At 64.8% G+C, this 57,671-nt stretch carries 52 protein-coding genes (1 of these 52 running past the window's edge); 17 read left to right on the forward strand and 35 right to left on the reverse strand.

Translation table 11 applies throughout. The features are described from left to right. Positions 1-146: 146 nt before the first annotated feature. On the reverse strand, positions 147-650 hold the full coding sequence (locus EDF46_RS16635) for a TetR/AcrR family transcriptional regulator (RefSeq protein WP_158614290.1): 504 nt from the start codon (positions 648-650) through the stop codon (positions 147-149). Positions 651-980: 330 nt separating this feature from the next. On the opposite strand from EDF46_RS16635, the gene EDF46_RS16640 reads away from it, so the two are divergent. From EDF46_RS16640 to EDF46_RS18425, 4 genes are all read left to right on the forward strand, one after another. Then, positions 981-1,181, forward strand: a complete 201-nt coding sequence (locus EDF46_RS16640) for a hypothetical protein (RefSeq protein ID WP_123507577.1) — start codon at positions 981-983, stop codon at positions 1,179-1,181. Positions 1,182-1,260: 79 nt separating this feature from the next. Continuing rightward, the gene (locus EDF46_RS16645) at positions 1,261-2,181 is read left to right on the forward strand and encodes an ArdC-like ssDNA-binding domain-containing protein (RefSeq protein ID WP_123507579.1); all 921 of its coding nucleotides are present in this window, start codon (positions 1,261-1,263) and stop codon (positions 2,179-2,181) included. Between the two features lie 62 nt (positions 2,182-2,243). Next, positions 2,244-2,372: a hypothetical protein gene (locus EDF46_RS18850; protein WP_255410982.1), complete on the forward strand. Its 129-nt coding sequence runs from the start codon at positions 2,244-2,246 to the stop codon at positions 2,370-2,372. Between the two features lie 151 nt (positions 2,373-2,523). Continuing rightward, the gene (locus EDF46_RS18425) at positions 2,524-2,679 is read left to right on the forward strand and encodes a hypothetical protein (RefSeq protein WP_158614291.1); all 156 of its coding nucleotides are present in this window, start codon (positions 2,524-2,526) and stop codon (positions 2,677-2,679) included. Between the two features lie 226 nt (positions 2,680-2,905). Here the strand turns inward: EDF46_RS18425 and EDF46_RS16650 are convergent, their stop codons facing one another. The 4 genes from EDF46_RS16650 to EDF46_RS16665 all read right to left on the reverse strand — a co-directional run bounded on the left by EDF46_RS16650 (position 2,906) and on the right by EDF46_RS16665 (position 8,368). After that, a complete protein-coding gene (locus EDF46_RS16650; RefSeq protein WP_123507581.1) occupies positions 2,906-3,871 on the reverse strand; it encodes a hypothetical protein in 966 nt (321 codons plus the stop codon). Positions 3,872-4,485: 614 nt separating this feature from the next. Then, a complete protein-coding gene (locus tag EDF46_RS16655) occupies positions 4,486-5,475 on the reverse strand; it encodes an aldo/keto reductase (protein WP_123507583.1) in 990 nt (329 codons plus the stop codon). Beyond that, entirely contained in the window at positions 5,475-6,380 is a 906-nt protein-coding gene (locus tag EDF46_RS16660; RefSeq protein ID WP_123507585.1) for a biopolymer transporter Tol, read from the reverse strand. The genes EDF46_RS16655 and EDF46_RS16660 overlap by 1 nt, the downstream gene beginning before the upstream one ends. After that, the gene (locus EDF46_RS16665; RefSeq protein ID WP_123507587.1) at positions 6,377-8,368 is read right to left on the reverse strand and encodes a beta-galactosidase; all 1,992 of its coding nucleotides are present in this window, start codon (positions 8,366-8,368) and stop codon (positions 6,377-6,379) included. Before EDF46_RS16665 ends, EDF46_RS16660 begins: the two co-directional genes overlap by 4 nt. A 215-nt stretch (positions 8,369-8,583) precedes the next feature. Here EDF46_RS16665 and EDF46_RS16670 point away from each other — a divergent pair, with 215 nt between their 5' ends. The 4 genes from EDF46_RS16670 to EDF46_RS16685 all read left to right on the forward strand — a co-directional run bounded on the left by EDF46_RS16670 (position 8,584) and on the right by EDF46_RS16685 (position 12,935). After that, positions 8,584-9,909, forward strand: a complete 1,326-nt coding sequence (locus EDF46_RS16670) for an extracellular solute-binding protein (RefSeq protein ID WP_123507589.1) — start codon at positions 8,584-8,586, stop codon at positions 9,907-9,909. Between the two features lie 71 nt (positions 9,910-9,980). After that, a complete protein-coding gene (locus tag EDF46_RS16675) occupies positions 9,981-10,970 on the forward strand; it encodes a carbohydrate ABC transporter permease (RefSeq protein WP_123507591.1) in 990 nt (329 codons plus the stop codon). Beyond that, entirely contained in the window at positions 10,967-11,884 is a 918-nt protein-coding gene (locus EDF46_RS16680) for a carbohydrate ABC transporter permease (protein WP_199738313.1), read from the forward strand. The genes EDF46_RS16675 and EDF46_RS16680 overlap by 4 nt, the downstream gene beginning before the upstream one ends. 40 nt (positions 11,885-11,924) lie before the next feature. Then, a complete protein-coding gene (locus EDF46_RS16685; RefSeq protein ID WP_123507906.1) occupies positions 11,925-12,935 on the forward strand; it encodes a LacI family DNA-binding transcriptional regulator in 1,011 nt (336 codons plus the stop codon). A 353-nt stretch (positions 12,936-13,288) separates the two neighbouring features. Here the strand turns inward: EDF46_RS16685 and EDF46_RS18090 are convergent, their stop codons facing one another. After that, positions 13,289-13,684, reverse strand: a complete 396-nt coding sequence (locus EDF46_RS18090) for a hypothetical protein (RefSeq protein ID WP_148061257.1) — start codon at positions 13,682-13,684, stop codon at positions 13,289-13,291. Between the two features lie 736 nt (positions 13,685-14,420). Beyond that, positions 14,421-14,840, reverse strand: a complete 420-nt coding sequence (locus tag EDF46_RS16695) for a hypothetical protein (RefSeq protein ID WP_123507595.1) — start codon at positions 14,838-14,840, stop codon at positions 14,421-14,423. Positions 14,841-15,142: 302 nt separating this feature from the next. Here EDF46_RS16695 and mobF point away from each other — a divergent pair, with 302 nt between their 5' ends. Both mobF and EDF46_RS18095 read left to right on the forward strand, forming a co-directional pair. Further along, positions 15,143-19,150: a MobF family relaxase gene (mobF, locus tag EDF46_RS16700; RefSeq protein ID WP_233580103.1), complete on the forward strand. Its 4,008-nt coding sequence runs from the start codon at positions 15,143-15,145 to the stop codon at positions 19,148-19,150. 81 nt (positions 19,151-19,231) lie between these two features. Next, positions 19,232-19,789 carry a hypothetical protein gene (locus EDF46_RS18095; RefSeq protein ID WP_148061258.1) on the forward strand — a complete coding sequence of 186 codons (558 nt, stop codon included), beginning with the start codon at positions 19,232-19,234 and terminating at the stop codon, positions 19,787-19,789. Positions 19,790-19,829: 40 nt separating this feature from the next. Here EDF46_RS18095 and EDF46_RS16710 read toward each other — a convergent pair whose 3' ends face one another. From EDF46_RS16710 to EDF46_RS16775, 15 genes are all read right to left on the reverse strand, one after another. Beyond that, complete coding sequence (locus EDF46_RS16710; protein WP_123507601.1) at positions 19,830-20,336, reverse strand: DUF4913 domain-containing protein; 507 nt, start codon at positions 20,334-20,336, stop codon at positions 19,830-19,832. Positions 20,337-20,338: 2 nt separating this feature from the next. Next, positions 20,339-22,033, reverse strand: coding sequence for a type IV secretory system conjugative DNA transfer family protein (locus tag EDF46_RS16715; RefSeq protein ID WP_123507603.1), 1,695 nt, complete (start codon positions 22,031-22,033; stop codon positions 20,339-20,341). Further along, on the reverse strand, positions 22,030-22,155 hold the full coding sequence (locus EDF46_RS18855; RefSeq protein WP_255410983.1) for a hypothetical protein: 126 nt from the start codon (positions 22,153-22,155) through the stop codon (positions 22,030-22,032). Before EDF46_RS18855 ends, EDF46_RS16715 begins: the two co-directional genes overlap by 4 nt. Positions 22,156-22,245: 90 nt before the next feature. After that, the gene (locus EDF46_RS16720) at positions 22,246-22,500 is read right to left on the reverse strand and encodes a hypothetical protein (RefSeq protein WP_123507605.1); all 255 of its coding nucleotides are present in this window, start codon (positions 22,498-22,500) and stop codon (positions 22,246-22,248) included. Next, positions 22,497-23,573, reverse strand: a complete 1,077-nt coding sequence (locus tag EDF46_RS16725) for a hypothetical protein (RefSeq protein WP_148061260.1) — start codon at positions 23,571-23,573, stop codon at positions 22,497-22,499. Before EDF46_RS16725 ends, EDF46_RS16720 begins: the two co-directional genes overlap by 4 nt. A gap of 64 nt (positions 23,574-23,637) precedes the next feature. Beyond that, positions 23,638-25,218 carry an ATP/GTP-binding protein gene (locus EDF46_RS16730; protein WP_123507609.1) on the reverse strand — a complete coding sequence of 527 codons (1,581 nt, stop codon included), beginning with the start codon at positions 25,216-25,218 and terminating at the stop codon, positions 23,638-23,640. After that, positions 25,215-26,975: a hypothetical protein gene (locus tag EDF46_RS16735; RefSeq protein WP_123507611.1), complete on the reverse strand. Its 1,761-nt coding sequence runs from the start codon at positions 26,973-26,975 to the stop codon at positions 25,215-25,217. Before EDF46_RS16735 ends, EDF46_RS16730 begins: the two co-directional genes overlap by 4 nt. Continuing rightward, entirely contained in the window at positions 26,968-28,320 is a 1,353-nt protein-coding gene (locus tag EDF46_RS16740) for a hypothetical protein (RefSeq protein WP_123507613.1), read from the reverse strand. The genes EDF46_RS16735 and EDF46_RS16740 overlap by 8 nt, the downstream gene beginning before the upstream one ends. 92 nt (positions 28,321-28,412) lie before the next feature. Next, complete coding sequence (locus EDF46_RS16745) at positions 28,413-29,138, reverse strand: hypothetical protein (RefSeq protein WP_123507615.1); 726 nt, start codon at positions 29,136-29,138, stop codon at positions 28,413-28,415. Between the two features lie 36 nt (positions 29,139-29,174). Continuing rightward, entirely contained in the window at positions 29,175-29,516 is a 342-nt protein-coding gene (locus tag EDF46_RS16750) for a hypothetical protein (protein ID WP_233580087.1), read from the reverse strand. Positions 29,517-29,529: 13 nt separating this feature from the next. Further along, positions 29,530-30,498 (reverse strand): hypothetical protein, encoded by a 969-nt coding sequence (locus EDF46_RS16755; RefSeq protein WP_123507617.1) that lies wholly within the window; start codon positions 30,496-30,498, stop codon positions 29,530-29,532. A 598-nt stretch (positions 30,499-31,096) separates the two neighbouring features. Then, positions 31,097-32,221: an alpha/beta hydrolase gene (locus EDF46_RS16760; RefSeq protein ID WP_123507619.1), complete on the reverse strand. Its 1,125-nt coding sequence runs from the start codon at positions 32,219-32,221 to the stop codon at positions 31,097-31,099. Beyond that, positions 32,218-33,135, reverse strand: a complete 918-nt coding sequence (locus tag EDF46_RS16765; RefSeq protein WP_123507622.1) for a hypothetical protein — start codon at positions 33,133-33,135, stop codon at positions 32,218-32,220. The genes EDF46_RS16760 and EDF46_RS16765 overlap by 4 nt, the downstream gene beginning before the upstream one ends. Further along, complete coding sequence (locus EDF46_RS16770; RefSeq protein WP_123507624.1) at positions 33,132-33,581, reverse strand: hypothetical protein; 450 nt, start codon at positions 33,579-33,581, stop codon at positions 33,132-33,134. The genes EDF46_RS16765 and EDF46_RS16770 overlap by 4 nt, the downstream gene beginning before the upstream one ends. A 98-nt stretch (positions 33,582-33,679) precedes the next feature. Then, positions 33,680-34,354, reverse strand: coding sequence for a helix-turn-helix transcriptional regulator (locus tag EDF46_RS16775; RefSeq protein WP_123507626.1), 675 nt, complete (start codon positions 34,352-34,354; stop codon positions 33,680-33,682). A 213-nt stretch (positions 34,355-34,567) separates the two neighbouring features. Between EDF46_RS16775 and EDF46_RS16780 the strand changes: the two genes are divergently transcribed. The 5 genes from EDF46_RS16780 to EDF46_RS16800 all read left to right on the forward strand — a co-directional run bounded on the left by EDF46_RS16780 (position 34,568) and on the right by EDF46_RS16800 (position 41,215). Beyond that, on the forward strand, positions 34,568-34,807 hold the full coding sequence (locus tag EDF46_RS16780; protein WP_148061261.1) for a hypothetical protein: 240 nt from the start codon (positions 34,568-34,570) through the stop codon (positions 34,805-34,807). 915 nt (positions 34,808-35,722) lie between these two features. After that, positions 35,723-36,943, forward strand: a complete 1,221-nt coding sequence (locus EDF46_RS18795; RefSeq protein WP_233580088.1) for a hypothetical protein — start codon at positions 35,723-35,725, stop codon at positions 36,941-36,943. Positions 36,944-38,585: 1,642 nt separating this feature from the next. Continuing rightward, positions 38,586-39,539, forward strand: coding sequence for a ParA family protein (locus EDF46_RS16790; protein WP_123507632.1), 954 nt, complete (start codon positions 38,586-38,588; stop codon positions 39,537-39,539). After that, entirely contained in the window at positions 39,532-40,041 is a 510-nt protein-coding gene (locus EDF46_RS16795; protein WP_158614292.1) for a hypothetical protein, read from the forward strand. Before EDF46_RS16790 ends, EDF46_RS16795 begins: the two co-directional genes overlap by 8 nt. A 157-nt stretch (positions 40,042-40,198) precedes the next feature. Further along, positions 40,199-41,215 (forward strand): replication protein RepA, encoded by a 1,017-nt coding sequence (locus EDF46_RS16800; RefSeq protein ID WP_123507636.1) that lies wholly within the window; start codon positions 40,199-40,201, stop codon positions 41,213-41,215. A gap of 933 nt (positions 41,216-42,148) precedes the next feature. Here the strand turns inward: EDF46_RS16800 and EDF46_RS16805 are convergent. Both EDF46_RS16805 and EDF46_RS16810 read right to left on the reverse strand, forming a co-directional pair. Next, positions 42,149-42,751 carry a DUF2510 domain-containing protein gene (locus tag EDF46_RS16805; protein WP_123507638.1) on the reverse strand — a complete coding sequence of 201 codons (603 nt, stop codon included), beginning with the start codon at positions 42,749-42,751 and terminating at the stop codon, positions 42,149-42,151. A gap of 3 nt (positions 42,752-42,754) precedes the next feature. Beyond that, positions 42,755-43,015, reverse strand: coding sequence for a hypothetical protein (locus EDF46_RS16810; RefSeq protein WP_123507640.1), 261 nt, complete (start codon positions 43,013-43,015; stop codon positions 42,755-42,757). Between the two features lie 494 nt (positions 43,016-43,509). Here EDF46_RS16810 and EDF46_RS16815 point away from each other — a divergent pair, with 494 nt between their 5' ends. Next, entirely contained in the window at positions 43,510-44,277 is a 768-nt protein-coding gene (locus EDF46_RS16815; RefSeq protein WP_123507642.1) for a glucose 1-dehydrogenase, read from the forward strand. Between the two features lie 65 nt (positions 44,278-44,342). Here EDF46_RS16815 and EDF46_RS16820 read toward each other — a convergent pair whose 3' ends face one another. From EDF46_RS16820 to EDF46_RS16870, 11 genes are all read right to left on the reverse strand, one after another. After that, a complete protein-coding gene (locus EDF46_RS16820) occupies positions 44,343-45,167 on the reverse strand; it encodes an MIP/aquaporin family protein (RefSeq protein WP_123507644.1) in 825 nt (274 codons plus the stop codon). Then, complete coding sequence (locus tag EDF46_RS16825; protein WP_123507646.1) at positions 45,164-47,053, reverse strand: glycoside hydrolase family 15 protein; 1,890 nt, start codon at positions 47,051-47,053, stop codon at positions 45,164-45,166. Before EDF46_RS16825 ends, EDF46_RS16820 begins: the two co-directional genes overlap by 4 nt. A 134-nt stretch (positions 47,054-47,187) precedes the next feature. Further along, the gene (locus EDF46_RS16830; RefSeq protein WP_148061263.1) at positions 47,188-48,393 is read right to left on the reverse strand and encodes a DUF2254 domain-containing protein; all 1,206 of its coding nucleotides are present in this window, start codon (positions 48,391-48,393) and stop codon (positions 47,188-47,190) included. A 139-nt stretch (positions 48,394-48,532) separates the two neighbouring features. Next, a complete protein-coding gene (gene ctaD / locus EDF46_RS16835; protein ID WP_123507650.1) occupies positions 48,533-50,281 on the reverse strand; it encodes a cytochrome c oxidase subunit I in 1,749 nt (582 codons plus the stop codon). 494 nt (positions 50,282-50,775) lie between these two features. Then, positions 50,776-51,981 (reverse strand): permease, encoded by a 1,206-nt coding sequence (locus EDF46_RS16840; RefSeq protein ID WP_199738315.1) that lies wholly within the window; start codon positions 51,979-51,981, stop codon positions 50,776-50,778. A 411-nt stretch (positions 51,982-52,392) separates the two neighbouring features. Next, positions 52,393-53,727: a phosphopyruvate hydratase gene (gene eno / locus EDF46_RS16845; RefSeq protein WP_123507654.1), complete on the reverse strand. Its 1,335-nt coding sequence runs from the start codon at positions 53,725-53,727 to the stop codon at positions 52,393-52,395. A gap of 64 nt (positions 53,728-53,791) precedes the next feature. After that, entirely contained in the window at positions 53,792-54,277 is a 486-nt protein-coding gene (locus tag EDF46_RS16850) for an inorganic diphosphatase (RefSeq protein WP_123507910.1), read from the reverse strand. A gap of 20 nt (positions 54,278-54,297) precedes the next feature. Beyond that, complete coding sequence (locus EDF46_RS16855; RefSeq protein ID WP_123507656.1) at positions 54,298-54,669, reverse strand: CrcB family protein; 372 nt, start codon at positions 54,667-54,669, stop codon at positions 54,298-54,300. Next, complete coding sequence (locus tag EDF46_RS16860; RefSeq protein WP_123507658.1) at positions 54,666-55,178, reverse strand: CrcB family protein; 513 nt, start codon at positions 55,176-55,178, stop codon at positions 54,666-54,668. The genes EDF46_RS16855 and EDF46_RS16860 overlap by 4 nt, the downstream gene beginning before the upstream one ends. After that, entirely contained in the window at positions 55,175-55,918 is a 744-nt protein-coding gene (locus EDF46_RS16865) for a 2,3-diphosphoglycerate-dependent phosphoglycerate mutase (RefSeq protein ID WP_123507660.1), read from the reverse strand. Before EDF46_RS16865 ends, EDF46_RS16860 begins: the two co-directional genes overlap by 4 nt. Continuing rightward, entirely contained in the window at positions 55,915-56,421 is a 507-nt protein-coding gene (locus tag EDF46_RS16870) for a universal stress protein (RefSeq protein WP_123507662.1), read from the reverse strand. Before EDF46_RS16870 ends, EDF46_RS16865 begins: the two co-directional genes overlap by 4 nt. 304 nt (positions 56,422-56,725) lie before the next feature. Between EDF46_RS16870 and EDF46_RS16875 the strand changes: the two genes are divergently transcribed. Next, positions 56,726-57,671: the 5' portion of a sulfite oxidase gene (locus tag EDF46_RS16875; RefSeq protein WP_233580089.1), read on the forward strand. Its footprint extends 107 nt past the window's final position; 946 of the gene's 1,053 nt are visible here — the first part of the coding sequence; it begins with the start codon at positions 56,726-56,728; the stop codon falls past the right edge of the window.

A 57,671-nucleotide genomic window follows, 5' to 3' on the forward strand; every position in this document is an offset into this window, starting at 1 on the left:
GGGTTGGAGGAACTTGGGCCATAGCCTTGACATCTTTGCTGGTCTTCGCCTCCGAGCGTTCTGCGGCTGTCCTGGGTCGCCGAGCGCCGAAGTAACGGCTTTGTCACGGTCCCCGAGAGTCGCGGCACCGTGGGCTCCGACGATCATCAGGGACAGGGCCGCTGCGAGCTGAAAGGCGAGCGTCCGGCCGGCGCACCGCAAACCGCCCTCGAGTGCGGCCTCCGGCTAGCCGCGTGAGCGCTCATCCTGACCTGCACCGGGTGGTCCCGGTCTGGGTAGGCGGCCACGGCGTTCAGCAGAGCCGACCCTCGATACCCCGGGGCCAGAATCTCTCCGGCTACCAACTCCACGACTGCGTCAATGACGCCCCTCGCTGTGGTGCCCGTCTTGACCGCGCCGGCCAGGGCTTGCTGGTCTTTCGCGCAGAGCAGGTCGATGTACTCCTGGACGAGGCTGTCGCGGGATGCGAAGTGCTTGTAGAAGGTGGCCTTGGTTACCTGCGCCTCGGTGGTGAGCCGGTCGACACCGACCGTCCGCACACCCTCTTCGTAGAACAACCGGGTGGCGGCAGCGAGGACCTTCGGCCGCGCCGGAGCTGCGGGGAAGCTGTCCACGAACGTGTGCTGTTCGGGGTCCCATTGTCTGGCCATGCCCCCAGTCTGTTGCATCAGCTCAGCGGGTGGTCGGAGCGGGCCGTGCCGGCAGGTCGCTGCGCTCCCATGGAGCAGCAGAGCTGCCCTGTCTGGCCCTGCGGGCCTTGTTCTTGTTGCCGTGAAGCCTGCGGCATCGTACGTCGGTCCGGGAGCGGTTCAAGTGGCTTCGCCACCGGTTCCCCCGACAAGTACGGCCGCGGTCGCACGCTCCCTTATTTCGGCCGAACTTCTCTCCTCCACCGCCTTTCAGGTTGCACAGCTCCCGCCCCTCCTACTCGACACTTCGTGCCTTCGCGGCAAAAAGAACGAAAGGGAGAGGAAGAGCAGATGCAGAAAATCACCACCATCATCACGACCGTTCCGACCGGAGACAACGAGGGGCCGTTGCGTCAGCGCCAGTTAGCGATGCGCGACGAGGATCTGGCCGCTCTCGGCCGTGTCCGCTTCACGCTCCACAACACGCAAGTTCTCACCGGTCAGGACCGGGTGACGTTCGTGGACACCCTTACCCGCGACGACAGCGAGTGACACCAGGTGGGAGGGGACAAATCGTAATTGCCCCCTCCCGCCTTCCATCCTCACCGATCCAGACCAAGGAGCCAAGACCATGACCACCACCGCCACCCGCACCAAGACGACCGCCACCCGCACCCCCGCCAAGACGATCGAGGAGAAAAAAGCCCAAGCCGACGCCCTCCACGCGTCGATCGCCACCCAGGTTGAGAGCTTGCGCGATTCCGACCGGTGGACCGCGTTTCTCGACTTTGCGCAGGCGTTCCACGCGTACAGCCTCAACAACGTTTTGTTGATCCTTAGCCAGCGAGACGACGCCTCCCACGTTGCCGGGTTCCGCACGTGGCAATCCCTGAACCGTCAGGTCCGGAAGGGAGAAAAAGGCATCCGCATTTTCGGGTACTCGACCAAAAAGGTGACCGAGGAAGACGAGAACGGCAACGAGGTAGAAAAACGGATCGCGCGCTTTCCGATCCTGTCGGTGTTCGATATCGGCCAGACGGAGCTGATTGACCCCGACCAGGGTGACTCCGGCCAGATCACGGCCCAGCTTACCGGGACCGAGGATCACGGCATCGTGGATGCCCTCAGCACCTACCTCACCGAGGAAGGCTGGACGATCAAGCGCCAGAGCCTTCCCGGCGCCATGAACGGCGTGACACGGCCCGAGACGATGACCGTCGTCATCGACGACAACCTCTCGCCAGAGCACGCCGCGAAAACGACCATTCATGAGCTGGCGCACGTGCTCCTAGATCACACCGAGGACATGGCCGAATACGCCGCACACCGCGGGCTCATGGAGACCGAGGCCGAGAGCGTTGCGTACGTCGTTGCCGGGCTTGCCGGGTTCGACACCGCCGCCTATTCGGTCGGGTACATCGCCGGGTGGGCAGACGGAGATGCCGACCTCATCAAATCCACCGCCGCCCGCGTGCTCCACACCGCGCACCAGATCGCCGGAATCCTCACCCCCGAGAACGAGGAAACCTCCGACGCCGAAGACGCCGCCTAACACACCAGCACAGGGAGGGGCGGCGCAGCGGCCGCCCCTCCCACCCCAGAAAGGAACAACCCATGATCATCACTTACAGCCGCTCCGACACCCTCGGTCAGGCACCCGACCCCGAAGCCCCCGCCCTCGACCTCAGCCGTACCGAGACCACCTGCACGGCGTCAACGTACGACGTCGACGGCACCCGTTAGATGTGCACCCGCGCCCCGCACCCCGGACGACGACCGACACCAGGCAGCACAGTCCCTTCCTGGTCAGAGCGTTCCTGTCGTTGGGCTGGAATGGGAGTACCAATACAGCCTGGGTGAGGACACCGGGGGAGATGTTGATGAGGCAGCCCCCGTGCACAGCGTCACCGTCACGGTGTCATTCCCCGACCGGGCGGGCGGCGTCGACCTCGAGAACATCCGCTCTTCCATTCTTGACCTGTTCTGGGAAGGTGACGCCGACGACGTGCAGGTCGACCTCGAGCTGATTCGCCTCACTGCCCAGCGGTGATGGGTAAGCCCCGGCCGGTGACCCGGTCGGGGCGAGGGGCTGGCCCCTCGCGCTCCCCAGGGAAGGGAAGCGGGGGCACTGGGCAGATTGCTTCGGCCCGGTTCCCTCCAGGGATACCGATGTTGTTGCATGAAGCTTCATGGGCAGGGGATGCACGCACCATGGCGGTCGAAGGCTGCGACCGGTGAGCCAGGGAAAAGGGCTCTTTGGGTAAGCCCAGGGGCGGCTATTTTTCCGACGGGATGGGTTCCCAGTCGATTCCGGGTTCCGGGAAGTGGAACGAGTCGGTGAGCCAGAAGGATTCGTCCGGGCTGAAGCCGGCCATGAGTGTGTGGCCGCCTTCCACGGCCAAGGGCCGGCCGGCGGTGGTGAGGTAGCCCATTCCGGTGAGGTGGACGACGTCGAAGTCCGCCGCAACGGCGGCCCAGTCCGGGATGAACCAGGAGTCGTCGATCCGCGTCGTCTGCCACCAGGTTCCCCGCTTCTGCCCGGTGACGTCGAAAGGGTAGGTCTCGACAAGATCGACCCAGTCGTCGGGCCCGTCGATCTCGCGAACTCGCGGCGTGGGGGTGGGCATGATGTGGAAGATCCGAGAGGTTCTCGTACTAAACCTGTCCTCGGTGATCTCGATCTCTAGTGCAGGCAGCTCCCCGAGCGGCCGCGTGCTTATCACCGACTGAAACAGGGGAGTGGACCACCATTCCCCACCCGCTTCCTGCGCAGCATTTTTCTTCGGGACGCCGGTCTTGTTGGCACGGTCGACTTGCCATCGCCATTGCGCCAGCCGGTCAGCAGCACCCGTCGTGGGCGGTGCCTCAAATCCGCACCAGGCGTGCTCGTTAGCCACGAGGAACTGTGACAACGGTTCGAAAGGCATCGACCACCAGTCCATCGCCGGGCTGGCAAGAACGGCTTCGATGATCTTGGTGAGAGCGCGCCGTTCCTGTTCGGTGCGCAAATTTGCGTCGCCGTGGTGTTCGCCCCAGTAGCTGGTGCTGTCCATCGTGTCGCCCATGGGCGCAAGGAGAACGGCTGCGTCGGTGGTGTTACGAATCACGTCGAGGTTGATGCGGTTCCACGCTGCCTCCTGGTCACCGGACTCCTTCGTCATGGTCCACTGAGAGATGGCGTTGCAGAAGTAGCGCCCACGCGGACTCGCCAGGACTTCAGCCGCCCGCTGGTCTCTCTTCACGTAGAGATCGTATGTCTTGCCACCTTTCAGGCTCTTCCTTTCGAGAAGAGCGTCAAGTTCTGGGACAGCCGCAGACGGCAAGGCTCCGCGAGAGATGCAGCCCGTTGTAGTTGCGTCGCTCGCGGCTGCCAAGAGGGTCCGCGTCGTCGCCGCACGTGAGCGATGCGGGGTTCAGGAGCGGAGGCAGGCGAGTCGGTGTTCGTCGCAGAGGCGCACGGGTAGCTCGTCGCCGGTGTCGAGATTGACGACCTCCCAATCCTCCGGGAGCGCGATCGCCGGGCACCCGGCAACAGCACAGAGGGTGAAGTCAGCTTGCTGGACCCGGGACGGGTCCGCCTGCATTACGAAGGTCTGCACTGCGGGTGCGGGGAGTGTTGAGGTGGCCGCTTGCCCGGTGCCATCGCGTTGTGGGGGAGTGCGGTCGTGGGTGCGGTCTCGTCGACGGTTCGGGCTCATGCCCCCACCGTTGCAAGACCGGACACGAAACCCGGGCGACGTGCGTTACAAACGACCCGATTGCGATGCTTAAACCACTCAGGGTGACGCTCTTCGGACAAGACAATTTGACGTGACGCTTAGTCCTTGCCGATCCGCGTCATCTAGGGAGACGGACCTTACGCGTCGAGCGCGATTCCGGCCGGCACCACGGCGTCGAGCTCAGCCCACAGCGCTTCCGGCAGCGCGGCGGTGGCGTCCTCGATGGCAGACCCGAGGCGCGGCAGGGACGAGACCCCCACGACGGTGGAGTGGATCCTGGGCTCCCGTATGCTGAACTGGAGCGCAGCCGTCTGCAGTAAGATGCCGTACGAGTCGCAGATTCCCTGCAGGTCGTTCACTGCGCGGAGGATCTCGGGGGTCGCGGGGCGGTAGCCGTACGAGCCCGCGAATCGCGGGTCGCCCGTGAGGATTCCGCCGCCGTAGGGTGCTGCATTCGTGATACCCAGATTTCGGGCGGTCGCCGCGTCGAACAGGTCGGAGGCCGACCGGTCCACGAGCGTGTACCTGTTGTGGGTGATGAGGGTGTCGAAGAGGTCGGTCTCGACAAATTGATGCAGCATGCCGACGGGGCCGCCCGAGATGCCGATGAAGGAGACGAGCCCCTCTTCTTTCATGGCGACAAGCGCCGCGACCGGGCCGTCTGAGGCCATAGCTGCGTCGAACCCGATCGTCTCGGGGTCGTGCAGGTGCATCACCTGGATGCGCTCGAGCCCAAGCCTTGACAGCGACTCCTCGAGGGAGCGTCGCATGCGATCGGTCGAGAAGCTGCCGGTCGCGACATCGCGGTCGAGTTTCGTCTGCACGACCAAGTCGTTGCCCACCGAGCCATCGACGACCGCCGATGACGCGGCTAGGGCGCTGCCGATCAGCGGCTCGCTGAGGCCCTCCCCGTATTCGTTGGAGGTGTCGAGGAAGTTCAGGGTCGTCCCGCCCTGCGACGCCGTACCGAGACGCAGTGCGCCGATCGCCCACGATCTCGCGATTTCGGCGATGCGCACGTCGGCTTCGGCCTGTAATTCATGACCTTTAGGGCGGCCCCACGACGAGGTTCCGATGCAGAGGGGCGAGACCGAGAGACCGGTTCGGCCGTAGATGCGCTGTTCCATCAGTACTCCAACTCATACGACACGCAGGCGAAGCTGTCGGACGACGGTGCCCACGAGTTCATGTTCAGTGTGCCCTGTCCGCCGGTAAGGCGGAGCACATCGCGCTGGCCCGAGCCGTCGGGCGCCATCGATCGAATGATGACGTCGACGTCGCTCGCATGCCCCACGGTGCCGGGCGGGAACGACAGGTAGACGACCCCTGACCTGTCGGGCGACACCTTCGGAAACCAGTTGACGCGCTCGTCGTCGGTTAGCTGCTCGACACCGCGGCCGTCGGGGCGCATGCGGTACACCTGCGAGTGACCGCGCACGGCGGCGCCGAGCTCCGAGCCGAAGTAAAGCCAGTCGTCGGGTGACCAGTCGCACCCCACCGAGTCTGCGGTCCAGGAACTGAGCCGGGTGACCTCCTGCGAGACGAGGTCGAGCAGAAACAGCCCGCTCACGAAGTCGAGCCCGTCGCGACGCTCGGCTCCGGTGAACGCGAGGATCCCGCCGTCCGGCGACTGCCCCTGCAGGAAGTAGCCGAAGACTCCGTCTCGATCGGGCGAGACCTGCACCGGCTCACCACCCCCGACGGGCACGGCGAAGAGGTGCCCGGTGGTCTCCGACGAGGAGTAGATCGTCGTGCCGTCGCGCGACACGAGATGGTCGTTGTTGTGATCGTCGAGGGCGCCCGAGGCGATCGGGGTCGGCACCCCGCCGGCCGCGGGCACGCTGTAAAGGCGGCCCGCGGCGTTGACGATCAGCGACAGCCCGTCGGGCGTCCAGTTCGGTGACTCGTAGGTGACATCGTGCGACTCGTGGACCACCCGAGTCGTGCCCGTGACCGAGTCGACCACCAGGATCCTGCACACCTGGCCTGGGCCGAGCGTCCGCCAGCGGGCCTCCTGAAGGATCGGGATCACGCGTCGTCGCGAAGCACGACCGCGTCTCCGGCGGCGAGCACCGTCCCGGTGGGCAGGGTCACGTCGCGGTCGGTGTGGTTGATCCAGGTCGTGAACGTCACCCCGTCGGCTCGGCGTGACACCCGCTCGACGCCGCGGAGTGCGACCGGCCCGGCCTCGAGGCCGGCGTCGGCGTAGGCGCCAGCCAGCACGTCGGCGAGCTGCTCGGCGGTGAAGTCAGTCGAGAGGTACCAGGCGTGACCGGCACCGAAGGAGTTCCGCGTGACTGCCGCGCCGCCCGCCATGGGGCCGTCGACGTAAGCGTCGATCGCCTCGGCACCCTGCAGCAGGATCGCGTCGGTCCAGCGGCTGCCGACCGCACCGGAGGTGAGCTGCACCGGGGTGTCCTGGGGAAGCGGGCCGAATTCCTCGACCGTGAGCCCGAGCACGTCGCGGAGCGCACCGGGCATCGCGCCGTCGTGCACCGTGTCGTGCGAGTCGACGATGCCCGTGAAGTACGACGAGACGAACGTGCCGCCGGCCGCGACGAAGGCCTCGATGTTTGTATGGGCTGTCGTCGAGATCAGGTAGAGGCTCGGAGCGACGACGAGGTCGTACGTCGAGAGGTCGGCCTCCGGGTGGACGAAGTCGGTTGTGACGCCGTCGTCCCAGAGGCGCGTGTAGAACGTCTCAATCTGGCGCCGGTGGGCGAGCTCGACACTCGGACGCCACTCGAGGTCCTGTGCCCAGAACGACTCCCAATCCCAGAGGATCGCGACCGACGCGTGCACGCGGCTGCCGACGGCGGGTGCGAGCGCCCCGAGCTCGGCACCGAGGGCGACGGTCTCGCGGAACACCCGCGACGTCTCGCCCGCGTGCGGCAGCATCGCCGAGTGAAACTTCTCAGCGCCGTAGCGGGAGGCCCGCCACTGGAAGAACAGGATCCCGTCGGCTCCCCGGGCGAAGTGCTGCAGGCTGTTGCGGCGCAGCTCGCCGGGCTGCTTGCGCAGGTTACGCGGCTGCCAGTTGACGGCCGAGGTGGAGTGCTCCATGAGGATCCAGGGACGCCCGGCGGCGAGCGAGCGAGTCAGGTCTGCATCAAGTGCCAGCAGCACGTGGTTATCGGTGCGTTCCGCCACAAGGTAGTGGTCGTTCGCGACGACGTCGACCTCGTTCGCCCAGGTCCAGTAGTCGACCGACGGGCAGTTCGTGGCCATGAAGTTCGTGGTGACCGGGATGCCCGGCGACAGCCGGTGCAGGATGTCGCGCTCACGGCGGAAGCACTCGAGCAAAGCGTGGTTGGTGAAGCGGGCGAAGTCAAGGCGCTGCGATGGGTTGACGACGGTGGCAGCGGTGCGGGGGGCGTCGATCTCGTTCCACGCGCCGTAGCGCTGACCCCAGAATGTCGTGCCCCAGGCGCTGTTGAGTGCGTCGAGGGTCTTGTAGCGGGCGGCGAGCCAGAGGCGGAAAGCGGCGACCGACGCCTCGTCGTAGCTCTCGGAGACCGGGGCGCCGTATTCGTTGTGCACGTGCCAGAGGGCGACGGCCGGGTGCGATCCGTAGCGCCCGGCCAGCGCGGTGACGATGCGGGCGGTGGCCTCGGCGTAGGCGGGAGAGCTCGGGCTGGCCATGCCGCGCGAGCCGAAGCCGAGGGGCACACCGTCGCGGCTGACCGGCCGCGCCTCGGGGTACTTCGCCCAGAACCAGGCGGGCGGCGAGGCCGTCGGGGTGCCGAGGTCGACCGCGATGCCGGACGAGTGCAGCAGCTCGATTACCTCGTCGAGCCACGCGAAGTCGAATTCTCCCTCGCGGGGTTCGAGCAGCACCCACGAGAAGATGCCGATGCTGACCAGGTTGACCCCGGCCTCGCGCATCAGACGGATGTCGTCGTCCCAGACCTCGCGCGGCCACTGCTCGGGATTGTAGTCGCCGCCGAACGCGATGGTGGACGTGCCGGGGAGCCAGCCGCTGCCAGTGCCGGGGATTGTCTCGGGCTGGGTCGTGGTCATTCGGTTCTCCTCGCTGAAAACAGGGCTTGGCCCGGCTGGAACTGTTACCGGTTACGGAACTGTAACCGGTGACAGAGTCGAGTATCACCGCAAAAGACGGGGTTGACAAGCCGGGATGAGCGTGACGTACTGTAACCGCTAACAGTCACAGGGCCCGGCACCGGGCGTGCACAGCAGCCGACGCGAAGACGCTCGGCACTCAACGAGGAGGAACAATGCGCAGAACCATTCGCGCCGCAGTCGGAGCGGGCGTCCTGGCCGCGGCTCTGGTCATGACCGGCTGCTCGAGCAGCGGATCGTCGAACAGCAACGACGGCAGTCTCGGCACCGCCGATAAGCCGGTCAAGCTGACCTTTTGGGGATGGGCCCCCAACATGGACAAGGTCGTCGACACCTGGAACTCGACCCACAAGAACATCCAGGTCACCTACGTCAAGACCGACGCGGGCGACCCGGCCGTCACCAAGCTGCTGACAGCCATCAAGGCAGGATCTGGGGCTCCCGACCTCATGCAGGCGGAGTACCAGAAGATCCCGACCCTCGTGTCGGCCGACGCTATCATCGACATCAAGAAAGACGTCTCCGCCGAGACGACCTCGAAGTTCTCGGACGGCGTCCTGTCGTCTGTGACGCTCGGATCCGACGCTCTCTACGGGATTCCGCAGGACTCCGGCCCGATGATGTTCTACTACCGGGCCGACGTCTTCAAAAAGCTCGGACTCTCTGTTCCCACCACGTGGGCCGAGTACGCCGATGTCGCCAAGAAGGTCCACGAGGCCGACCCGAAGAACTACCTCGGCACGTTCTCGTCGGCCGACGCCGGTGAATTCGCCGGTCTCACGCAGCAGGCAGGCGCCTCGTGGTGGGGTTCGGACGGCGACTCCTGGTCGGTCGACATCGACTCGGCCTCGACCAAGAAGGTCGCGTCGTTCTGGGGCGGACTCGTCGAAGACGGCGTGATTGACAACCAGCCGCAGTACACGCCCGAGTGGAACAAGGGCCTCGCCGCCGGCACGCAGGTCGGCTGGGTCAGCGCCGTCTGGGCGCCCGGCGTCCTCGCCGGCAATGCACCGAAGACCGCCGGCAAGTGGAAGATGGCGCCGCTCCCGCAGTGGACCGCGGGCGAGCAGGCGACCGGCAACTGGGGAGGCTCGGCCGTCGCGGTCACCTCGCAGTCGAAGAACGTCAAGGCCGCGGTGCAGTTCAACACCTGGCTCAACACGAGCAAGACCGCTGTCAGCCAGATGGTGACCGACGGCGGGCTGTACCCGGCCGACACGGTCGACTCGAAGGCGGCCCTCGCAACCGGAAACGGCTTCTTCAAGAACCAGCCCGATTTCTACACCCAGGCCGCCAAGATCGCCGAGACCGTGAAGCCCTTCACCTACGGACCGAACGTGAACGTCGCCTACTCGGCATTCAACGACCAGTTCGGCAAGGCAGCTCAGGCCAAGAGCCAGCAAGCGTTCCTCGACGCGGCCGCGCAGATGCAGAAAATCACCGTGGCCGACCTCAAGAATTCCGGCTTCACCGTCAAATAGCAGCGTCCACTCCTCAGGGGCGGGCCCGAAGTCAGGGTCCGCCCCACCCCCTTCCCCCAGGAGGACTAGAAATGACCACCACCGTCGACGTCGACCAGACCGCCCCCGGGCGCGATCCGGCGGCGAAGCCGTCCGCGCCGGCCCCCCGGGCCGCCCGCCGTCACCGTTTGAATTTCACCCCGTACGCCATGCTCGCCCCCGCGACCATCCTCTTTCTCATCTTCATGGCGGCGCCGATCGTCTATACGTTGATTCTCAGCCTGCAGAAGACCGAGGTCCAGGGTCTCGGACTCGGATCCGGCGCTCGAAAGACGGTCTTCGCGGGCTTCTCGAACTACGCTGCGGCGTTCTCCGACTCCGACTTCCTCGCCAGCGCGGGCCGAGTGGGCCTGTACGGGCTGATCCTGGTGCCGGCCATGCTGGTCCTCGCACTCGTCTTCGCGCTGCTGCTCGATTCGAAGCGCACCCGTCTCGCCGGCTTCTCGCGCGTCGTAATCTTCCTGCCCTATGCGGTGCCCGCCGTCATCTCGAGTCTGCTCTGGGGATTCCTCTACCTCCCGAGCGTCAGCCCCTTCGTTGACCTGACGACTGCTCTCAACCTGCCCTCGCCCGACGTCCTGTCGCAGGGCAGCGTCATCTTCGCCATCGCCAACATCGCCCTCTGGGGCGGCGTCGGGTTCAACATGGTCGTGATGTACACGGCGCTCAAGGCAATCCCGACCGACCTCTACGAGGCGGCCCGGCTCGACGGGGCGAGCGAGATCCGGGTCGCCCTGGCCATCAAGATCCCGATCATCCTGCCCTCGCTGATCATGACCGCGATCTTCTCCCTGATCGCGACGCTCCAGGTGTTCGCCGAGCCGACCACGCTCAAGCCGCTCACCAACTCGATCTCGAGCACCTATACCCCGCTCATGAAGGTCTATCGCGACGCCTTCATCCGCAACGACGTCAACTCGGCCTCGGCGACGTCCATCATCATCGCCGTCACGATCTTCGCGCTCTCGTTCGCCTTCCTCCGGGTCGTCCAGCGCCGCGCCTTCCAGGAAGAAAACTCATGAGCACCGTCACAAAACCCCTCGGATCGCGCGGGTCGATGGCTCGTCCCCAGCTGGCGAAGAACCGCTCGGGCCGAATCGGCGCTAACGACAAGACCAGCTACACGTCGACGATCATCCTGCTGCTCGGCGCGCTGTACTGCCTCCTGCCACTCGCCTGGGTGCTGATGGCGTCGACCAAGTCGGGCGGCGACCTGTTCACGAGCAATACGTTCGTGCCCTCGCGCCACCTGTTCGATAACATCGTCGAGCTGACGCAGTACCGGGGCGGCCTCTACTGGCGCTGGATGCTCAACACGGCCCTCTACGCCGGCGTCGGGGCGTTCCTCTCGGCCGCAGTCTCGGCCTTCGCCGGCTTCGCGCTGGCCAAGTACAGCTTCAAGGGCAAGCAGGCCACCTTCATGGTGCTGCTGGCCGGCGTGCTGGTTCCCGGCGTGATCCTGGCGATCCCGCAGTACTTCCTGCTCGCGCAGGTCGGCCTCACCAACACCTACTGGGCCGTGCTGCTGCCGCAGATCATCAGCCCGTACGGCATCTACCTGGCGCGCATCTACGCGGGTGCGTCGGTGCCGAATGAGATCATCGAGGCCGGCCGAACCGACGGGGCGAGCGATCTCCGCATCTTCCTGCGGCTCGCGGTGCCGATGATGGCGCCCGGACTCGTGACGGTGTTCCTCTTCCAGTTCGTGGGCATCTGGAACAACTTCATGCTCCCCTACATCATGCTGGGCGACGACCGCCTCTACCCGATCACCGTGGGGCTCAACGGTCTGCTCAACCAGGGCTCGACCGTCCCGGCGCTGTACTCGCTGGTGATCACCGGGGCGCTGCTCTCGATCATCCCGCTCGTGGTGCTGTTCCTTGTCCTCCAGCGATTCTGGAAGGTCGATCTCGGTGCCGGAGCCGTCAAGTCCTGATCCCGTGGTCTCGGCGATCGACCGCAATAGACTGCGAATCGTGACCGAAACCGCCAGGCGACCGACGATCCGCGACGTCGCGTCGGTCGCCGGGGTCTCGAGCGGCACCGTCTCGCGGGTACTGAACGGCCGCAACTGGGTGAGCCCCGAATCGAAGGCCGCCGTACAAGCCGCAATCAAAAAGACGGGCTACCGCGTCAACGGCGCGGCCCGGAGCCTGGCGATGAGCCGGTCGAACACGATCGCCTTCCTACTGACCGAGACCCAAGCGGTTCTCTTCGAGGATCCGAACTTCGCGGCTCTCGTGCGCGGAACCTCCGCCGAGCTCGGCAAGCGCGACATCTCATTCGTCTTGATCATGGCGGGCGACGAGGCCGAGCAGAACCGGGCCCTGAACTACGTGGCGGCCGGTCACGTCGACGGCGTGCTGCTCGCCTTTACCTCCGCCCACGGCAACCCACTCGTCGAGCGCCTCATCCGGGCAAACGTGCCAATAGTCTCGGCGGGTCAGCCCCTCGGGTTCGAGGGGCAGCTCGGTGTCGTAGCGGCCGACGACCTCCAGGGCGCCATTGCGATGACGAAGCACCTGCAGAGTCGTGGGCGTACGCGCCTGGCGACGATCGCCGGGCCCCGCGACACCCCCGGCGGGCGGGCTCGGCTCGAGGGCTACCGCCGCACTCTCCGCGACAACTTCGACGCGGCCCTCGTGCGGCATGGCGACTACTCCCGGGACAGCGGCATGGCAGCAATGGAGTCCCTGCTCGAGGCAGATCCGACGATCGACGCGGTCTTCGCCGCGAACGACGCCATGGCGGCTGGTGCGATCGACGTGCTAAAACGGGCCGGGCGACGGGTGCCAGAGGACGTCGCCGTCGGCGGGTTCGACGACTCCGCGTTCGCGACCTCGACCGATCCAGCTCTGACAACCATGCGGCAGCCCTTCGATCGAATCAGTGCCGAGATGGTGCGGGTTCTACTCGACATCATCCATGGCGCCGGCACCTCAACGATGATGTTGCCCACTGAGCTCGTGGTGCGGACGTCGACCTAAACATCGCCGAGGACCGAGAGCCTCGCGTCCGAGCGACTGTGGTGTTGCGAGTCTGCGACCGGCAGATCGATCGTCGAATGCTGCATGCACCGCAACTAATACTTGACATAATATAGATTATCGGCGCAAAGGCGCAAAGGCGCAAAGGCGCAAAGCCGCAAAGCCGCAAAGCCGCAAAGCCGCAAAGCCGCAAAGCCGCAAAGCCGCAAAGCCGCAAAGCCGCAAAGCCGCAAAGCCGCAAGCCGCAAGCCGCAAAGCCGCAAAGCCGCAATTGGCGCAGTGGCTTCGATGGCTCGTTGCCGGAGGATGCGCAAAGCCCCCAGGCGCTTGACGCCTGGGGGCTGCAGAAGGACTCAGCTGACTCGCTGGGACGATCCAACGGCGCAGGTGTATTTCCCGATCGTGGGAACAACCCATGCCTTTGACGACGACGAATCGAGCCAAAGAATTCCCCCGGGCTTGACGCACACGATGGTGCCACCGTCTACATTCTTCGTTTCTACGGCAATGAAACGCTTGACCTTCTCTGTGTTTTTTACGCCCGCGAACTGCTTTCCCGCAGGAAAACTGGCCATTCGCGTCTCATAAACAGGAAGCTGAACACCTTTTTGGGGCCCAGCAGTCGTGTAGTAGACATACCCATTGCCGCCAGATTTGCCTTGGTTGATGGATGGGTCATTGATCTGGGCGCTAGCGGCAGATGCGCTGCCAAAAATCAGCCCACCAATTGCCAAACCTGTGACCGCCACTTTCAGTCGATTTCGCAAACCGTTCCCCTTTTGCTCTCGTTTGTTACGCCACCCTTGGAAGAGGTGATAGTCAATTACAGTGCCTCAGCGGCGTTCCCGACGCAAGGGCTGGAACCCATTGGCCAACCGGGTTCTCGAATGGGAACCGAAGAAAAGACTGCGGGCTGTTTGTCAGCGATTTCTGAACTTTCGGGCCGGCAAGCGGCATAAGTCGGGACGATCGAGCTTCGTTTTCAACCTGTAGGGCACCCAGGGTGGCGAGTTCGTACGCATAGCTCTGCGGACGCACTGCCTGCTGGCCCGCCTCACGCCGAACCCAAAACCTCCCGTAGCCGTCGTTGGAGATCGCGGCAGTCCAAAACCAGCAGTCATCCGCCTTGGGCCCTTTGACGACTTGGGGTGAACCGCTGCCCGCGTCAACGCTTCTTCTGCATTCGTGCGACATCCCTATATGTGTCCACGCGTCGGCCGACCTGGACGTGTCGCATGTGGCTCCGGGGACGCATCGGGAGAACATGCTCGATTGTGCGCAGCGTGGCCGCTACCGGAACCGGCACACGCTTCGGCTGGGGGAACTTCCCGCCAAGTGCGCGTGCAACGCTCCCTCGATCTCCGCGCTGTCATCCTCGACCACGGTTGGCAACCCGAGCTCATCAGTGCCGAGCTTCTCGGCGTCGAAATTACCCACCCACGACTGTTCTAACTCCACGCCAACCGGACTCGCCAAACCTAACGGTCACGCCGCGCCGGGCACCTCGCTGTGTTCGCCATCCATCACTTCGCCACTCTCTGACGACGGCGCCGGCGTCGTCGATGAAGCGGCAGCTTTCCGTGCTGTGGAGGTTTTCTTGACGTCACGGGTGGGAACGCCGAGCCGGTCGGCAACCTCATTGCGAGGCACGCCTAGACCCAGCATGTCCGCGATCACCCGGTCGGCTTCCCCCTGGGATGCGGCGAGTCGTTTGTCGCCGCGGGCACGGACTGCAGCAAGCTCCCGGTCGATCTCCTCTCGGATCGCCTCGAGGCCGTCGGTCGCGACAAAGTAATCAACGGCGAGCTGCTCGAGTTTGTCTTGCTTTTCGCGGAACGCGGCCGCCTTTTCCCGGGCACGCTTGCGGGCGGCGGTCTGGGTGGCGGACTTGCGGACTTCAGCCATAACGGTTCTCCCCTGATCGAATTGGCCCCTCCAGTATGCCCACAGGACGGAGCGATTCCGGTCGGCGATGGGAGCGGTGCATCCCCTCCCCGCTATCGGTGGTGCTAAAAGCAGTTCGGTCTCGGAACGCCGACTGCACATCGTCGACTTCGCTCGTGCCTCGCTAGGTCTCCTCACCCGTGCAGTCTCTGTCCCGTGACCGCGTGATCTTATTCGATCACGGCCGATCGATCCCTCGTTCCTCGCTCACTACGTCGTCACACCTCTGGCATTATGAATCAGTGAGGTAATCTGACCCCGTGATGACCATGCATATCCTCTCCGCGGGAGACGGGTATGCGTACTACACCAGCGAGACCGCAACGGCCGATATGAAGCGCGAGCCGGGCCGTGAGCCGGGCGAATACTACACCGCTGACGGCAACCCTCCCGGCGTGTGGGTCGGTTCAGGCCTCGAGGCTCTCGGCGTCACGGGTGCTGTTTCCGAGGAGCAGATGAAGGCCCTCTTTGGTGAGGGGCTTCACCCGGATGCGGACCGGATCATTGCCGACGCGCAGGCGTCCGGGAAGACCGCCGACGAGGCGCAGGCCATGGCAAAGCTCGGTCGCAGTTACTACTCCTACGAGCAGGGCGGGACGGGTCTCCGCGCCGCGATTGACGAGGGTTACGCCCGGTTTGAGCGGACGGAACATCGCGAGCCGAACGCCGAGGAACGGCGTGCTATCCGCGTCCGTGAGGGCGCGCAAGCGTTCCGGCAGGCGAAAGGCCTGCCCCCTGCCGACAAGGAAGAGCTGGGGCGATTCATCACCGCAGCCTCCCGCCCGACGCAGCAGGCCGTGGCCGGTTTCGACCTCGTGTTCTCCCCCGCCAAGAGCGTCTCCACGCTCTGGGGTCTCGGGGACAACGACACCCGGAAGGTGATCGAGGATGCTCACGAGGCGGCTGTCGCCGATACCGTGAAGTACCTCGAAGACGAGGCTATTGCCACCCGTGCCGGGACGAACGGTGTCGCTCAGATCGACGTCGAGGGCGGTCTGATCGCGACCCGGTTTAGGCACTACGACTCCCGCACCGGTGACCCGCAGCTCCACGATCACCTGGTCGTCGCGAACAAGGTCAAAGGCTCCGATGGGAAGTGGCGCACCATCGACTCCAAGCTGCTTCACCGGCAAGGTGTCGCCGCGTCCGAGTTCTACAACCAGCGCGTCATGGACCGCGTGACCGAAGGTCTCGGCGTCACGACGGAACTCCGCGAGGTCACCCGGGGCAAGCGCCCTGTAGTGGAAATCGCAGGCGTGGACGAGCGCCTGACTAAGGGCTTCTCCACCCGGTCGGCGGGCATCAAAGACGCCATGAAGAAGCTCGAACAGGAGTACCGGCGTGACCACGGCCGCGCCCCCGACTTGAAGGCTCGAATCGCGTTGGCGCAGCAGGCGACCCTCGACACCCGCCCCAAGAAGGAGACCGCCCGCTCCCTGGCGGACCTCCGCATCGGCTGGCGCGAGCGGGCCGTCGAGTCGGTCGGGACTCGGGTGGTTGACGGTGTGCTTCGGGATGCTCGGAGCCGTGCTCGCGGGGTCCAGGCGGGCACGGCCTCTGCGGAACGTATCACCCTCGAGCAGGCGTCCGCGCGAATGGTGGAGACCGTCTCGGAGCATCACGCGGTCTGGGGACCGCACATGATCGAGGCCGAGACGCGCCGCTTCGTTCAGGCCGAACGGTCCAAGGGGAACGTGGTCGAGGGCACGGTGCAGCAGATCACCAAGCACGCTCTCACCACCGACTCGATTGCTGTCACTCCGCCCGCCCCGCACGGAGCATTCCAGCCCCTCACTAGGAAAGACGGGGTGAGTATCTACGAGCACAAGGGTTCGCAGCTCCTCACGTCTAGGACCGTTCTCGTCGCTGAAGACACCCTCCTGGGCGCCGCCCGAGATCGCACCGTTCGTCCCGTCAGCCGGGAGACGTTCGACCGGATCGCGGAGGCCGAGGGCAGACACCTTGACGCCGGGCAGCGCGCTTTGGCCGGGGAGTTTGCAACGTCTAGCAGCCGCCTCGTCGTCGGTACCGGCCCTGCCGGCACCGGGAAGACCACCGCCCTGCAAGTCGCTGCGCGAGCCGTCAAAGCCGAGGGCGGCCGCATGATCGGCCTCGCGCCCTCCGCGGCCGCAGCGGAAGTCATGGCCGACGCTATCGGCGTCGAGGCGAACACCATTCACTCCTTCACCCACGGCAAAGGCACCCTGACCGAACTCCTCCACGGAGACGGACCGATCGAGGGCGTCGACCTGACACCAGGAGACGTGATCGTGGTCGATGAGGCCGGCATGGCCGGCACGACCAACCTCGCGAAAGTGACCCGGATCGCGGAACGCCACGGCGCACATGTGCGGCTGATCGGTGACGACAAGCAGCTATCCGCGGTCGAGGCCGGCGGGGCGCTTCGGCTGTTGGAGCACGAGGTCGGATCGGTGAAGCTCGAAGTACTGCACCGGTTCACTAACCGCGAAGAAGCGGAAGCGACCAAGCTCCTCCGCGACCCCACCGGCACCGGCGACCCGTTCGCCTGGTACGTCGACAACGGCCGCGTCACGGGCGGCGACGTCGATCGGATGACGGCTGACGTCTTCTCGGGTTGGCAGCACGACACCGACGCCGGGCTGCAGTCCGTCATGGTCGCCAAGACCAACGCCACGGTGTCGGAGCTCAACGGTCGCGCGCAAGCGCTCCGCATGTCCCAGGGCCTCGTCAAAGGCCCTCAATCCGCACCGCTCCACGATGGCCTCTCGGCCTACCGGGGCGACACGATCGTCACCCGACAGAACGATGCGCAACTCAAGACAGGCGGGGGCCGGGACCGGGTGAAGAACAACGACGTCTGGACGGTGGAGAAAGCCCACCAGGACGGCTCCCTGACGGTGACGAGCGTCAAGAGTGGCGCGAAGATCACCCTCCCCCGGGAGTACGTCGAGAAGTCCGTCGAGCTGGGCTACGCCTCGACCCTCCACCGCACGCAGGGAATGACCGCCGACACCGCGCACGTCCTCGCCGACGCGTCCATGTCGCGGGAGCTGGCCTACGTGGGGCTCACCCGCGGTCGGCACGAGAACCACTTGTACGTCGAGACCGAAGAAGCGCAGCCGGTCTCCGAGGTGCTTGCGTCGATCGCTCGCACGTCCGACGCCACGGTGTCGGCCACCGAGACGATCCGCGACGAGCACGCCCGCGTCGACAACCTCGTGACGCTCATCGATCAGTACAGCGACGTCACCGAACGTGCCGATGCGTTGAGGTTCGCGAAGGTGGCCGATGAGGCCCTTGGCCACGACACAGCCAGGGGACTCCGGCAGCACAAGAGTTGGGGAGCTGTCGAGGCAGCTCTCCGCCAGGCGGAGGCACAGGGCGTTGACCCGGCCGACGCCCTCTACCGGGCGTGGACGGAGCGCGACATGGACGGTGCCGAAGACCGGCCGGCAGTCCTGTCGGCTCGCATCACGGCGAACACAACCGAGTACGTCGACGCGCTTCCCTATGACCGTGAGCAGCCGGCCCCGGCCGTGCCGGCATGGATTGCCGATCGCCGGGCGCTCGACTCCGAGCACACCGCACCCGAGTGGCGCGAGCACCTGGCCGAGCGGTACGACTACCTCGCAACCCGCCTCGAGGAGAGGGGCACGACGATCGCCGCCGACAGACCCGATTGGTCCGCCGAGCTGGGAGACGTCCCCGCCGACCCCGCAAAGCGGCAGCAATGGACCGTCCTGGCCGCCGAGGTCTCCGTGTTCCGCGAGAAGTACCGAGTGGATGAGGCCGGCCCCGTTGCAGTTCCGGCCGAGTTACGAGAGCGCACCGTGGGCGCGGATCTCGCCGCACGAGTCACGGCCCTGCACAAGTCTTCCGAGCTGAGCAGCCAGCCGGCAGCGACAGACGCCGAAAGGCAGAAGGCCGCCGTAGCGGCGATAAGCGCCGCCCAGCGTGCCCGAGAGGCCGTCACGCCCCGTCAGGGCGAGGCCCGGCCGGCGCAGCCTCAGACGGCCGCACAGGCCGCTCAGGAAGAGCAGCGACGTCGCGCCGCGGACCTGGCGCAGCGGCGGACAGGGGACGCGGGCCGGTCTGCCGGGGATCAGGCGCGACCGGCTTTCACGGCGGCGCAGAGAGCGCAGCAGGAGCAGCAGCGTCGAGCGGCCCAGCGCGCCGAAGAACTGCGCCGGCAGGGTCTCAACGTCAAGGTCGAGAAGGTGGCGGACGGCAAGGAGCAGCCCCGTCAGCCCGATCAAGACCGGTCCAGGGATCAGGACCGCGAACTCTGATCGGGCACGGAAAGGCGGACCTGGTGTGGCGCTGGTCGTCTCGTACTTCCGCTGATCCGCGTGTACTGGCAGGGTGAGCGGATGAGCAAACTTTTCGCTCCGCTGCGGCGCCCATCTGTATGGATCGCCTTCGTAATCGTGCTGGTCCTCGGAGCGACGGCCGTTTTCGTGAAAGCAGGATCTGGGGCACCCCCAACCAAGTTGACGTCTGGAGCTTTGCTCGCCTTCGGCGTTGCTTTCTACGTCGCCGCGGCCGTCGCGTTTCTCGGGAATCGCGAGCCTGATTACAGGCCAGCGGCCCTAGAAGGTGTCGACCGTCCCCGGCGTCGTCAAATGCAGAAAGCTGTGAGGCACGGTGATTTGCTTGTCCTCGCCGAGGGAGACCGGACCACGGGACGTGACTTCGCGAGGGCTTACGTTGCTTCCACGCCTCGGGTGATAAGCCCCGTTATTGCTCTTTTGGTGGGCTTCCTCTTTCAGGCGGCCGCGCAGGTTGCAGACTTTGACGGGGACTGGCTCGGCTATGTCGTCGTCGTCGAGGCCGTTCTGATCCTTGGACTGCTCATCACCCTCATACCGCTTCACGTGAAATGGCTTCGGAATGCGGAAAGGCTTTCGGTCCAGACCGTGAGCCAGTAGCTACTGGAAAGGGCACCGCCGAAGCGGTGCCCTTCCGCAGTTACGTTGCCGGTGGGTGCCAGCCGTCGGGTGGCAGGGGTGCCGGCACGGCGGGGCCATGCCGGCCGCGCGTGCGTTGGTAGAGGTGCCCTTGGGTCATGTCGCAGTCTTTGAAGGGGCCGGTCTGAGCGTCGAAAAGGACTAGCTTGTGTCGGTCCCAGTGGTTCAGCCACCAATCCGACAACGCATCAAGCGACAGACTGAGCTCAACGGCTTGGTGCGCCCGGAATAGCGCCCACAGGCGGGCGTTCACTTCCGGGTGCAGCCACCATTCCGGGCACCAGATCGCTATTTCCCGGCTGCCGGTGGCTTCCGCTGTGTGGAAGTGCTGATCAAACCAGTCAAGGAAGTCAGCTCGATTGTCGACGGGCTCATACTCCGGCCCGTCTCCTTCGCCCTCCGGGTCCGACTCGAACGGGTCGACGTCCGCGCGCGGGTTGACCTCGTCGCCCTCGAACTCGGCCGGGTCCATCTCGGGCTCGTCCTCGTATGTCGGCTCGTCGCTCATCGTCACGCCGCCACAGCCACGCGCGCGCGGGCGTCGATCTGAGCTTTCAGCTCACGATCGCGGAACCACGGCTGAGAGGTCAGCATCACGGGCCGGCATTTGGAGTTGAACATGACCACGCGCCATTCCGGGAGGTTCGCGAGCTTGTCGACGTCGAGGGTGTTCACCTGACGCGTCGACGTAGACGACGACATTTGCCCGTCTCGGCCGGTCGAGGTGCCGTATGTGGTCTCGTCATACTTCCCGATCAGCTCCACCAGGTCGCCCAGGAAATCGGGATCGGCCACGCCGCCGCCATAGACCCGGTTCGCGGCCGCATCCCAGAGTGCCTGCCAGCCGCCGCGGCCGAAAGCCTCGACGCCCTGAGCCTTCGACTGGAAGTAGGCGTTGAGGATGATGCCCATGGAGCCGTAGAACGAATACAGCGACGGCAGCTCCGGCCACCGCACGATGTTGGCGCACTCGTCCAGCTCCATCACGAGCGGCACGGTCAACCGGCCGCCGTTTCGCTGTGCGGCACGCTCGGCCTTCTTGCCGATCGCCCGCACGAGCGCCGTCAGGATCGCCCCGCCCGATCCGGCCCCGTCTTTCGAGAGCAGCACGAGGGTGTCTTTCCCCTGGACAAATTCGGCCGGGTCAAACGACCGGGGAGAGCCTTTTTCTTTGATTGCCGTGTCTGTCCAGGCCACTAGGCGGTCGTTTTTCAGCGCCGACGCCATGCGGCGTGCGGTACTGAATGTCGACTGCTTCGTCTTCTCGGCCGAGTTCAGGACACCCCCAATCGTGAGCGCCACACCCTTCAACCCGTGCTCGTTGAGGATGACTTGGGCCTCCTGGCCGAAGTTGCTCGACAACCACCGGTAGACGGTCGCAAGTCCCATGTCATCGACCGCGGCCGCAAGCAGCAGCGCCGACAGCAAGTCGCGACCGTCCGTGTCGAACTGGGCATCTCCGCCCTTGTCGGCCTCGCCCCGAGTGGAGGCCTCGAAGATCATGGCCAGCTCCGCGGCGTCTTCCAACGTCTCAATGTCCGAGAGGGGGTTGTAGACGAAATCGGGTGTCAGCTCGTCACGGTAGATGCGGTTCGGGTCGAACAGGTACACCGTGCCGCGGTCTTTTCTGCCGGCGATGACTTCCCGCACCCCGTCCACCTTGTTCGAGGTCATGACGCAGGCTCCGGGCGCTTCGAGGCAGTGTCGGATGACGAACGCGCTCGTTTTGCCCCGGCCGGTGCCGAAGACGTAGACGCCCGTCTCGCGCCACCCCTGATAAACCCATTGAGCGCGGCTTCCGATCATCCGTCCGATGCTTTGCCCGCACGACATGACGGCGTTCGGGTGCAGGCGGGCCGTCTCCTTGGTGCGCTGTTTGGCCCGCAGAACTTTGGTCTGCGTTTTTGAGGCCATGTGAGCCAACGCGACGTTGCCGCGCTTGTTCGCGGCACGTCGGGCCTGCCAAGCGAGCAAAACCGTGAACGCGGCCACGGCAATGATCAGGAAAACGATCATGAACACCGGCGCCGACTTCGGCAGGGGTGTTCCGCGGAGCACCATGTCTCCAAGAAGCTGCACGGGGTTCCATGGGTAGTCGCCCGTGGATTGGGAGAAGGCTGCTCCCGTGTGGATCGCGAGGTAGACGGCACCCAGCAGTAGTGCGAAGAGGGAGCCGACGAGGACGTTGGTTCTGGCGCTGTTCATGCTGTGATCCGTTCGTTAGTGGTGCTCATCTGGTGCAGGAGCCGGCGGGCGATGCGGGCCTCTTGGTCGTCTCCCGCGAACCGTTCGGCGATCTGGAGGTCGACGCCGAGCATCAGGGCCATTTCGGACGGCATGACGCCTGTGGCCGAGAGTTGTTCGAGGAGGGCGTAGCGTTCCGGCCGTGTGGTGACGTCGTAGGTTTGCGCGAGCCTCTAAGCCTCGTGCAGCCATTCCATGGCTTCGCGGACGTGCTGCACGCTGCCGTCGATGTCTCGGCCCTCGATGCGGTACTTCACGCACGGTTCGGCGGAACTGTGTCGGCGCAGCTCTTCACGGTGGGTGGTGAGGGTTTCCCCGAGCCACAACCCGAAGGTCGTTATGTCGGGGAAGGTCGTTGACGTGATGACCCATTCGTGACCGACGAGGTTCGCGATCGACGTCAGTTGTGCAGGACTGGCCGTGCTCATGAGCTGGCCTGGTTGACGTTGAATTTCATTGGTTCGTTTCCCATCGGGTCGACCTCGATGTGGACGTGGTTGCAGGTGTCGGCAAACTGCCGACTGATGTTCGTCAGACTCAGGGAGTCGCCGTGGGTGGCGCGGCAGTCGGCCTGACCGGTGCCCGAGTCGGATGCCATGATCGGGTCGAGGGTCTTTAGAAGCTTGATCGCGTTCGCGTCCCACCCGTTCGTGACAACACCACCGAGGCTGTAGAAGTCGACCGCATGGCCGCCACCATTGACGACGTGGGCGGACGCGTTGCCGGCACCTGGCCGTTGCCCGGTGCACGCCCGATTAATGTCGGAGATCCCGATCTTCCCGAACGTCTGATACGCCACGGTGATGACCTGCAAAATGCGGGTGTCGATCCCGCAGTTCGCGACGGTTTTCCCTTCGGCAATCCACCGGATCTCTTTCAGGTGATCCGGGGCAAGGCCCGTGATCGTCCCGTTGTCGATGCCCTTGACCAGGTTCGTCGCAAGGGCCTTCGCGTCTCCCGACACCGAGACCGTCGACGCGCACGCCGCCTGCCCGCCCGTGAGGGCCTGCACCACGGCTTGGGCCGCGTCAAAATACTTTGTGTAGTGGTTCGGGTCCGCGTTGATCTGCACCGCGTGAGCGGCGGCCGAGGGCGACATGCTCTGCCAGTTCGGCACCTTCACGAGCCGCTGGAAAAAGAACGTCGCCGCGGTCGGCGGGTCCATCCTCTGGGCGAGCGTGCCCCAGGTGTCGCGTTGCTGGAAGAGGCCCCGCGAGTCGGGGCCGGCCTTGTCGCCGTAGGTGATGTTCTCTAGCGTCGACTCGCCCATAGCGGTCATGACGCCGATCGTCTGCCCTTGCGTGTTGACGCCGAGGGCGGCCCCGGCGTTCATGATCGCTGTGGCGTTCACGAGCTGGTCGCCCGAGTAACCGTCGATCGCCGTGTGTGCCGAGGCGGTCTCGACGGTGACGGCCGTTGCCGCACAGGCCGACGACCCTTCGGGGCCGCCGCTACCGATGATCGCCGCCCCCGTGAATAGGAACACGAGCAGAAGCACCACGAGGGTGCCGCCAGTCCACTTATTCATCGTCCGTGCCTCCTTTCTTGGCCTGATTCGGGAGCGGCTACGCGGCCGAAGCGCCGGCTTCCATGGCCTCGTCCGTGTCCGTCACTTCCGCTTCCCATTGGGAGCGAATGTGCTGCATGTGGGTCTCCGGGTTGGACCCGAATTTGAAGACGCAGTTACCGGGACGGAGGTTCATCAGGACCTCCTGGGTGTCGGGGGCGAAGTTGAACGTCTGGGTCACCCAGCGGGCGTCCTCGTCGCGGTCCTGCCGGTAGGCGTAGATCGTCTGTGCTTCCTGCACGACCGTGTAACCGGGCGAGTCCGGGGGGATGTCGGTGCCCTTGTGCATCACGAACACGTTCGAGATACCCAAGCTCCGGGAGAGTTTCTGGTTGGACTTGACGAGGCGGGAGGAGGGGCCGCCGATCATGTGCCAGCCCTCCTCGTAGACCACGTTCGTGATGAAACCGCGCTCTTGCCGGAGTCGCCCCATCAGCCACATGTTCCCGATCGCCATCACGGTCGGAACGGCCGGGCCGTCGTCGGGGAGCTGAGAGACGTCGAACGTCGTCAGCTTCTGGCTCAGGTCGACGTCCTTGGACGTCTCGCCGTCGAACGTGCCGGCAAAATCCTCGAGAAGGTCATCGAGGGCGTACTGGATCGTCAGGCCCGCCTGGTGGAACCGGTCAGCAGCTTTCTTCGACAGCTCCTTGTCGCTGGGGACGCGGCCGAGGAACGGAAGCAGGTCCGAGGGGGTCGGCACCCTTCCGTCCTCGAACGACTGGAACGCCAGTTGCAGGGCGTACCTGGTCGCTTTCCGCTCCCAGACGCTCGAGGGGGTGTCGTCGCGCACGATGCGTGCCACGGCGTTCACGAGGGCTCCCTGCCCGCGAAGACCTGTCCCGCGAACAATCTCCGGATCGAGCAGGTTGAGCCGGGTACCGGACCCGTCCGGGTTGAAAAGCAGATGCGTCCCACCCATGCGCTGCACCACGGCCGTGTACTCGCCCACGCCCCCCTGGTCCTTCTTGTCGAACACGACCGCACGGTGCTTGTTCAGCAGCAGCGGACGAATGACCATGACCGTCTTCGTGAACGACGACTTGCCAGCACCCACAGTGCCGAGAATCAGCACGTTAGGGCTCGTGAGCTCGCGCGGTTGCTGGTTGTAGGCGGTCGGGGCGTCATGGCTGATGGACGTCGAGGAGAGGTTGTCTCGGCCGTTGACGACACCACGGAACGACGTCGGGGCACCGATGATGCCCGTGTTCAGAATCTCGGCCTGACGAGTCGTCGTCGGCGCTCCCGAAATCGTGGGCGCGTACCAGCCCCGCGACGCCGAACCGGCCGAGACGCGCAGTCGCGATCCCGGCAGCTCGAACGGGGAAACGTCTGCCGCTCGTGCGAGCGGTACGACCGCGACGGCGGGAACGTCGCCCGCGGGCATGCTCTCTTCCCCCGTGATCGCCGGGGCCAGAGCCTCCGGGGGCACAAAGATGCGCAGCAGCGGGACGCTCGCCAGGCGAGGCTTCCGCTTGGCCTGCACCGCCGTGGGCACACCGCGGCGCGTGCCCTTGACCGGCGTCTCCGGGGTGATGTCGTCTTCACCTGCGGGGATGAGGGGGGCGTGCTTGCTCATGAGAGTGCTTCCTTTTCGCTACGACCGGCGAGACGGCCGATCGCGCGGGTTGCCAAAGACGGGAAGTCCGGGCGCAGGCCCCGGCCGATGGGCCAGGTCGTGCCGGAGGCGGCGGCCTGAAAGGAGTCCTGCCAGTCGAGGAAATCGATCCCAAGCCCCGTGGCGCAGGCTTCTTCGAGCTGGCGGGAGGCCTGGGCGAGGTCGTCCCTTGTGGGCGCCGAAATGGTGATGTACCCAACCCAAGACGCGCCATGGTGGTGGGAGCCTGCTTCGAGGTCCTTCGCACGGCGTTGGGCGGCGGACATACGGGTGGTCGAGTCGTCCGAGACGAGCCGGCCCTTCTGCCGGTCAGCGACGACGCCGGCCATGTCGCGCACGACGTCGGCACGCGCGGCCGCTTTCGCCTGGCCTGCCGGGATGAGGTGCATGTGGAACGACACCGAGCGGACGAACGTCAGCTCACGCCCCACAAGGAGGTCAAGCACCCACAGCGGGGAGCGGCCGGCGACGGCCAAGTTCTCGCCGTGGATAGCCGCAGTGCGGTGCCACCAGGTGACACCGGGAGCGTTTCGAATCGGGTCGGAGCGGCGCAGGATCGTCGGGTCGTACGAATCGACAATGTGGGCCGAGAACTCGTCGTGCGACGCCAAGCCGACGTCGCGCAGCGGATTGACCGGCCCCGCCAGGTCGATCGGCATGTTCGGGTTCTGCTGATGCCGGATCACCGCCACCGTCTGCTTGGCGGTCAGCGGCCGAACCGACCCCATGCGGGCGTCGACCAGGCCGCGGACGGTGGCCGCAATCTGATCGGCCATGAGCGCCCGCCAGGCGTCCCGGCCGGCCCCGAACTTCGCCGCCGCGTCGGTGAACTTCTGCGTCAGCGGCCACGAGACGACGACGTAGTGCCGCTGCACCATGGCATCCTCGGAGGTCTTCTGGATGACCTCGCTGTAGGAGCGCTTCTGCGCCTCATATGAGGCCAAGCGAATCGCGTGCAGCGCACGGTCCTCGTCGGTGGGGCTCTCACCGAGCACAGGGGCGGACTCCATGCGCTCGAGCACCCACCGGTCTTGCATGGCGGTGTCGGGCGGGAGAACGCGCGTGAGCGTCTGCACGTCACTGATCAGCGACGCAGGCGATGCCCGACGAGCCAGGAACCGACCCCAGCCAGCCGCGGCCCGAGTCAATGCCCCGGCCGTCTCCATGCCGCGAATCTGACCCGACACGGCGAACGCGACGGAGAGGTAGGGCTGCTGCCCCACCGGAGCGTGCCAGGCGATACCGGGCGTCTTGGAGCTGTACTGCAACCAGCCCATGCCGTCCGAGCCATCCGGGTTGGCCCGCATCTGGCCGAGCAGTTTCGTCGTCTCGGCTTGCTCGCTCTTTGAAGCGCTGGCCGCCTGCTTCTGCAGGCGGTCCCACTCGGCGTCATCGAACGGCAAGAACGTGTCGGTCCCGAGGCGCTGCCTCGACTTCCACCGCGCCCGCTTCGTGCGGCGCTGCAAGATCGTCCCGCGGTGCGTGGTGGCCGTGACGAGCATCGTTACACCGACCCCAGCCGCCGCCAGGAACAGCACCAGCAAGCCACCGCCGAAGGCAACCCCGATCATGCCGCCGCCGATGAAGACGGTAAGGGCAATGATCCGAGGCTTGGAGGCGGTGCCACCGAAGAAGGAGCGGTGGCCTGCCTCGCCGCCGAGGTATCGGACGTACGGCGGTGCGCTGTTGGACGACGCTGTGGTCTCGGTGTCACTCATGAGTGGAGTCTTTCCCGTAGTGCTCTTCGTGATCGTTGACGGGCTCTACGGCGGCCTCGCCTACGGCGTCACCGACCTTCTTCGTGGTGTCAAAGCCGGCCTTCGCGCCGGCCGCGATCATCGTGGGGATGCCGATAGCAGCCCCCGCCCCGGTACTTGTCTCCGCAGCGCCAGCGGCCATTGCGCCGCCCTCTTCTGCAGCGGCACCGCCACTCGCGGCAGATGCGCCCGCGCCGACATTCGCGCCCGTAGCGGCCGTCTCAGCGCCGCCCGTGGTCGAAGCAGCCTTGCTGCCGGCCGATGCCGTGTCGGCGGCCGAACCGCCGTCGTCAGACGTGGAGCTGGACGGTGAGGGCTTCGAGCTGGCCGACGAACCGACAGAACTCCCGCCGCCACCCCCGCTACCACTAGACCCGGAATCGCTCACCTTCGCGTCCGCTTCCTGCATAGAGGAAGAACCGATGGTCGGCCCCACGGGAGCGCCGCCACCGCCACCCATGGGGAGGACGGGGGCGAACTTCGTCAACAGCACGGGCGAGAGCCCGGCAATGATCAGCGACAGGATCGACACCACGAGGGTCACGGTGCGTTCGAGAGTCGGCGTCTTCGAGAAGACGTCGATGCTCGATGCGACCATGCTGTACGCGATCGACAGCATGAAGAACAGCAGTGGGTGTGACGCTAATATCCCGAACCAGAGGTAGGCGATTTTCGAGCCGAACTTCCGCTTGGACTTGTCGATGATCCACACGAACCCCAGCGGGAAGAGGATCCCCGAGAAGTACAGGGTGATGAGCTGCACGATCAGGATCAGGACCACGATCAGCAGGCCGATGATCATAAAGAACATCAGCAGCGCGCCGACGATTGCCCCGCCCGCGAGGCCGTCGCCGTTGTCTTTGGCGTCGAGCATTTTCGAGAACTTGTCCACGATCGTCTGCGACGACGAGTTGATCCCCCACGACACCAGGGAATCCGACAGGGCTCCGAAGAACTTCACGAGGAACGAGCCCAGGAGCGGGCCGAAGGCTGCACCGATCAGGAACAGCGGCGCGTAGAGCCCGAGGGATTCCCCGAGGTCACGGCCTGACTGCTGCCCGCGTGCGGTCCGCACCACCTGAGGAATGATCAGCGCCACCATGACGAAAATCGCTAGAGCAAACGAGACCTTGTAGGCGTTGATGAACCAGGTGGCCGTGAGGTCCGGCAACGTCGCTTTGGTGATCGCCGGCATTACCGTGTCAGACAGGCTCTTGGCCCCGTCCTGCAACATGTTGAAAAGGTTCCCGGCCGGGTCCGACCAGAAGTCAGCAATGCCCTTAGCCGTGTTGACTGCATCGCCCACGCCGCTAGCGGCGTTTCCGATGGCTTTTCCACCGCTAACGATCGCGCAGCCCACCGGGCTTACGGCGCATGCGACGTCTCCGACCGCCGACATCAGCAGCCGCCCGTGTAGCGAGTGCCGCCGTTGGCCAAGACGGTCTGATCGGGGACGATGCTCTTTTCGATGCGCCAGGCACCGTTCTCCCAATCCATGACGAATCCGCTCACAGTGGTCTTGGTGGGGCTCAATGCCCCGTCGATGACATAGCCAACGGCGAAGGTGACGTGGACCTGGTTCGACGTCGACTGCTCGGTCACGCGCCAGATTCCGTTAGTGGTCGACACGTGGAATGACGTCCCCGCGGGGACTTCTCCGGCCGCCAGGTTGTCGCCGGCCTTCAGGTAAGCCCCGGCGAGGTCTCGATATGCCACAGGGCTCGTGCTCGCCATGATGTTCTTTGACACGGTGTCCGAGTCGGAGGCATTTGGCGTCGGGTACTGCCAGAGCCAGCGGTAGAACGACGTAGCGACCTCGACAGCCCCGTAGGTGCTGTGCTTGGCCGCCTTCTGTGCGGCGAGGACCATGGCCGCGTCGCGGTCTTGGCCTCCGAGGCAGCCCGTGGGGGCTACGTCGTCCTCGTTGTCGCCGCTACCGGACGTGCCCCCAGTCGGAATCGACGTGGGGGCCGCAGCGGGTGCGCTGGTTGTGATGGTCGCAGTGGGTTGTTTGTCCCCGCGGTTGGTCGCGTAGACGATGCCGCCACCCACCGCGACGACGACGACGGCGGCCCCGATGACGATGGGCCACCGGGACCGGCCGGATGCTGAGTACATGCGCATGGTGCTTCTCCCCTGAGAAGGTCGGTGTTCGGTGGGTTAGCTGGCGAACGTGAGGATCGCGCCGACGACGAGCGCGAGGGCCGCGAGGACGCCGAGCGAGACACCGGCCCACAGGGCCTTCTTCCGGCCCACGGCGTGCGCCTGAGGATTCGGGTTGACCTCGCCCGAAGCGCCGGCCATGCCGACGATCCCGATCACTAGGTAGACGATCGAAATCAGGATGCCGATACCCCAGATCGCGGTAATGGCCTTCTGCCAAAGCTGGGTGAACTTCGTTCCACCGAACGAGAAATCAGGCACGAGACCGTCGAGGGGGTTGCTCACCGCGGCGGCGAGCTGGTGGGTGTGGAGGGCGGTTGTGGCGAGCAGGTCAAGCATGAGGGGTGGCCTTTCAGCGCTTGGTGGAGACGATGGTTTGCAGGGAGCGGACGACGCCCGCGGCCGCAGCGGCCAGGGCGTCCCGCGTGGCGGGCGTGAGCTTGCCCACGGTGAGCTGGCCGCGCTCGGCAATGTGGGCGTCGTAGGGGACCTCGTGCAACTGCGTCACTCCGGCGTCATGAAGGAGGCGCGCGACCTCTTCGGCCACGGCGGGGCTCTCAGGGCGGCCGTCTTTCAGGCGGACGGCAATCGCGTTGGCCGCAAGGACTCTCGCGTGCTCGCTTCCGTTTCGCAGCTCTTCTAGGACTTCGATCGCTTGCAGCACGGAGTCGCCGGAGTTCATGACGGGGATGACCAAGATGTCAGCAACGGAGACGGCTCCCTGGAACGCGGGCGACGTGGGGACGTTGCCGGAGTCCATGACCTCGATGCCGTAGAACTCCCCGATCTTGTCGGAGACCTTTACGACGTCCTCGCCCGCGAGGGCCGCACGGGAGCCGACCGTGCCGAAGACGGTCGCGAACGAGGTTTGCGGGACGCCGTAACCGGCGAGCTGGCCGGCGCTCGTGATCGTGTCGACGTCGCGCACTAACTCCCCCAGGCCCAGCGTCGGGTTCCCTTCGGCGCGGAAGTTCAGGGCTCCTGGGTCGTCGGAGACTTCCCAGATCGCGACCGAGCCGCCCTTGATCGCGGCAATGACCCCGCCCAGGAGGATCGACAGCGGCGTCTTGCCCGTGCCGCCCTTCTTGTTCGCCAGGAGGATGCGGACGTGGCGCGTCCAGGTGGCCTGACGAATGGTCGTCTCGTTGGCCAGGCAGCGGGCCTTGTGCTCGTGCTCAGCCAGCTCGGCCGGGCTTGGGGCGAGGCGCAGGAGTCCTCGCAGGCCCTTGGTCGACTTCGTGGGTGCCGTCGACGTTGACGTGAGGCCGGATGCAGCCCCGTGGAACAACACGGACAGGCTCTCGTCACGCGAGCGCTCCACGGGAGCCTCTGCGGGTGCCTTCGGAGCCGGAGGGACCGCAGCCACCAGAGGCTCGAGCCGAACGGGTGCGCCCTCCGGTCGTAGGGGACTGCTCGGTATGGGCGGAAATGTCGGCAGCCCATCCGCGGGGGTCTCGTTCTTCGTGCGCCGTCCCAAGTGAGGTGCGACGGTTGTCGTGTCTTCCTCGATGTAGTCGCCGGCGCGAGCCGCTCCCCCGAACACGTCCCTGTTGTCGTCCGTCATTGCTTTCTCCCTATCGATGTGCGGCGTGCCAATTACCAGAAGGCGGGTGTGGCCAACTCGCTCCTGGCACTCCGGCGAATGTGGTTTCTGAAACTCCTGCAACCGCCATCGACTCAGCGCCGCCGTACTCGGAGGTCAGAGACACGGAGACGCGGGCGGCAACCCGACAGGGGGCACCCGGTGGGCGCTCCAGCGGGCAGGAAGGAAAGTCCTCGAGGGCTCCCTCCAGCGCGCCGGATCCGCTGTCGCAGGGAGGCAGACGCGTCGCGCAACAACGCCGAGGCAACCATCTATCTAGTGTTGCAGATTTGCCACTTTTAAGCAGATGCGCCGCGCCTAAGCGAGTGAGTGATGGTTAGTCGCTGTTCGATGTTCGGGTAATCGATGAAATCCAGTCGTTCACGGTCGTCGCGAATTGAGCGGGGTCTGCGTTCCATTCCATGGCGTGCGGACTTGGCGGGAATGCTTCCAGCGTCACTAGATCTGACGAGTCTGCAAAGGCGGCCGAGACGTCGAATGGGGTCGTCCGGTCCCCGGTGGAGTGGATGACGAGTGTTGGGACGCCGACGTGGGGCAGCTCCTCGGGCAGGAGCAGGGGTCGCTTGAGACCGAGGAGGCGGCTCGTGACAGGGAGGGACAGCGCACGGAGGGTCGATGTGGCAAGCCATGCGGGGATGCGGTTTTGGGCCATGCCAAAGCGGATGCTTCGTGCCCAGCTGATCACCGGAGAGACGAGGACGAGGCCGTCGATAAACGCCCGGTTTTCCCCTCTTTCGGACGCGTAGAGGGCAAGCGTTGCCCCCAGCGACCAGCCGATGAGAAAGATCGACTTGGCTCCGTGCGTGCGGGCGAAGGTGACGGCGGCATCAAGGTCGCGCCATTCGGTCTGGCCGAGAGTGGATGGCTGTCGGCGTTCACCATGGGCTTCCCCGTCGCCCCTGTAGGAAATGACGAGGGACATCCATCCTGAGTCTCGGAGGGAGTGGGCGCTTCGAAGGGCGGAGTCCCGTCCGGCGAGCATCCCGTGGACGTGGATGACCCAGGTGGACGCTTGTTCGCCCGTGCCGGTGTAGAGCCACGCGGGTTGTGCGGCGGACCCTGTTGCGATGTCGACTGACTCCTGTGGACGGCCGGTGACGTTATCGGGCTCGAAAATGTTTCCGGAGGCGCGACCAAGCGTGTTCGCGTCAAGGACCGCAGGCGTCGACAGGGTGCGGATAACACCGGCGTCACCTTCAACAGGGCTAGTCCCTGGCCTCAGGACCGCGAGCTTCGTCTCGTCGTCGTAGAGGAGACCGAGGGTGCCCTGGAAGCGGGTTAGGGCCGTCGCGGAGAGGATGACCTGGGAGGGTCCGGGGACATCGAGGATCTTCGTAGGGCGGGAACGCCGTGGGTAGATGACCGCGTTGGCCAAGGTCCGGACGAGTGCGGCGTAGGCCGCCGCCAGGACGATGGCGATGACGGCGAGCAGGCGGATCAACGGCTGGCTTCCTGCAGTTGTGCGGACAGCATCCGTTCAACGCCGGTAAATACGAGGTCGTCCGCCTTGGACAACGTCTGGGCGCCGACCTTGAGACGGTCCCGAATGTTGACCGCGGAGTCCATCGCCAGCTGCCGGTCAGACCAACCATTCACCCGGGCCTTTAGGAGAATCTGTGCTTGGTAGCCGGTGTCGTGCGCGCGGGCGTCGATGCGGAGGGTCCACCGGGCGAGATATTTCCAGAAGTTCCGGACACCGAGGACCCACGCGACTCCGAGGACGCCGATGAAGATCCCACCGAAGAACGGCCCCTCCGCGACGTTATAGAAATCGTGGGCGAAGCCGGTGGTACCTGGGACGAAGTGGGCCACGAACAGGTATGCGACCTCCATGCCGCTGCCGACCAGCATGAGGGAGATGCCGAGCATGTAGAGCCTCGTCATGATCGATTTTTCGAACCGCAGGAGGGCGAGAACGGAGGCGGCCAGGACGCCCATGATCGAGATGTAGACGCTCGAGAACAGCCAGGTCGGGAAACTCTGTAGCCGGTCGAGGACGAAGTCGGCCGAGGTGGGACCAGGGTGCCGAATCAGCAAGAACGGAACGGCGAAGGCCACCACGGCCAGCGCCAGGGCCCAGAGCGGGAGCTTCCGCTCGGGTCGGTGTCGCTGGGTGGCGACGGCGTTGTGGAAGAACCACATTGCCGCGACAGCTGAGGAGTCGCGAACCAGTGTGAGAATATTCCGGCTCCTCAAAAGGCTGTCCATGACGGCAGGAGTGGCCCAAAAAATCCCGTAGGTGGCAATCGACACGGCGCCGAACGCGGTCGCCCACCAGGCAGGCTTTCGCCATGAGGATCGCGCCCGAAGAACGACGACGAGAACGAAGGCGATCAGGCAAATGGTGTGAATCATGCGAAGTGGTCCTCCTCGGCTGAGCTTTCGAAGGCACGAAGGCGCCGCATGAGAGCACGGGCCAATTCTTCGACGAGAACTTCTTCCTGAACGGTGTCCGCATCGGTCGACTCGGTGCTGTTGCGCGGGCACAGCCGCAGGAACAGGCGAGATTGCTGCTGCGGCTGTTTCGGGCGGGGTAGCTCGGGCGAGAACCAGTCATCGGGGGCGCTTCGGATGATGAGGTGACCGAGCTCGTGGACACGGCTGAGGAGGCTGTAGTACTCACTGTCTTCTGCCGCGACCATGATGCCGGTGAACGTGGGTGCATCAAAGACGATGCCGGTCGTGGCATGAAGGGCAGCCCCGCCGATCTCCTTGAACCGAAGCCGGCGGCCATAGAGGACCTCGACGGCGTGGCTCAGGTCGCCAAAATCGGCCGACGGTGGCAGAGCAAGCCTGCCCACCAGTATGTCGACAGGGCTCGTGCTTCCGGGTGAGGAACGGTTACGCCGAGATGTTTTCGCCATTGAATGCCGGTCACGAGAGATCGTGGAACTACGCACTACCTCTCGTGACCTTCCTCCTCGTCGATGAACTCGCGTATAGCTACCTCAACGGCCTGAATCTCGTCGGGCTGCAGCTCCTCCAACGATCTGGCTGCCAACTTGGTGACGCCAACGTCGCGCATGCTTCGCGCGAACCGCAACTGCGTTTCGGTCTGCGACGACGCGGCATCCGCTTGTCCGCTCAGGTACGCCCCCGGCACCTCGAGAAATGCGCTCAACGCGGTCATCGTGGCAACGGTGGATGTGCCCTCAAGAAACGCGTCCCACTCCCCCACCGACAGCAGGTAACCGGTGCGAGAAGCCGCCGCCCTGGCCGAGAGGAAGGCAGCGTCGAGGTCGTCGTAGAGACCAGCCGCTTCCAGCGCGAGACGAGCACGGTTCGCACGAGTGACCTCGTCTTTGCGTGAACCGCCGATGGACTGGCCGGCCCGCGCCGCCGCACGCGAGATCAACTCGCGCGGATCCTCGTCCAGAGCCCGGCAGAGCATCACCAGCTCCACCACTGAAACGGGACGGACACCTCGAAGGACACGGTAGATCGAGTCATGGGTGATTGCGGCCCGCTGCGCCCAGGCGCGGACATTGATGTTCGCGATTGCTTGAGCGGCGCGCAACTCAGCTGCCAGAGCCCCCTGGAGCGCCTGCGTGGGTGTCTCGCTCGTCTGATCCACACCAAAACGCTAGCAGGTTGTCGTCACATTGCCCTGGCGTGGCATTGTGGCCATTCTGTTGCTAATCTGCAAGAGTGTGCGGAGCGCATGCATTCATGGAACGGAATGAATCCCACGCACAGCACGGCAGACCGGCTACCGGATCTGTTCTGTCTCCCGCGACACGCCGCGGCAAAGACCTTCGGAATGCATACGTTAAGCCAGGTTGATCTTGTGAGTGGAACTAGGACGCGACAGCGACGCCCCGAGGGCGCCGCGACCGTACTTCTCCAAGGCCGCGTCTCCCCCGAGACCCGTGCGGAAGTCCAGGCGGCAGCCGCCGAAAGCGGCGTCTCCATCGCCTACTACCTGGAGGCTCTCGTCTCCCAGCTCATCCGCGACAACGGGGCGCTGCCCACCGTCGCACGCCCACGACCCCAGGACATGGAGCTGCCGATCGCAGACGTCGCCTAATGAGTAAGGGCCCGACGCTTTCACGTCGGGCCCTTCAAGAGTCGTAGCTCAGAACCCTCATCGCTGCCAGGCCAAGAGGTTCGAGCTAATTCAGTTCCAGGACCGGTTATCAACCCGGGCCTTTTGTTTACCCTCCAGGCGTCTACCTGAGGAGATGAGCCAATCGTAACTCCCCCGCGCGCCAAAGCGCCATCAACCCGGGAAAAACCTGTCATCGGCGAGTCGCCGACGATCGCGGCCGCCTGGGATCTGACACGCCTCCTGTCGCCCCGCGACCGGGTCCGGGTCATGAAGCGCGACGCCTACGGGCGCCTTGACGAAAATTCCTACCCCCTGTTCCACCAGGTTGCACCCACTCCCCCAAGCACGCCGTGGGCTATTCGGTTGGCGGATGTGTCCGGAACGTTCCGGCTGCTCTGTTTTGACTTTGACGGCAAAGAAGCCGGCGCCGTCTCACCAGAGCTCATGGAACGGGCCGTCGACGACTGCGACGAACTCTCCGCCCTATTGACGGAGCACGGTGTGAGCCATGTCGTCTGCCAGTCGTCCGGCTCCGGCGGCCGTCACATCTGGATCGCCCCCCAGGACGCAGCACCTGCCCCCCTGGTCGCAGCGCTCGCGCGTGCGGCCCGAGCCCGGTTCCGGACCCTCGACCATGGGATGCTCTGCAATCCCGCTGAAGGCGCCGCTCGCCCACCCCTATCGCCACATCGAGACGGGTCCGCTTCGCTGATCCTCCGCGGCACCGTCGAGACCCTTACCGCCCGTGACGCATCCGTCTCCGGTCTTGTGCAGGTAACAAAGGCCCTGGAAGTGACGAGGCCAGCTCTCCGCCAGCACGACAGCGCCCCGTCCGGCCCGACCGATGAACGTCACCGCCCACACCGGCGCTTGAGCCGCGCAGGCGAAGCACACATGAGCACCATCGATGGCGGCACTAACCCCAGCTGGACTGGATTCATGTGCCTGCTCTCCGCCGCCGTTGCTAAATGGTCCCTCCGAGACGTCGAGCACGCCGCCCGGACGGCTCCCGGGATGGAGCACTACCGGACAAAAAACACCGGTCGCGGATCCCGCCGCAAACGGGACCCCCGCGAGGCGCAGGCTCGCCTCGAACGGCAATGGGAGAAGGCACGCCAGTACGCAGCCCTGTACCAATCACTCCCCCAGGAACGCGAACCCCAGGACTTCACCGAGCTCATCGGCGTCGTCGACAGCGTCAGCGACATCCTCCACCGCCTGCAGGTCACCCCAGGCCGCTGGAGCTCCGAGGCCGGCCAATCCCGCCGAAGCATCCTCCAAGCCCTGGCGTACCTCACCCTCCAAACCGGAAAACGCGTTGTCGCCGCATCCATCCGCGACCTGGCACTGGCAACAGGCCTTGGACGCACGACAGCAGCCACGGCACTGCAAGCACTCGAGCGAGACCGCTTCATTCAACGGATCAGCGCAGCCGACGAGGGCAACGCAGCCCAATGGCGGTTAACCCCGCCTATTTCCACAGACTCAAACACGGTCCGGTCACAACTACTCAATAACCCCCGCCCCCCCGCCGGATTCTTCGACAAACGAGCCGAACTCGTCACGCAGCTTGAGCAGAGCCTCCTCGACTCCCGCCACGATCTCTTCACCCGGGCCGGCTTAGGACACCGCGCGGGAACACTCTTTGCAAGGCTCAGCCACGAAGTCTCCGTCACCGTCGACTCTGCCGCGAAACTCCTAGGGGTGTCTCCACGCCATACGGCGACCATCCTGAGCCGTCTCCGCCACCACCGATTGATTATTCGGCAAGGAAACGGGTGGGCGCGGAGTAAACGTGACTTCCGCGATTACGCCGCGCGAGCCATCGGCGTTACCGGTTACTTGCAAGGTCGAGCCGAACGGTACGAGGCAGAACGGCAAACGTGGGCATGGTGGCTAGCCGAACTCGACACCATGAACTCGTCGCCCACGGCCAGGCCCCGACGCCCCCACGTCACCAGCCGACCGCTCTTCGCGGACGCACCAGGCGAAAGAATTTGGCCTCGCTACCCGCGGGATACCGACGCACGGGCAGATCACAAGAGCGCACGCCAACTCGTCCTCGAGGGCGCGCTTAATCCAGAAAGCCGATTCCAATACGTGGGAGCGGCCTAGATGGGGTTATGGCAGCTGCTCAAGGCGCTCGATACGCAACGTTTCTCTCAATGTCTCAACGGGCGGCCTACCGGTCACGCGCGTTCGCCTTCGAGCTGGGCGCGATCAAACACCCCGTGACCCGCTCCTACCGGCCGCAAACCAAATGGGAAGTGGCACGGTTGTCTGCAACCTCGCGGCGAAATGCGGTTCCGCGTTCCCCTACGACGCGATGGCAGAGGAACTAACGATGTGAGGCCCATCGGAACGTGAACTCGCATCTCCAACCAGTCTGCGTCCGCCCCGCACCTCGTTAGGGCGCAGTACTGAGCCTCCATTCTGGCGCCCAATGGCTCGGGAAGATGCGCACGGATCTCGAGGCGTTCAGGGCCGTGGCGGCGCCTTTCTTCATGCCGGTCATGTCTTTCGGGTGTCAGATGGCTTCGATGTGCTCGGCAGAACGTAGACGGGGCGCTCCCCATCCCGGTGATGATCAGGCTTCAGGACAAATGGTCCCGGGCGGTGATGATGGTCGGATCGTCGTAGCTGCCTGGCGGACGTTCCCGTTGGCGAGGACACGGCGGCCGATGGTTATACCCTCGTGGGCGGGGCGGCCAATTGTCAGTCGGGGAACCCACTTCTTGCGCACGTTGGACTGCTGGGGGGCTCAGAGTTCGGGAGGCTGAGGCGGTGCAGGGCCGTGTCGAACCTGACCCGCTGCGCGAACTCGAACTTGCTCCCACGGGTGCCCGGTGCCGGAGGCGTCGTTCAACCAGGTGCGCGCGTCGAGGAACCCGGGTAAGGCGTACAACGCGCTGGTGAGGGGTCACCGGAGGCCCGAAGTCGACTCGTGCCCGGAATGTCACCGGTTCTTCGCAGCCGGTGTCGAGCACCGTCGCCCGTTGAAGCACCAGGCTCCCGGTCGACTCCCCCACAAGCAGAACCTCCCCGCCCGCAACCGGGCCCGTGAGCTCCCCGACGAGTAGACGGCTGACTGAGAGGCGTCCGGTTCACTCCCCCCACTTTCACGTAGATGACCTTCCCCACGGGATCGCCTTCCTTCTGCGACCGCACTGTTTCCACAGCCTCCCAGGGAGTCGTCACGTCGACAATGATCTCCTCAGCGGGAGTCGCGGGTGAGGAGTTGTACGCGATCTTTCAGGTCATACTCCGATGATCCACAAGCGCAGAAACCTCGCGGTGCATCATCGATCCGTGCGGCTCCTTCCATAGCGAAGAATGGTGCCACCCTCCCATAGGCCCTGTACGGGCCGCTGAGGCGACAACCCCCGAGACCGACCCGGATAGGTTCATCGCATCAAATTCGTTGATTCTGCGCGATTTCACGCTGTCCGGGTATCCTGGTGAATCCGTGTTGCCTGGTTTACCTGGGTGCCCCGGAGAGCTACATTTTTTGTGATAGGTCGCGCTGTCCGGGTACACCAGGACTCCCGGCGAACGCGTACTTAGCGCTGTCCAGGTTTTACGGGTAAACTAGGTTTGCCGGAAACCTCAGGAATCCCTGCACTAACAGGTTTCCCGGGCGACCCAGATAGTCGCTTCGGGGTATATTGGCCTTCCGCTGCGCTGTCCGGGCTACCCGGGCATCCTGGCTCGCCCGGTTAGCCCTAACCGCGTCAAACACCGGATCTTGGAGAAGCACATGGCTGAGCCCTTCGACCGTACGAACCTCCAGCGGGTGATCGCCGTGATCAACGGCAAAGGGGGAGTGGGGAAGACCACCCTCACCGCCAACATTGGGGGACTGCTCGCCGCGAGCGGCTGGCGCACACTTGTGGTCGACTTGGATCACCAGGGGAACCTCGGACTGGACCTCGGATATTCAGGCACAGCCATCGATGACGACGGGCAGGCACTGTCTAAAGCCCTCACCTACCCCGACGACCTCGCACACCCTGCCATCAATGTCCGCCCGAACCTCGACGTCCTCGTCGGTGGCCGCTTCATCGAGAACGCCGCAGCGACCCTCGTTAGCCAGTCGACCCGGGGCGGCGATTCGCTGCAGCAGGCACGGCTGAGCCTGGCGCGAGTCCTCGACCGGATTGCGGGGGAGTACGACGTGATCCTCCTGGACTGCCCGCCCGGGAACGACATCATCCAGTCCGCCGCTGTCGCCGCGGCTCGCTACATCCTGATTCCCGCGAAGACGGAGGACGCCTCGCGGAAAGGCCTCAAGCTCACTGCGGAGCGCCTTGATCAAGTTATCGACCTCAACCCCGACCTGGACCTCCTCGGAGTCGTTCTCTTTGCCTCGGGGGCATCGGCTAGTCGAGTCCGCGCCGACTTCGCAGCGAAGGTCGTCGCCGACCTCGGGGGAGAGGTGGCACGAGACGTCGTCTTCGAGAACTACGTCCGACACGCGGAAGCCACCGCCGCCTCCGCACGAGACAAGGGGCTGCTGGTCCACGAGCTGGACGACAGGGTGCGAAACAGCCCGAAATGGTACGAACGCCTGAAGAAGGGCGAGGCCATCGAATCACCCGGACCTCAATCGGCCCAGTCTGTCGCGGACAGTCTCCAAGCCGTCACGAGCGAGATGATCGCACGACTTATGCACAAGGAAGCCGAAGCAGCCACGGAGGAAGCTCATGTCTGACGCACCTGTGAACCGCAGCGTAGGTGGGCCTCCGCCGCGGCGCGTGACACCTCCCGCCGCCGGCGCCACCAGCACGCTCCTCCGATCGAATAGGACGACAGCGCCGACCGTGCCCGCCGCAGAGCAACTGACCGCCTACCCCGGACTGCTCACGGATGACCCCGCTGGACCCCCGGCCGAAGTCCCGCCGCCGCCGCCGACATCACGTCGGGGTGAGCCGTCACCCAGGCGGCGGTCCGCGACGGATCTCCTTCCGGGGGAGGCGCCGGACGACCTGGTCAAGTTCACCTTCGACCTGCGCAGGGAGGATCGGGACGCATTCCGGGCCGCGTTCGGCGCCGCCCGCGCCTTCGAGGGCGTCTCGTCGCTGAGGGAGCTGGGCATGCAGCTGATCGTCAACGAGACCCGCCGTCTCGAGGAGGCCTACAACAACGGGAAACGGTTTGATGGGGGTCGGAAAGGGCTCCCGCGGGGCGACCAGGACGGCCTCACGAATTCGTAGCTTCCGCGCGAGTTCAACGCGAAGAGCCTGGAACACGCCGCATGATTGCGGGGAGTTGGGCGCGATCTAAGCCATTCTGGCTGTGCGTCAACGACCCGCGGACCGCGGTGGGGGAGCGGTGGCGTGAACTGTGACGACATTCCGGAGGGGAACCCCGATGAGCGACGCCGACGACAACACTCCCGGCACCGAACTGGCTAGCCGGTACGAGGACATTCCTATCGAGCCCGCGGGGTTCGGCGCGGTCGGGTCATCGGCGATGCCGGAGCTGACCCGGGGGAAGGTGGACCGGCTGAACTTCGCCGGCAACCGCGAGGTGGCGGAGAAGATCGACTACAACGTGGGCTTCTCAGCGCGCGTCTGGGCCCAAGTAACCTTGCCCTACAACGACCCGGGCGATCAGAGCTTCTGGGTCCGCCGGAACGGACCGATCACGCTCCGCGTGCGACCCGCGGCCATGTCCACGCCAGACGGCCGCGACATCAACGCCTACCCGTTCGGGATCCTGCCCCGCCACATCATGACGTGGATGGCTTCCGAGGCCTACCGGACAAATTCACCGGAGCTCGAGCTGGGTGCGTCGATGAACGCGTTCATGGAAAAGCTGGGGGTCACCGCGGGAGGGAAGAATCGCGCCCGCCTCCGCGACCAGATGCAGCGCGTCTTCGGTTCGCAGCTGTCAGTGGAAGGTATCGCGTTCGGTGAGGCGGGAGCCGGCTACGGAGTCGCTCAGAAGTACTTCCAGATCGCCGACGAGGTGCAGCTGTGGTTCAGCGAGCGGGAAGACCTGACCATGGAAGGGCTGTGGTCCTCGAAGGTGAGGCTGTCCACACCGTTTTACGACTCGATCAAGGCGCATCCGATTCCCGTCGACCTGGATGCTCTTCGTGTCCTTGGTTCGGCGCCACTCCGCATCGACATCTACATCTGGCTCGGTTACCGGTTGTGGTCCCTCGAGCGGGCCACCCGCATCAAGTGGTCTGATCTCTACGTGCAGTTCGGATCGCAGACCAAGCGGGAACGCGACTTCAAGATTCAGTTCCTGAAGGCACTCCTCGAGATCAAGATCGTCTTCCCGGCGCTTCGCTACGAGTACGACCAGAACTTTTTCGTTCTGTTCCCGGGGCCGACCCCGGTCCCCACGACAACCGCCAAGCGGGCACTTAGGAGCTGACCTCAAGCGCGAACAAAGTACCGATCCGGTGCGGAGTCACGCTGGTGACCGTAGGTACTCTGTTCGCGCAGAGAATCCGCCTAACCATTCTGCTGGGTTACTGACCATAGGGGGTCGGGGTATTCGAGGGTGCGAACAAAGTACCCGTTCCATCGCGAACAAGAACCGGCGACAACGCACTCGCCATCCTGTTGGCGGGGGATTCTGTTCGCGGGGTTCCGCGGCTGCCGTGCCGGCCGAGTGCGCGAACAGAGTACCGACCCAATTTGCGTGCACAGCGGGGCGCGAACAGAAACCCCTACAACGGCGTCTTCCCTCGGAGCAGTCATAAGGGCGCGAACAGAGTACCGATAGGTTGCGTCAGAGAAGCTAGCCGCGAACAAAGTACCCACGAGAGCCGCAGCGAACAGAGTACCGACGTCGGCAATCGAGTCATAGATCGCTGCGAGCCTGTCAGAACTCTTGACGATATCGTGGCCGTCTGACGACCCGTTCCCGACCTACTTCGTCGCCCAGAGGGGTGATTCTGGCCCGCTGAGGGGCGCGTGCGATTCGTGGCGAGCCTCAAATTCGGAGGGGGCGCCTTCTTCATCTCTGCTGCTTTTCACCATCTCCAGAACTAGAGATTTGGGCTCTGTGGTCACCTTAAGAGCCGGGATTGATACAGGTCTACGTACAGGAGAACTACTAGGGGAGTTGTCCACATGTCCCTTGATCCGCGCGTCTGAGCGGATCTAAGGTGTCGTTCTTGGATGGGTGCGCGAGCAGAGTACCCATTCGCGCGAGCAGAGTACCGGGTTGCCGCGAACAGAGTACCGAATCGCGATCAAAGTACATACTGAGCTGGTGGGTACTTTGATCGCGCTCTTCAAAGCGCTCGGTCCCTGTGGATAACCGTGGCGAATTGGGCGCTGTTCGGTACTCTGCTCGCGCCTAAAGACCGCGCAATTCCGGTGGGCAGTCGTTGTAGCTTCCGACGCGCCACGTGTCGTGCCCGGGGTGGATGTGGTCGGTCCACTGCTTGCCATCCCACCAGCGTTTGTGGCCCTTGGGGTCGAGCCGATCCAGGTAGTAGCCGGAGTGCGGCCTCGGCTGACTAGCAACGAAGGGCGGTTGTTCGACGGCTTCGTCGGGAAAAGGCCGACCGAAGTCCCTCGGGATGAGCGATTCCCTGGCGAGCGTACGACTTATGCGTTCTGCATGCTCGTCATAGGCGTGATCGACCAGGTTCACGGACCATTCGTCGTTGCCTCCGCGGAGACCGAAATCGGCGGCTGCCTCGAGGTAGCTGGTTTCGAGCTCGAACTGCCAGGCCACCGGGCCCTCGCTTGCCGTGCGTGTAGTAGTCCTGCGGCGCTCCCATCGGTCGAAGCGTCGGAACATCTCCGTGAAGGTTCGGCCACGGTTGTCGTCACCCACGTTGTTGAAACGGCTTGAGAGCTCGTCGTCGTAGGACGTCCACAAGTCACCTTCCAACGATGCGCGGACATCGAGGACGCCGCGCCCTCCTGCGACGTAGGCAGCATGCCGGATCATCGCTTACACAGGTTCGTAGACGGTGAAGTTGGTGATGCCCACTTCGGTCATGATCTGGCCAATTCGGTAGCCGATCTCCCGCTGCTTGTCGTCGTCGCCGGCGAGAATCGCAGACTGAATCATCGTGATCCTGCCCATGCCGCCTGTGCGACTGAATTTCACCGGTGCGATCTTCTTCGCGCGGCGCAGCGCCGCCGCCGCCGGCTTGGGCAGCTCGACTTGAGAGACCAGATCATGCACTTCCGGCCCGAGAACGGTGGACACCGCGGCGAGATACCTGGTCGGGCTTTTCTGAAACTCCACCACAGACTGGCCCCTCTCATTTGCACCCACGCTGACAACTCCAACGGAGCGCCCGCTGCCACTCTTTCAGCAACCTCCGACTCGACGGCGGAGCCAACCCCGGCGGCGGCTCGCAAACTCACGTCGCCGCTGTCGGCATCGATTACTGATCGAGCGGCGTACTCAGCGGATCAGATCAGTGTCAGCTGTCTGCGAGACGAATAAGGGGACGCCACGGGGCGTCACCGATCAGCCATTTGGTAACAAGGAGGTGTCACTTCCATGCCTTTCTCTCTGCCTTCGATAAGCGCCATTACCCGTGTTGACCTCTTTTGGCCCCTTTGAGATTTGGGGAACGGGTTTTTTGGCTGGGCTGCCGACGCAAGGCTGCAACTGGCGCGGTGCCTGGGACGCTCGACAGTCCCGGAGTAGCTTCCAGAGGACGTGGCAGGTTGCTATGCGGAACGGGACATCCCATGCTTTTGGACGGTAAGACGATCATCGTGACCGGCGGTAATTCCGGTATTGGCGAAGCCATCGTGATCGCGGCGGCGCGAGAGGGCGCCAATATTGTCATCGATTACGTCGCACATCCGGAAGAGACCACGTCGCTCATCGCTCGGATCGAGAAAGAGGGCGGTAAGGCAGTCGGGGTCGACGCGGATGTCAGCCAGGCTGCCGGGTTGCACCAAATGGTGCAAGCCGCCGTGGACTCGTTCGGCCGGCTGGACGTGATCATCAACAATGCTGGCATTGAAACCCGCACAGGGATCCTAGACACGACCGAGGAGGACTTCGAGAAGGTGATGGCGGTGAACTTGAAGAGTGCGTTCTTCGGTACCCAGTTCGCCGCGAAGCAGTTCATCGCTCAAAAAACGCCCGGTCTTGTGATCAATATTTCGTCGGTGCACGAGGATTGGCCGATGCCGGGAAACATCGCGTACTGCGTGTCTAAGGGCGGGACGCGGATGCTGGCCAGGACGGCCGGGGTGGAACTGGGCCCGCACGGCATCCGGGTGGTGAATGTCGCGCCCGGTGCGGTGGATACTCCGATCAACACGTCGACGACGTCGGACCCCGAGAAGTTAAAGCAGCTTGACGCGGCGATTCCGGTGGGTCGTCTGGCTGAGCCTGATGACATCGCAGAGATGGTGGTGTTTTTGGCGTCTGGGAAGTCGTCGTACATGACCGCGACGACCGTGTTCATCGACGGCGGCATCATGCAGGGCAGCGTCGGCCTGTAGTCGGGTTGGCCCCGGTGCCGAGGCGGGTCACACGCCGGCACCGGGGTCGAGTTAGACACGTTCGGCTAGTGGTGGCCGGCCGCGGGGAGGGTGGTGCCCATGGTGGAGCGGTATCTCGGGTCATGAAACAGCTTTGTCGTGAGCACTTCGGTGCGCTGGGCGAGGGAGAACAGGGCCACGGCTGCGGCTGCACCCAGAAGGGGCCCGAGGACATAAATCCAATACGTGCCAACGCTCGGTGCGATCAGTGCAGGTCCCAGGCTCCGGGCCGGGTTCATGCTGGTTCCTGTTAGAGGTGCCAGCTGCCAGACGAAGACGGCGATAAGGACCCACAGCAGCAGCGGGGTGAACCGTGCGATGCGGTGGTGACTGGTCATAAAAAGAATCGTCAACAGAAGGCAGGCAGTCATTCCGGCTTCCACCGCCACGGCGAGGAAGTCAGGGACACCCGGGCCGGGTGTGGTGGCTCCGTCAGAGACGCTGGCTGCTTGGTTTCGCCATAGGACGTGGGCGGCGAGGGTCCCAAGGATCGCGCCTGCGAACTGGGATACCAAGTAGCCGACAAGATCGTGCCAGTGCACTTTGCGTTGCGTCCAAAACGCCAGGGTAACCACCGGGTTCAGGTGTGCGCCAGAGCGCCGACCGAGAGGGCTGATGGCGACGAGACTGCCAGTGCCGGCGAAGATGAGCCCGGTCAGTAGCAGCCGCGTCGACATCGGCAGAGCCCGTAACGGGGAGCTGGTCCCGAAGTCGAAGCAGATGGCGGAGATGCCGACGAGCAAGACGATGGCGGTGCCAAGGAGCTCGCAGAGCCACTCGACTGGGTGGAACCCCGGTTGGGGTGGGGTCGCATGGCCCCTTGACGGGTATGGACGGTGTTTCGTCGTCATGTGTGGGTCACGCCTGAACTCTCGGACCTTGGGTCGTGGTCGCTGGCGGGCTTCGAGGCGTCGTGGGGGTGCGTCTGCCCGGCCAGGCGGCGGCCGCGGTTGCCGCGGGAGTGGTCGAGGGCGGCCTGGATCGCGTCGGCGGCGCGGACGAGCGCCAGGTGGGACAGCGCCTGCGGGGTGTTGCCGACGTGGTGGCCGGTTGAAACCTCGATCTCCTCCGAGAGCATGCCCACATCGTTGCGGTACCCGACGAGGCGGTCCATGAGGTCGGTGGCGTCGTCGATCCTGCCTGAGCGGGCGTACTGCTCGGCAAGCCAGAACGAGCAGGTGAGGAAAGGGTTTTCCGTGCCCGTCAGCCCGTCGATGCCGGACTCGGTGCGGTAGCGGACCAGGAGGCCGTCTTTCAGGAGGTCTTGCTCGATCGCCTTCACCGTGCCGAGCATGCGCGGGTCGTGGGCGTCGACGTAGCCGACCTGCGACAGTTGCAGGAGCGATGCGTCGACCTCGTGCGAGCCGTAGGTCTGGGTGTAGGTGTTGCGGTCGGCGTCGAACCCGTGGGTTTCGATCTCCGTGCGGACTTTCTCGCGCAACGCCATCCACTTCTCGATGGGGCCGTCGAGGTGGAACTGCTGCACCCCGCGGACGGCACGGTCGAGTGCGGCCCAGATCATCACCCGGGAGTGGGTGAAGTGCTGCTCGGGCCCGCGGATTTCCCAGATGCCGTTGTCGGGGCGGTCCCAGTTGTTTTCGACGTACTGCATGAGGGCACGCTGGAGCGCCCACGAGTCGGCGCTTTCTTCAACTCCGAGTTCGCGGGCGTCGTGGAGGGCAACCATGACTTCGCCGAAGACGTCGCCCTGGTATTGGGTGAAGGCGCCGTTGCCGGTGCGCACGGGTGCCGATGACCGGTAGCCGGACAGCTTGTCGATGGTGTTCTCGAGTAGATAGCGCTCTCCGCTCAGCCCGTACATGATCTGCACGTCGGCGGGGTCGCCGGCGATCGCCCGGAGGAGCCAGCTGCGCCAGCCGGCGGCCTCATTGGCGAAACCGTGGAGGATCAGTGCCTGCAGGGTCATCGACGCGTCGCGGAGCCAGACGTAGCGGTAGTCCCAGTTGCGGGAGCCGCCGAACTGCTCGGGAAGGCTCGTTGTCGCTGCGGCGACGATGCCGGAGGTGTCTTCGTGGGTGAGCGCGCGGAGCAGCAGAAGTGACCGGTGTACCTCCTCACCGTAGGTGGCCGGCGCGTCGGAGTGCGAGGCCCACTCCTGCCACCAGGCGACTGTCTCGTCAATCCGCGTGCTGACGTCGATCGGGGCCGGAGGTTGGCGATACGAGGGGTACCAGGTGAGGGACATGTCGATGGTGTCCCCTTCCGTTACCTCGAATTGGGCGGAGTGGGCGTGATCAGCTGCCGTCAGTTTCGGTCCGCGGATAATGACCGCGTCCGGGCCCGCGATCGCGATCAGCGCGTTCTCACCGTGGTCCGGTTTCTGACGAACCCACGGAATGGTGGTCCCGTATTCGAACCGGATGCGGATGTCGGCTGACATGGGCACGGTGCCGCTGATCCCTCGGACGCGGCGGAGAACGTCCGCCCGCCGATCGCCGGTAGGCATGAGGTCGGTGACTTCCACCTCGCCCATTGGGGTCCTCCATGTGGTGACCAGGACAAAGGTGTCGTCGACGTATTTACGGGTGCAGGTCGCGGCAGTGTCCGTTGGAGCGACCAGCCACCGCCCGTTGCTCTCGTCGCCAAGGAGAGCCGCAAAGGTTGAGGGGGAATCAAACCTGGGCAGACACAACCAGTCGATGCTGCCGTTGTTGCCGACGAGGGCGGCGGTGTGGCAATCACCGATCAGTGCGTAATCTTCGATCGCGAGGGGCATGCGCTCATCCAAGCACTGTGCCCTGACCGACATGAGCAGTCACAAAAAATGCTTATTGAGCACCCTCGGCAAACCCGGCGGCCACCTCGCAGCGGTCCGATCTCCTTGCGGGTGCCGGCGGCATCGATACGGTTTTAGGACGGTGAGGTCATGGTGGCGAGTGCATCGGTGAGGATGACGGTGGTGGAGGCTGGCGCTGTTGTGAGGAGCCGGTGGGCCAGGCGGGTCGCGGCATCAATGACGAGGGGATGCTCTAGCCCGTAGGTGGTGATACCGGCGAAAACGTCTCGAATGAGGTCGTCGGGCGGTGGCCAGTGCACCATCACCCGTGTCGTGTCGTCGCAGGTGAGGGCGGTTGCTGCGCAGGGGCGGGTGAGAAGCGGAACCAGAGCGGTGCTGGCAAGGTCGAGCGCAGTGACGGCGGTGTAGGGGTCGTTGGTTCCGGATGCCAGGCCACGGACGGCTACTTCGACGAGTTGTTGCAGCGCGAAGCGGACGTCCTGGTGCGGGGTGCGGGCGGTCCCGAACGCGAATGCGCTCTGCACCTTTTTCGTCACGTCGGCGCTTCGGTCTGCGGGGATGACCTGGACGAGGGTGTCACCTGGGATCACGAACGTTCCGGGCATCGCTATGACGTCCAGGACACAGTCCGCGGCGATGGCGATGTCGCGGAGCTCATCAAGGTCGATTTGCTCCACATACCCGTCCGCTTTCGACGGGATCTCAGCTGCACTGTTGGGGTGCAGCAGCGGTGCCGAGGTGGTGTTTTCGGCGGTTTCTTGTGGGTAGATCAGGTTGATGGCCTTGAGTAGGTCGGCTTGAACCCGTTTTTGGAGGGTGGTGATTTGGACGGAGTCGGCGATGTGATGGATGAAGAACACCAGCACCGCGACGTCCAGCACCCCGAAAAGCACGGCGAGGTGAATGGAGATAGTGGGAACGAATCCGCTGCCCTGGTCGGTTTCGGAGCGGACGGCGCGGAGGACGACGAGGGCGTAGAGAAACGTGGAGGTGAACACGGCTAACACGATCTGATTGGCCCGGTCCGCGAGGAAGTTCCGCACCAGACGGGGCCCGTAGGTCGACGAAGTAGTGGCGAGAACGGAGATGGTGATGGAGAAGGAGGTGCCAGCGACAGTCAGCATCGAGGTGCCGATGATCGACAGGATGCTCCGGCCCGCGGAGGCGCTGAGCGCGTCCAGAAACGGGATGCGGCCACCGTTATCGACAAGGGACTGATCGATGGTGACAAGCACTTCCGCAAGGATTATGGCGGCGATGCCGAAGACGGCAGGCAGGAACCAGAACGATTCCCGAGCACGGAGGACGAAGGAGCGCATCTGGCTCACCTCCTTCTTTGATCTTGGCTCGGGTGAGGATCCAGTCCACCAGATAGGCGGCCATGATTTGGGCAATCGCCATTTTCCTCATGAACGGGACCGAAGAGTGGCCTAGTTGATGTCGGCGGGTCTTGGCTGCTTACTTCATCTTGCCGTCGGAAAGGTCGTGCACGTCGGCGTCCGGGGCGTCCTTGACGGGGCCGATTCCTTGAGTCATGCCGGCTTCGGGGTGGTTCATGTCGAATGCGGGGGACTCGGAGCGGATGCGGGGGATGGTGGTGAAGTTGTGCCGCGGCGGCGGGCAGGACGTAGCCCATTCCAGTGACCGGGCGTACCCCCAGGGGTCGTTGACTTCGATCTTTGGTGCGGTGCGGGCGGTGATGTACACGTTGTACAGGAACGGCAGCATCGAGATGCCCAGGAGCATGGACCCGGTTGTGGACAGCTGGTTTAGCCAGGTGAACCCGTCGGAGGGCTGGTAGGTGGCGTACCGGCGGGGCATGCCCTCGACGCCGAGCCAGTGCTGGATGAGGAAGGTGGTGTGGAAGCCGATGAACAGCAGCCAGAAGTGGATTTTGCCGAGCCGTTCATTCAGCATTTTCCCCGTCCACTTGGGCCACCAGAGGTAGAAGCCGGCGAACATGGCAAACACCACTGTGCCGAAAACGACGTAATGGAAGTGCGCGACGACGAAGTACGAATCCGACACGTGGAAGTCCAGCGGCGGTGAGGAAAGGATTACGCCAGTGAGTCCGCCGAAGGTGAAGGTGATCAGAAACCCGATGGCCCAAAGCATGGGGGTTTCGAAAGTGATGGACCCTTTCCACATGGTGCCAACCCAGTTGAAAATCTTCACCCCAGTGGGGACTGCGATCAGCATCGTCATCAGGGAGAAGAACGGCAGCAGCACCGAGCCGGTGACGTACATGTGATGCGCCCACACCGTCACTGACAACGCGGCGATGGCGATGGTCGCATAGACGAGGGTTTTGTACCCGAAGATCGGTTTCCGGCTAAAGATCGGGATCGTCTCAGAAATGATGCCGAAGAACGGTAGGGCGATGATGTACACCTCGGGGTGGCCGAAGAACCAGAACAGGTGCTGCCACAGGATCGCCCCGCCGTTGGCCGGGTTGAAGACATTCGCGTCGAAGACCCGGTCAAATCCGAGGCCGAAGAGCGCGGCGGCGAGGACGGGGAACGCCATGATCACGAGAATTGAGGTCACAAGGGTGGTCCAGGTGAATTGGGACATCCGGAACATCGTCATCCCGGGGGCTCGCATGGTGATGATGGTGGTGATGAAGTTCACCGCGCCGAGGATCGTGGAGAACCCGGTCAGGGCGAGGCCGAAGACCCAGAGCTTCCCGCCGATACCGGGGGTGAACGTGGTGTCAGATAGTGGGGCGTAGGCGAACCAGCCAAACGACGCGGCGCCCTGGGGTGTCAAGAATCCGGAGACGGTGATGATGGCGCCGAAGAAGTACAGCCAGAATGCGAACGCGTTGAGGCGGGGGAAGGCGACGTCGGGCGCACCGATTTGGAGCGGCATGAGGGCGTTGGCGAATCCGGAGAACAAGGGGGTGGCGAACAGCAGCAGCATGATGGTTCCGTGCATGGTGAACAGCTGGTTGTATTGCTCTTTCGTCGCCACGACTTGCATGCCCGGCTCAAACAGTTGGGCGCGGATCACCAATGCGAGAACACCGCCGAACATGAAGTAGCTGAACGACGTGATCAGGTACATGTTCCCGATCACTTTGTGATCGGTTGATGTCACCCACGACACCAGGCGGTTGCCCTTACGGCCCACCCGCGTGGTCAAAAATTTGCCTTCTCGTGGGTGCTCTGCAGATTGCGCTGTCGGCCGGGGGGCGTGTGTCGTCATCGATGATTCCGTCCGTCGCACTGGCCAGCCGATTTTAGCTGCCCGCTTGGTCGGGCAGCTGCCCGTAGGATCCGTTGCGGGCGGCGGTCCTCCAGGATCAGGGATCGCGCAGAGAGCACGTCGTGACCACGTCGAAGCGGGTCACTAAAACGCCGTCCTTTGGCGATCTCGATGCCGGCGAAGCCGACGCCCTGTCTGCAGATGGCCGTCGAGTCACCGTGGGTACAAGGCGACGGAGAGCGGTGCGGCGGGACGGGCGGCGTCATGGCTGGTCTTTCGCTCAGAATGCATCGAGGCAAAACTGGCGACCACGGTCCGAGGCAACCATGGGTGACGATATGCGCCTGCAGCCCCATGGTCAATGCCCGCCGGTACGTTCCCCCTTGCAGACTGCTCTGCCAGACGGCAGACCGGGCTAACGCGAACGCATCACTACCAGGTCCACCCTGCGATATCGGAGGCCCTTCGGAGACGGGTTCCGTTGTCACTGCCGGTCACGCCTCGTGGTGCCGGTGACCTGGCGACTCCTTGACGGAGTGGTTCTCGCCGTCGTCGACGGGGTCAGGTGTCCCACTCATCATGCGGAGCATGGACCAGGAGCCGCTGCGGATAAAGACTGCGAGCAGGATCGCAGCAATGACAAGGAAGACGATGTTCAGCCAGGTGGTGTAGTTCCAGCTGATCGAGGCCCCAACAATCGACAGGTGCCGGTTCGTCGGGATCAGCTGAAGCGGTGTGAAGATCAACTCGACCACGTAGCCGGCGACGACCATCGCACCGTAGAAGATCCCGGTGATGCGGAGAGCCGCTTTGAGGCCGTAGTACTTCTTGTAGATGATGATGATCGGGATGATGATCAGGTCGGCGAAGATGAAGCTGACCACCCCGCCGAACGAGATCCCACCGTTCCAAAGAACCGCAGCCAAAGGCACATTGCCCACGGAGCAGACGAAGCTCACCATCGCCAGAAGCGGACCGATAATCGGGTCAACAAGAAATGCCACTGTCGGGTGCCCTTCGAAGAAGAGGGCTTGCAGCCACCCTTTGGGGACCCAGGCGTCGAAGGCGCCGGCGATGAGCAAGCCGATGACGATGTCGCGGAGGACGGAGGCCCAGTCCATGACGAAGTACTGCGACACGCTCGTCACCCCAGGACGCGAGAACAGACGCTTCCAGAACCCCTGGTTGCCAGCGACGGACATGTCCATCGCGGCGTGACCCTCCATTGATCCGGCGAGGCCCTTCTCGGCTTGTTCGCGGGCGGCTTCGACGATCTTGCCCCGCATCCAGAGGCGGAAGCCCAAAGCGATGAGAATGATCATGATCGGGCCGCCGACGAATTCCGCGACGGTGAATTGCCACCCCATCACGAACGCCAGGATCAGCCCCAGCTCAACGACAAGGTTCGTCGAAGCAACCTCAAATGCCATCGCCGATGAGAAGCTGGCGCCCTTCCGGAACAGTGCTCGAGCCAGAGCGACGGCCGCGTAGGAACACGACGACGACAGCGCACCAAGCCCGGTCGCCACACCTATCGCCCGAGGCGAGTCATCGTTCATCAGCTTGGTAATCCGCTCCGTGCGGACCACGGCCTGAATAATCCCGGACAGGGTGAACCCGAGAATCAAGGGCCAGAGGATCTCCCACCCCATCGACCCTGCGGCGGCCAGTGCGTCACCGATCCCGCGCAAGACGAACACCCTCAACCTCGTTCTTTCATGGCCCGGCTTGCGGTCCTGGTCAGCGAAGTCGACAGCAGACCTGGCCTCCAGGGCACTTCGCTGTCCTGTGACGTTTTGGGCATTGGTAAAGTCTCACGCGTCACCGATAAGCGTTTCTATTATGCCTGGCGGTCTCACATAGCCCTCCATCCCGGGAACCCATTTCGGACGCAGTTACGGACGTGTCGCGTCCCTTATTTTTCTGGCGTGTTGGGACGGCGGGGAGTGGCCGGTTGAGGGATCGGTACGGAACGGGTGCCACCTCTTATGGAAGGGGTGGCACCCGCCCGTCCGGCCAGCCGACTAAGGAAACTGGCCGCTTTGCTGCACACGCTGGGCGTGTGCCGGTCCGGGTTGGTCGCTCAAAACCGCCCGGAACGTCTATGAGGATTAGCCGATCAGGCCGTAGGGCAGGTCGGGGTTGAGGTCGCTGATCTCGGTGAGCCGGTTGTATTTGTCGACGCGTTCTCCGCGGGCGGGGGCTCCGGATTTGATTTGACCGGTTCCGGTGCCGACGACGAGGTCGGCGATGAACGTGTCGGTTGTCTCTCCGGACCGGTGCGACACCATGCTCTGCATACCCGCGGTGCGGGCGGCAGCGATGGCGTCGAACGTCTGGGAGACGGTGCCGATCTGGTTGGGTTTGATCAGGGCCGCGTTGGAGAGTCCCTCTTCGCCGCCGGCTTGGATGCGGGCCGGGTCGGTGACGTAGAGGTCGTCACCGACGATCTGAATGCTGTCGCCGAGGCTGGTGAACATCGCTCTCCACCCGTCGTGGTCGTCTTCGGAGAAGCCGTCCTCAATGCTCCTGATCGGATACGAGCCGACAAGGCGCTCGTAGTACGCCACCATCCCGGCCCGGTCGAGAGTGCGATCGGCGATCCGGTAGTTACCGCCACCGGTGGCAAATTCGTTCGCGGCCGGGTCAAGGGCGATTGCGAGTGCATCGGCGCCGGGCTCGTAGCCGGCCCGCTGGATCGCGGTGACGAGGAGGTCGAGGGCTTCTTCGGGGGCTCCGATCGAGGGGGCGAAGCCGCCTTCGTCGCCGAGGCCGAGCGACCCGAACCGGTCCCGGACGAGGCCCGCGAGGGCGTGGTAGACGTCTGTTCCGATGCGGACGGCGTCGGTGATGGTGGCGGCGTTCACGGGGGCGATCATGAACTCTTGGAAGTCCAAGGCGTTCGCGGCGTGCGCGCCACCATTGAGAACGTTGAAGTGCGGCACGGGAAGCCGCGGGGTGCTGCGTGTGGCCTCCGCGATCCACTGCCACAGCGGCAGCTGGGCTGCAGCGGCGAATGCCCGCGCCATGGCGATGGACGTCGCGACAACCGTGTTCGCTCCGAGCCGCCCATACCCAGCAGTGCCGTCGAGTTCTGCCAGGGCGCGGTCGACGTGGCTGATTGAGTCCCAGGACCGACCGGTGATCAGGGGCTGGATCTCTGTGTCGAGGAGGTTCAGGGCGTGGGTGACGTCCCGGCCGCCGTAGGGGGCGCCGCCGTCTCGGAGTTCTTGGGCTTCGTGCGCTCCGGTGGAGGCGCCCGCCGGCGCGTCGCCGGTGACCTGTGTGCCGTCGGTCAGTCCCAGGTGCACCCGGATTGTCGGGTAGCCGCGGGAGTCGAGGATGCGGCTGCCCCGCACCTCGGCGATCGAGGCCGGGTGGGAGGTCAGGGTGACGTATTCGCCTTGACGGTGGGAGTGGTGCAGGTTGCTGATGTAGTCGTTCATGGCCGGAATCCGTTCAAGAAGTGGTGCAAGAAGCCCCAAGAATGTGGGGCGGTGGGGGTGACGGTCACGGGTGCAGGGCGGCCTGCTGTTGTGCCCTGTGGGTGACTGCTTCGGCGTCGGCGCGTGAGGCCCACCCGTTGGTGGTGACGTGCTTGCCGTGTTCGATCTCTTTGTAGTGGGAGAAGAAGTGCTCGATCTCCGTCAGCGTCGCGTCGGGGACGTCGGTGATGTCACTGAGGTGGTCGAATCGGGGGTCGCCGTTCGGGACGGTGAGGATCTTGTCGTCGCCGCCGTTCTCGTCGACCATGCGGAGCATCCCGATCGGGCGGACGTCGATGACGACTCCAGGGAATGTCGGGCGCGGCAGGAGCACGAGGGCGTCGAGGGGGTCGCCGTCTTCGCCGAGGGTGTCGTCGATCGAGCCGTAGTCCTGGGGGAACACCATGCTGGTGAATACGGCCCGGTCCAGCCGGATGCGGCCGGTGCTGTGGTCGACTTCGTATTTGTTGCCGCTGCCGCGGGGGATCTCGATGGTGACGTCGAAGTGCATGGTCAGGGTCCTGTCGTAGATCAAAGGTGGGTGCCGAGGAGGATGCCGGCGGTCGCTGCGGCGACGGAGACGACGAGCATCCCGAGACCGTTGACGGCGGCGGCGGTAATGCGGCCGCCGCGGGCGAGGCGGACCGTTTCGAAGCTGGCGGTGCTGAACGTGGTGTATCCGCCCATCACCCCGGTCCCGAGAACTGCCACGGGAAACTCCCCGAGGTGTAGGGCCGCGCCGGTGAGGAGCCCGAGGAGGAGGGAGCCGGTGATGTTGATCGTCAGGGTCCCGACCGGGAGACGGAACTGTCGGCCGGCGTTGACGCTCCCGTCCAGCAGGAATCGCAACGCAGCACCGATCCCACCCCCAGCGGCGACGGCGAGAACAGCCAGCCCGCTCACGAGGTACTCCCTGGGGTGGGGCGGGGCCTGAACCTGCCGGCGATGGTGAGGCCGACCGCGGTCGCGATCGCACCGGTAAGGACGGTCGTGAGGGCGTACCCGGCGGCGGCAAGTCCCCGGTCGGCCAGGAACAGGCCGGCGGTCGTGGTGGCGAGGGTGCTGTAGGTGGTGAACCCGCCAAGGACACCCGTCCCGAGCAGCAGCCGCAGGATGCGGCGGCGGCCTTCGTCGGGGCCTCGGTGCGCGAGCGCTTCCAGGAGCACCCCGAGTAGGAGGGCGCCTGTGACATTGATCCAGAAGATGGGCCAGCTGACCCCGTCGTGTGCCGGGTAGGCGGAGCTGAGGAGGTCTCGGGCTGCCGTGCCGAGGGCGCCGCCGACCGCGACGACACCGAGATACCGCCAGCGCAGGTGCACGGGCCGCATGGTCTTCTGCGGGTCGCCGACGTCGATATCCGGATCGTCGGGAAGAGAGTTCTCGGGCATGGTGGTGTCCGTTCGGGTAGTCATGTTCCGCCTTCTGCCGCGACGAGGGCTGCGGCGTCGTCTGCTGTCGGGTCCAGATACTCGCCACCACGCGGGCGCAGCGTGTTGCCTTCACCGACCCGGTAGCGCAACGGTTGCCCGGTCGGCAGATTCAAATTTGCGACCTCTTTTTCGGTGAGGTCATCGATGCAGGCGCACAGCGCCCGGAGTGAGTTGCCGTGCGCGACGACCAGCACCGTCGCCCCGCCCAGCACGGCAGGCAGGAGGTCGGTCCCGTACAGCGGGCGAACCCGTCGGACGACGTCGGCAAGCGATTCCGTCCGTCGAACAGCTCTTCTTGGGAGCCCGCGGAGGGCCGGGGTGTGGCGAAGAGCCCACCAGTTCCGGAGTGACATTGTCGGTGGCCGCCCGGTCAAGGACCGGCGCACGCGCGTGAACTCCACCTCGCCCAGCGCTGCTCGAGCGGTTGCTTTGCTCTGCCCGGTGAGAGCCCCGTAGTTGCGTTCGTTCAACTCCCACCGCTTCGTTGCCTGCTGGGGCAATCGGAGCTCGTGGGTGACGAGGTCAGCCGTCCGGACCGCACGTTGCAGGGTCGAGGTGACGACGATCGTCGGCGTGATGCCGTTCGCGCGGAGCAGCTCCGCCGCCCGGACGGCTTGCCGCTCGCCCTCCTGGGTGAGCGGGACGTCGAGCAGGCCGGTGAAAGTGCCGTTAGCGTTCGCGGTGCTCTCCCCATGACGGAGGAGAACCAACTGACCAGTCATGAAGCATCCCAGGGCAGCGGGTCGTCGAGTCCGACCGGATTCGATGGGACCACGACGACGGGACGATGTTGTTGGTGGGCCAGCCGGGCGGCGACCGAGCCGTTGAAGAACTCCCCGATGCGTTGCCGGCCCGAATCGGTGCCGACGACGATCAAGCCTGCGTCGTGATCCTCGGCGACGGCCGCCAACGCACGGGCGGGCATCCCTGCCCGGAGAAGGAAATCGACCGGAACCCGGTTCTCGCCGGCAATGGTGCGAACAGCGTCCGTTTCGTCATCGGACAGGCCGCGGGGTGTGCTGTCGGCCGTGTCCGGGTCCAGCGGCTCGATCATCTCCGACCCATCAGCGCGCTTACCCAAAGACAGCAGAGACGCGTCAACAGTGACGCACAGCAGGGACGCGTGAAACCGGTGCGCAAATTCGGCAGCGGTCCGGACGATGCCGGGTGCGAATCCAGGTTGCAGTCCGACGACAATCACGGCCGAATGAGCTGGTGTGGTCATTTCGTTCCCTACCTCAGGCGCGCGTGAGCGCGACCATATGAGATAGGGACTGTTGTCGACGACTGTCGAGGTTGGGTCCGGCAAGCCCCACTGCCGGGTCTGACGACTCCCTCAGTATGCACCCGGAAAACGCACGGCGTTCAACATCGACTGGGTTTCCTCGTGGCGGTCGCTTGCCGACGGCGTGGGACCGCGTCGGAGTACCGTCTGACTCATTCGGGTTCGACGACATAGTTGCCCGAAGATAAGGTCGAGCAGCGAAGGGGACACCATCGTGGAGTGGTCGAAGCGGTTGGATCAGATCGTGCACGAGCACGACCCTTTCAACGCCGAACCTGATCCGCGCCAGCTCGGGGTGGATCGGGTCACGGATACGACACGGTTCTACTCCCGGAACCATGGCCCGATCCCGACCATTGATCCCGTCGGGTGGGAACTTCCCATCGACGGCCTGGTCGGGCAACCTATCGTGCTCCGCCTTTCGGACCTCCAGTCCCGCTTCGAGCACGTGACGATTGACGCGACCTTGCAGTGCGCCGGGAATCTGCGGTCGGGACTGTTCTCCGTCGCCGAAATCCCAGGCGAAGCTCCGTGGGGTGCCGGAGCGACGTCCTCCGCCGTCTGGACAGGGGTCCGCCTGGCCGACGTCCTCGCCTTCGTGGTGGTTCTCCCCGAGGCACGCCACGTCGTCTTCGAAGCGCCGGATGTGTCGCAAATCCCGGATGAACCGCAGTCCTACGGCAGTTCGATCCCGCTGCGCAAAGCCCTTTCGGGGGAGGTGCTTTTGGCGTGGGAGATGAACAACGAACCGCTCCTTCCGATCCACGGCGCACCCGTCCGGGTTGTGGTGCCCGGGTTCATCGGGGCCCGGAGCGTCAAGTGGGTGACCCGCATTCACCTGGAGGCGGAGCCTTCGACGAACTACTTCCAAGCGACCGCCTACCGGCTCCTCCCACCGGAATTCGACCCGAAAAAGGCTGGCCCAGGCGATGGGCTCTCCCTCGCTTCCGTCGCCCTCAACTCCGCGTTCTTCCTCCCCGACACTATTGACGTGCCCGTCGGCGCGTTCCGGCTGGACGGGTATGCGTATGCGGGAGATGACCGCGCGGTCAGCCGGGTCGACGTGTCGATCGACTCGGGGGCCACCTGGACGTCGACGCAGATGGAAGAGCCGACCAACGAGTGGACTTGGCAGTTCTGGCACGCCGACGTGTACCTGACTGCCGGCACACACGAGGCAGTGGTCCGCG

Origin of the sequence: Frondihabitans sp. PhB188, from assembly GCF_003752365.1 — a bacterium.
Lineage (GTDB): Bacteria > Actinomycetota > Actinomycetes > Actinomycetales > Microbacteriaceae > Frondihabitans.

What these genes read in the sequence shown, in the direction of transcription:
- EDF46_RS16750 (WP_233580087.1), bottom strand. Translation starts at nt 29,516, where the DNA reads ATGCTTGACCTGCTCGCCACAACCGCCCTCCACACCCACCAGCTCGCC.
- EDF46_RS16675 (WP_123507591.1), top strand. Translation starts at nt 9,981, where the DNA reads ATGACCACCACCGTCGACGTCGACCAGACCGCCCCCGGGCGCGATCCG.
- EDF46_RS16815 (WP_123507642.1), top strand. Translation starts at nt 43,510, where the DNA reads ATGCTTTTGGACGGTAAGACGATCATCGTGACCGGCGGTAATTCCGGT.
- EDF46_RS16850 (WP_123507910.1), bottom strand. Translation starts at nt 54,277, where the DNA reads ATGCACTTCGACGTCACCATCGAGATCCCCCGCGGCAGCGGCAACAAA.
- EDF46_RS16800 (WP_123507636.1), top strand. Translation starts at nt 40,199, where the DNA reads ATGAGCGACGCCGACGACAACACTCCCGGCACCGAACTGGCTAGCCGG.
- EDF46_RS16665 (WP_123507587.1), bottom strand. Translation starts at nt 8,368, where the DNA reads ATGACCACGACCCAGCCCGAGACAATCCCCGGCACTGGCAGCGGCTGG.
- EDF46_RS16645 (WP_123507579.1), top strand. Translation starts at nt 1,261, where the DNA reads ATGACCACCACCGCCACCCGCACCAAGACGACCGCCACCCGCACCCCC.
- EDF46_RS16820 (WP_123507644.1), bottom strand. Translation starts at nt 45,167, where the DNA reads ATGACGACGAAACACCGTCCATACCCGTCAAGGGGCCATGCGACCCCA.
- EDF46_RS18795 (WP_233580088.1), top strand. Translation starts at nt 35,723, where the DNA reads ATGAGCACCATCGATGGCGGCACTAACCCCAGCTGGACTGGATTCATG.
- EDF46_RS16825 (WP_123507646.1), bottom strand. Translation starts at nt 47,053, where the DNA reads ATGCCCCTCGCGATCGAAGATTACGCACTGATCGGTGATTGCCACACC.
- EDF46_RS16730 (WP_123507609.1), bottom strand. Translation starts at nt 25,218, where the DNA reads ATGAGCAAGCACGCCCCCCTCATCCCCGCAGGTGAAGACGACATCACC.
- ctaD (WP_123507650.1), bottom strand. Translation starts at nt 50,281, where the DNA reads ATGACGACACACGCCCCCCGGCCGACAGCGCAATCTGCAGAGCACCCA.
- EDF46_RS18850 (WP_255410982.1), top strand. Translation starts at nt 2,244, where the DNA reads ATGATCATCACTTACAGCCGCTCCGACACCCTCGGTCAGGCACCCGAC.
- EDF46_RS16635 (WP_158614290.1), bottom strand. Translation starts at nt 650, where the DNA reads ATGGCCAGACAATGGGACCCCGAACAGCACACGTTCGTGGACAGCTTC.
- EDF46_RS16720 (WP_123507605.1), bottom strand. Translation starts at nt 22,500, where the DNA reads ATGAGCACGGCCAGTCCTGCACAACTGACGTCGATCGCGAACCTCGTC.
- EDF46_RS18095 (WP_148061258.1), top strand. Translation starts at nt 19,232, where the DNA reads ATGAGCAAACTTTTCGCTCCGCTGCGGCGCCCATCTGTATGGATCGCC.
- EDF46_RS16735 (WP_123507611.1), bottom strand. Translation starts at nt 26,975, where the DNA reads ATGAGTGACACCGAGACCACAGCGTCGTCCAACAGCGCACCGCCGTAC.
- EDF46_RS16790 (WP_123507632.1), top strand. Translation starts at nt 38,586, where the DNA reads ATGGCTGAGCCCTTCGACCGTACGAACCTCCAGCGGGTGATCGCCGTG.
- EDF46_RS16670 (WP_123507589.1), top strand. Translation starts at nt 8,584, where the DNA reads ATGCGCAGAACCATTCGCGCCGCAGTCGGAGCGGGCGTCCTGGCCGCG.
- EDF46_RS16865 (WP_123507660.1), bottom strand. Translation starts at nt 55,918, where the DNA reads ATGACTGGTCAGTTGGTTCTCCTCCGTCATGGGGAGAGCACCGCGAAC.
- EDF46_RS18855 (WP_255410983.1), bottom strand. Translation starts at nt 22,155, where the DNA reads ATGGCCCTGATGCTCGGCGTCGACCTCCAGATCGCCGAACGGTTCGCG.
- EDF46_RS16695 (WP_123507595.1), bottom strand. Translation starts at nt 14,840, where the DNA reads ATGGCTGAAGTCCGCAAGTCCGCCACCCAGACCGCCGCCCGCAAGCGT.
- EDF46_RS16830 (WP_148061263.1), bottom strand. Translation starts at nt 48,393, where the DNA reads ATGCGCTCCTTCGTCCTCCGTGCTCGGGAATCGTTCTGGTTCCTGCCT.
- eno (WP_123507654.1), bottom strand. Translation starts at nt 53,727, where the DNA reads ATGAACGACTACATCAGCAACCTGCACCACTCCCACCGTCAAGGCGAA.
- EDF46_RS16680 (WP_199738313.1), top strand. Translation starts at nt 10,967, where the DNA reads ATGAGCACCGTCACAAAACCCCTCGGATCGCGCGGGTCGATGGCTCGT.
- EDF46_RS16870 (WP_123507662.1), bottom strand. Translation starts at nt 56,421, where the DNA reads ATGACCACACCAGCTCATTCGGCCGTGATTGTCGTCGGACTGCAACCT.
- EDF46_RS16655 (WP_123507583.1), bottom strand. Translation starts at nt 5,475, where the DNA reads ATGGAACAGCGCATCTACGGCCGAACCGGTCTCTCGGTCTCGCCCCTC.
- EDF46_RS16710 (WP_123507601.1), bottom strand. Translation starts at nt 20,336, where the DNA reads ATGAGCGACGAGCCGACATACGAGGACGAGCCCGAGATGGACCCGGCC.
- EDF46_RS16765 (WP_123507622.1), bottom strand. Translation starts at nt 33,135, where the DNA reads ATGATTCACACCATTTGCCTGATCGCCTTCGTTCTCGTCGTCGTTCTT.
- EDF46_RS16795 (WP_158614292.1), top strand. Translation starts at nt 39,532, where the DNA reads ATGTCTGACGCACCTGTGAACCGCAGCGTAGGTGGGCCTCCGCCGCGG.
- EDF46_RS16715 (WP_123507603.1), bottom strand. Translation starts at nt 22,033, where the DNA reads ATGAACAGCGCCAGAACCAACGTCCTCGTCGGCTCCCTCTTCGCACTA.
- mobF (WP_233580103.1), top strand. Translation starts at nt 15,143, where the DNA reads ATGACCATGCATATCCTCTCCGCGGGAGACGGGTATGCGTACTACACC.
- EDF46_RS16805 (WP_123507638.1), bottom strand. Translation starts at nt 42,751, where the DNA reads ATGATCCGGCATGCTGCCTACGTCGCAGGAGGGCGCGGCGTCCTCGAT.
- EDF46_RS16860 (WP_123507658.1), bottom strand. Translation starts at nt 55,178, where the DNA reads ATGACTACCCGAACGGACACCACCATGCCCGAGAACTCTCTTCCCGAC.
- EDF46_RS16640 (WP_123507577.1), top strand. Translation starts at nt 981, where the DNA reads ATGCAGAAAATCACCACCATCATCACGACCGTTCCGACCGGAGACAAC.
- EDF46_RS16745 (WP_123507615.1), bottom strand. Translation starts at nt 29,138, where the DNA reads ATGCGCATGTACTCAGCATCCGGCCGGTCCCGGTGGCCCATCGTCATC.